At 37.6% G+C, this 47348-nt stretch carries 41 protein-coding genes, 3 tRNA genes and 1 pseudogene; 14 read left to right on the plus strand and 31 right to left on the minus strand.

Annotated features, from left to right (window positions below):
* The first annotated feature begins 142 nt into the window (after window positions 1–142).
* Window positions 143–448 (plus strand): DUF1905 domain-containing protein, encoded by a 306-nt coding sequence (locus D7V20_RS11300; RefSeq protein ID WP_120384391.1) that lies wholly within the window; start codon window positions 143–145, stop codon window positions 446–448.
* A 69-nt stretch (window positions 449–517) separates the two neighbouring features.
* Here the strand turns inward: D7V20_RS11300 and D7V20_RS11305 are convergent, their stop codons facing one another.
* On the minus strand, window positions 518–1036 hold the full coding sequence (locus D7V20_RS11305) for a DJ-1/PfpI/YhbO family deglycase/protease (protein WP_120384392.1): 519 nt from the start codon (window positions 1034–1036) through the stop codon (window positions 518–520).
* Between the two features lie 295 nt (window positions 1037–1331).
* Here D7V20_RS11305 and pheA point away from each other — a divergent pair, with 295 nt between their 5' ends.
* The 3 genes from pheA (at window position 1332) to D7V20_RS11320 (ending at window position 5302) form a co-directional block, all read left to right on the plus strand.
* The gene (gene pheA / locus D7V20_RS11310; RefSeq protein ID WP_120384393.1) at window positions 1332–2438 is read left to right on the plus strand and encodes a prephenate dehydratase; all 1107 of its coding nucleotides are present in this window, start codon (window positions 1332–1334) and stop codon (window positions 2436–2438) included.
* Window positions 2439–2471: 33 nt separating this feature from the next.
* Window positions 2472–4718 carry a bifunctional prephenate dehydrogenase/3-phosphoshikimate 1-carboxyvinyltransferase gene (locus D7V20_RS11315; RefSeq protein WP_120384394.1) on the plus strand — a complete coding sequence of 749 codons (2247 nt, stop codon included), beginning with the start codon at window positions 2472–2474 and terminating at the stop codon, window positions 4716–4718.
* A 206-nt stretch (window positions 4719–4924) separates the two neighbouring features.
* Window positions 4925–5302 carry a hypothetical protein gene (locus D7V20_RS11320; RefSeq protein WP_120384395.1) on the plus strand — a complete coding sequence of 126 codons (378 nt, stop codon included), beginning with the start codon at window positions 4925–4927 and terminating at the stop codon, window positions 5300–5302.
* 92 nt (window positions 5303–5394) lie between these two features.
* Here the strand turns inward: D7V20_RS11320 and D7V20_RS11325 are convergent, their stop codons facing one another.
* The 8 genes from D7V20_RS11325 to D7V20_RS11360 all read right to left on the minus strand — a co-directional run bounded on the left by D7V20_RS11325 (window position 5395) and on the right by D7V20_RS11360 (window position 12814).
* A complete protein-coding gene (locus D7V20_RS11325; RefSeq protein WP_120384396.1) occupies window positions 5395–5835 on the minus strand; it encodes a DUF2147 domain-containing protein in 441 nt (146 codons plus the stop codon).
* A 205-nt stretch (window positions 5836–6040) separates the two neighbouring features.
* Window positions 6041–7072, minus strand: coding sequence for an RNA 3'-terminal phosphate cyclase (gene rtcA / locus D7V20_RS11330; RefSeq protein ID WP_120384397.1), 1032 nt, complete (start codon window positions 7070–7072; stop codon window positions 6041–6043).
* A 6-nt stretch (window positions 7073–7078) separates the two neighbouring features.
* Window positions 7079–8674: an LA2681 family HEPN domain-containing protein gene (locus D7V20_RS11335; RefSeq protein ID WP_120384398.1), complete on the minus strand. Its 1596-nt coding sequence runs from the start codon at window positions 8672–8674 to the stop codon at window positions 7079–7081.
* A gap of 245 nt (window positions 8675–8919) precedes the next feature.
* Window positions 8920–9381, minus strand: a complete 462-nt coding sequence (locus D7V20_RS11340; RefSeq protein ID WP_120384399.1) for a DIP1984 family protein — start codon at window positions 9379–9381, stop codon at window positions 8920–8922.
* A 10-nt stretch (window positions 9382–9391) separates the two neighbouring features.
* Window positions 9392–9838, minus strand: a complete 447-nt coding sequence (locus D7V20_RS11345) for a hypothetical protein (RefSeq protein WP_120384400.1) — start codon at window positions 9836–9838, stop codon at window positions 9392–9394.
* 32 nt (window positions 9839–9870) lie between these two features.
* Window positions 9871–11130, minus strand: coding sequence for an RtcB family protein (locus tag D7V20_RS11350; RefSeq protein WP_120384427.1), 1260 nt, complete (start codon window positions 11128–11130; stop codon window positions 9871–9873).
* Window positions 11131–11437: 307 nt separating this feature from the next.
* Window positions 11438–11713 (minus strand): hypothetical protein, encoded by a 276-nt coding sequence (locus D7V20_RS11355; RefSeq protein ID WP_120384401.1) that lies wholly within the window; start codon window positions 11711–11713, stop codon window positions 11438–11440.
* A 123-nt stretch (window positions 11714–11836) separates the two neighbouring features.
* Entirely contained in the window at window positions 11837–12814 is a 978-nt protein-coding gene (locus tag D7V20_RS11360) for a ribonuclease Z (RefSeq protein WP_120384402.1), read from the minus strand.
* Between the two features lie 243 nt (window positions 12815–13057).
* On the opposite strand from D7V20_RS11360, the gene rtcR reads away from it, so the two are divergent.
* On the plus strand, window positions 13058–14665 hold the full coding sequence (gene rtcR, locus D7V20_RS11365) for an RNA repair transcriptional activator RtcR (RefSeq protein WP_120384428.1): 1608 nt from the start codon (window positions 13058–13060) through the stop codon (window positions 14663–14665).
* 226 nt (window positions 14666–14891) lie between these two features.
* Here rtcR and D7V20_RS11370 read toward each other — a convergent pair whose 3' ends face one another.
* Entirely contained in the window at window positions 14892–15524 is a 633-nt protein-coding gene (locus tag D7V20_RS11370; protein WP_120384403.1) for an alpha/beta hydrolase, read from the minus strand.
* Window positions 15525–15648: 124 nt separating this feature from the next.
* On the opposite strand from D7V20_RS11370, the gene yaaA reads away from it, so the two are divergent.
* Window positions 15649–16428, plus strand: a complete 780-nt coding sequence (gene yaaA, locus D7V20_RS11375; protein ID WP_120384404.1) for a peroxide stress protein YaaA — start codon at window positions 15649–15651, stop codon at window positions 16426–16428.
* A gap of 207 nt (window positions 16429–16635) precedes the next feature.
* Here yaaA and D7V20_RS11380 read toward each other — a convergent pair whose 3' ends face one another.
* The 6 genes from D7V20_RS11380 to D7V20_RS11405 all read right to left on the minus strand — a co-directional run bounded on the left by D7V20_RS11380 (window position 16636) and on the right by D7V20_RS11405 (window position 26226).
* Window positions 16636–18648, minus strand: a complete 2013-nt coding sequence (locus D7V20_RS11380) for a lipase family alpha/beta hydrolase (protein WP_120384405.1) — start codon at window positions 18646–18648, stop codon at window positions 16636–16638.
* A 99-nt stretch (window positions 18649–18747) separates the two neighbouring features.
* Complete coding sequence (locus tag D7V20_RS11385) at window positions 18748–19668, minus strand: ABUW_2363 family tetratricopeptide repeat lipoprotein (protein ID WP_120384406.1); 921 nt, start codon at window positions 19666–19668, stop codon at window positions 18748–18750.
* A gap of 116 nt (window positions 19669–19784) precedes the next feature.
* A complete protein-coding gene (gene cysE / locus D7V20_RS11390; protein WP_120384407.1) occupies window positions 19785–20630 on the minus strand; it encodes a serine O-acetyltransferase in 846 nt (281 codons plus the stop codon).
* Window positions 20630–21463, minus strand: a complete 834-nt coding sequence (locus D7V20_RS11395; RefSeq protein ID WP_120384408.1) for an RNA methyltransferase — start codon at window positions 21461–21463, stop codon at window positions 20630–20632. The genes cysE and D7V20_RS11395 overlap by 1 nt, the downstream gene beginning before the upstream one ends.
* Before the next feature lie 48 nt (window positions 21464–21511).
* Window positions 21512–25081: a DNA polymerase III subunit alpha gene (dnaE, locus tag D7V20_RS11400; RefSeq protein WP_120384409.1), complete on the minus strand. Its 3570-nt coding sequence runs from the start codon at window positions 25079–25081 to the stop codon at window positions 21512–21514.
* A gap of 272 nt (window positions 25082–25353) precedes the next feature.
* The gene (locus D7V20_RS11405) at window positions 25354–26226 is read right to left on the minus strand and encodes an ATP-binding protein (protein ID WP_120384410.1); all 873 of its coding nucleotides are present in this window, start codon (window positions 26224–26226) and stop codon (window positions 25354–25356) included.
* A gap of 226 nt (window positions 26227–26452) precedes the next feature.
* Between D7V20_RS11405 and D7V20_RS11410 the strand changes: the two genes are divergently transcribed.
* The 5 genes from D7V20_RS11410 (at window position 26453) to D7V20_RS11430 (ending at window position 29227) form a co-directional block, all read left to right on the plus strand.
* Window positions 26453–27964: a DUF3336 domain-containing protein gene (locus D7V20_RS11410; RefSeq protein ID WP_120384411.1), complete on the plus strand. Its 1512-nt coding sequence runs from the start codon at window positions 26453–26455 to the stop codon at window positions 27962–27964.
* Window positions 27964–28797: a protein kinase domain-containing protein gene (locus D7V20_RS11415; RefSeq protein WP_120384412.1), complete on the plus strand. Its 834-nt coding sequence runs from the start codon at window positions 27964–27966 to the stop codon at window positions 28795–28797. Before D7V20_RS11410 ends, D7V20_RS11415 begins: the two co-directional genes overlap by 1 nt.
* A 108-nt stretch (window positions 28798–28905) precedes the next feature.
* Window positions 28906–28990: transfer RNA gene (locus tag D7V20_RS11420), tRNA-Leu, on the plus strand.
* A gap of 41 nt (window positions 28991–29031) precedes the next feature.
* A tRNA-Trp gene (locus D7V20_RS11425) sits at window positions 29032–29105 on the plus strand.
* A gap of 37 nt (window positions 29106–29142) precedes the next feature.
* A tRNA-Leu gene (locus D7V20_RS11430) sits at window positions 29143–29227 on the plus strand.
* A 341-nt stretch (window positions 29228–29568) separates the two neighbouring features.
* Here the strand turns inward: D7V20_RS11430 and D7V20_RS11435 are convergent.
* The 8 genes from D7V20_RS11435 to D7V20_RS11465 all read right to left on the minus strand — a co-directional run bounded on the left by D7V20_RS11435 (window position 29569) and on the right by D7V20_RS11465 (window position 35927).
* A complete protein-coding gene (locus D7V20_RS11435; protein ID WP_120384413.1) occupies window positions 29569–29772 on the minus strand; it encodes a hypothetical protein in 204 nt (67 codons plus the stop codon).
* A gap of 456 nt (window positions 29773–30228) precedes the next feature.
* A complete protein-coding gene (gloB, locus tag D7V20_RS11440; protein WP_120384414.1) occupies window positions 30229–30960 on the minus strand; it encodes a hydroxyacylglutathione hydrolase in 732 nt (243 codons plus the stop codon).
* Between the two features lie 116 nt (window positions 30961–31076).
* Window positions 31077–31454 (minus strand): hypothetical protein, encoded by a 378-nt coding sequence (locus tag D7V20_RS20120; protein WP_235831631.1) that lies wholly within the window; start codon window positions 31452–31454, stop codon window positions 31077–31079.
* A gap of 72 nt (window positions 31455–31526) precedes the next feature.
* On the minus strand, window positions 31527–31694 hold the full coding sequence (locus tag D7V20_RS20125) for a hypothetical protein (RefSeq protein ID WP_235831632.1): 168 nt from the start codon (window positions 31692–31694) through the stop codon (window positions 31527–31529).
* 147 nt (window positions 31695–31841) lie between these two features.
* Window positions 31842–32537 carry a methionine ABC transporter permease gene (locus D7V20_RS11450; protein ID WP_120384415.1) on the minus strand — a complete coding sequence of 232 codons (696 nt, stop codon included), beginning with the start codon at window positions 32535–32537 and terminating at the stop codon, window positions 31842–31844.
* Window positions 32534–33559, minus strand: a complete 1026-nt coding sequence (locus D7V20_RS11455) for a methionine ABC transporter ATP-binding protein (RefSeq protein ID WP_120384416.1) — start codon at window positions 33557–33559, stop codon at window positions 32534–32536. Before D7V20_RS11455 ends, D7V20_RS11450 begins: the two co-directional genes overlap by 4 nt.
* A gap of 73 nt (window positions 33560–33632) precedes the next feature.
* Window positions 33633–34508: a MetQ/NlpA family ABC transporter substrate-binding protein gene (locus D7V20_RS11460; RefSeq protein WP_120384417.1), complete on the minus strand. Its 876-nt coding sequence runs from the start codon at window positions 34506–34508 to the stop codon at window positions 33633–33635.
* 522 nt (window positions 34509–35030) lie between these two features.
* On the minus strand, window positions 35031–35927 hold the full coding sequence (locus D7V20_RS11465; protein WP_120384418.1) for a 3-hydroxyacyl-CoA dehydrogenase: 897 nt from the start codon (window positions 35925–35927) through the stop codon (window positions 35031–35033).
* A 198-nt stretch (window positions 35928–36125) separates the two neighbouring features.
* Here D7V20_RS11465 and D7V20_RS11470 point away from each other — a divergent pair, with 198 nt between their 5' ends.
* Window positions 36126–37205 carry an AraC family transcriptional regulator gene (locus tag D7V20_RS11470; protein ID WP_120384419.1) on the plus strand — a complete coding sequence of 360 codons (1080 nt, stop codon included), beginning with the start codon at window positions 36126–36128 and terminating at the stop codon, window positions 37203–37205.
* 103 nt (window positions 37206–37308) lie between these two features.
* On the opposite strand, the gene purD is transcribed toward D7V20_RS11470, so the two are convergent.
* The 7 genes and pseudogenes from purD to D7V20_RS20130 all read right to left on the minus strand — a co-directional run.
* Complete coding sequence (gene purD / locus D7V20_RS11475) at window positions 37309–38592, minus strand: phosphoribosylamine--glycine ligase (protein WP_120384420.1); 1284 nt, start codon at window positions 38590–38592, stop codon at window positions 37309–37311.
* A 128-nt stretch (window positions 38593–38720) separates the two neighbouring features.
* On the minus strand, window positions 38721–40295 hold the full coding sequence (gene purH / locus D7V20_RS11480; protein ID WP_120384421.1) for a bifunctional phosphoribosylaminoimidazolecarboxamide formyltransferase/IMP cyclohydrolase: 1575 nt from the start codon (window positions 40293–40295) through the stop codon (window positions 38721–38723).
* Window positions 40296–40390: 95 nt separating this feature from the next.
* A complete protein-coding gene (gene fis / locus D7V20_RS11485) occupies window positions 40391–40660 on the minus strand; it encodes a DNA-binding transcriptional regulator Fis (RefSeq protein ID WP_001086304.1) in 270 nt (89 codons plus the stop codon).
* A 373-nt stretch (window positions 40661–41033) separates the two neighbouring features.
* Entirely contained in the window at window positions 41034–41906 is an 873-nt protein-coding gene (locus D7V20_RS11490; RefSeq protein WP_120384422.1) for a DUF3426 domain-containing protein, read from the minus strand.
* 19 nt (window positions 41907–41925) lie between these two features.
* Window positions 41926–42828 (minus strand): 50S ribosomal protein L11 methyltransferase, encoded by a 903-nt coding sequence (gene prmA, locus D7V20_RS11495; RefSeq protein WP_120384423.1) that lies wholly within the window; start codon window positions 42826–42828, stop codon window positions 41926–41928.
* 118 nt (window positions 42829–42946) lie between these two features.
* Window positions 42947–43840, minus strand: a complete 894-nt coding sequence (locus D7V20_RS11500) for a bile acid:sodium symporter family protein (protein WP_120384424.1) — start codon at window positions 43838–43840, stop codon at window positions 42947–42949.
* Between the two features lie 449 nt (window positions 43841–44289).
* A pseudogene (locus tag D7V20_RS20130) lies at window positions 44290–44523 on the minus strand (hypothetical protein); the annotation flags it as partial.
* A gap of 253 nt (window positions 44524–44776) precedes the next feature.
* On the opposite strand from D7V20_RS20130, the gene mnmG reads away from it, so the two are divergent.
* Both mnmG and D7V20_RS11515 read left to right on the plus strand, forming a co-directional pair.
* On the plus strand, window positions 44777–46657 hold the full coding sequence (gene mnmG, locus D7V20_RS11510; RefSeq protein ID WP_120384426.1) for a tRNA uridine-5-carboxymethylaminomethyl(34) synthesis enzyme MnmG: 1881 nt from the start codon (window positions 44777–44779) through the stop codon (window positions 46655–46657).
* A gap of 136 nt (window positions 46658–46793) precedes the next feature.
* The coding region (locus D7V20_RS11515; protein ID WP_215624534.1) for a phage late control D family protein at window positions 46794–47348 on the plus strand (555 nt) is incomplete at its 3' end.

Consider the following 47348-nt stretch of genomic DNA (forward strand, 5'->3'; position numbering starts at 1 on the left):
GTCAGTACATTGTCTAGTCTTGTTTAATTAATCTAGTTGGGGAAAGTCTCAGGCATTTGTATTCTATTTACTCGTCATGTTAAAAATAGAATGGATAAATGTAATCATGGTGAGAGTATTCAAATTTTGAGAAAAATTAAAGATGATAGACAATGAAATTCATTTTTTAGTTGAATCCACAGTTCAACGTTATTCGGGTGTGGGTGGTTGGCACTATGTGATTGTTCCCAAACAACAGTCTGCTGAAATAAAAAACTACTTACTTCAAAGACGAAGTTGGGGACTTGTATCTATTACTGTGACATTGGGGCATAGTGTGTGGAAAACATCTATATTCCCAGACAAACAATCAGAAGGTTATTTGCTACCACTTAAAGCAGAAATTCGTAAGAAAGAAAAAATCAGCTTAGGAGATCGTATTTCATTTTCAATTCTTTTATCTGTTTAATCACTCAATTGTATTTGGAAATAATGATTAAAAAGCTTCGTTCACTTCATGCTGATGAATGAATAGAAATTAAACCCTTAATACATTTAAACATTCATTGATAAAAATAGGGAGTTCATAAGTTGAACGCGAAGAAATATAAAGATTATTGTCATTGACCACTTCACGATCGAAAATCACAGCACCAGCATCTTTTAATTCTTTAATCAACTCATCAATCGATGTCAAGCGACGACCAATTGCAATTTGAGCATCTATCAACAGTTGGGGGCTATAGCAACACAAAAAAATTGGCTTTTGTGCATTCGCAAAATTACGTAAAAAATCAATAAAACGAGGGTCTTGTTTGAGTAAAAGCGGTGAGTTCCCACCAGGAATCATCAATGCATCAAAGTCTTGCACTGAAATTTCGTCTATACCTAAATCAATACTGACAGATGATTTGCGTTGTTTACTATAAACAATATTGCCCGCTAATTTTTCAATATTTCTTACAGAATGACTGGCGGCACGAAAGGCTTCGACAGGATGATGATATTCTGTATCTTCAAAATCATGGGTAATCAAAACAGCGATTCTTTTATTCATATTCTAGTTCTCGAATTGCTTTTAACTCTTTCATGATAATTGGAAATTTACAAAATTCTATAGATGCTTTGTAAATAATTTATGTGAAAAATAATGATGAAATTGGCGATTATTTGTACAAAATTCCAGTGGTATTTAGATTAATGGCTGTTGATGATTTCTTTATCGATGAACATTAAATTGCGCTTAAGATAAAAGCAGTTTTGCTCAACAAATTTAAGTGAACTATTGTTATACTGTCAGCGGTCTTAAGCTTAGACTTTTCGTAATTCTCGACTTTAAAGGGCGTATAACAATGATCAACGATGATCAAAACACGACTTCTCTCGATCTTGCTCAAATCCGTGAAGATATTGATTCTGTAGATCAACAAATTCAACAATTGATTAACCGTCGTGCAAAGCTGGCGGAAGCAGTTGCAAAAGCAAAATTTGCCGCAGAAGAGAATCCGTTGTTTTATCGTCCTGAACGTGAAGCTCAAGTATTACGTAAAGTGATGGATCGTAATGAAGGGCCGTTGTCTGATCAAACCATGGCGCGTTTATTCCGTGAAATCATGTCAGCATGTTTAGCACTTGAAGCACCGCAAAGTATTGCATTCCTTGGTCCAGTTGGGACGTATACGCATTCAGCCGTGTTAAAACATTTCGGTCAGGATGCTGTGGTTCGTCCATTGCCAACGATTGATGAAGTGTTTCGTGAAGTTGAAGCAAGTAGTGCGCATTATGGTTTAGTACCTGTAGAAAACTCATCAGAAGGCGTGGTGAACCACACTTTAGATTGTTTTAAAGTATCGTCTTTGAATGTGATTGGTGAAGTCGAATTACGTATTCATCATCAATTCTTGGTGTCTTCAAATACTCGTAAAGACAGTATTAAACAGATTTATGCACATCAACAGACATTGGCACAGTGTCGCAAATGGCTAGATGTACATTATCCGGGGGTGGAACAAGTTGCTTTAAGTTCTAATGCAGAAGCAGCCCGTCGTATTCGTAATGAATGGCATTCCGCAGCCATTGCATCAGATGTCGCAGCAAGTATTTATGATTTAGAAATTTTGCATGGCAATATTGAAGATAATCCAGAAAATACCACACGATTCTTGGTGATTGGTCGTGAAAAAATTCCTCAAAGTGGTAATGACAAAACCTCATTATTGATTTCTGCACATGATCGTGCAGGGGCATTATTGGAAATTTTGGCACCCTTTGCAAAACACAATATTAGTTTAACCAGTATCGAAACTCGTCCTGCACTCCCTGAAAAATGGGCTTATGTGTTCTTTATCGATTTAGAAGGCCATGTGGAACAGGAAAATGTGAAAGCAGCGATTGAAGATATTCGTCCATTGGTGAAAGAAGTCCGTGTATTGGGTTCTTATCCTGTTGCTGTACTTTAATAAAGTTGTGAAATAGGTGTTATAAAAATCGTCATGTCACAACCATTATTTAAAAAAGTTGCATTCATTGGACTCGGACTGATTGGTTCAAGTCTCGCTCGGGTGATTGTTGCAGAACATCTTGCTGAGAAAATTGTAGCTGCAACACGTTCGCAGAAAACTTTAGAAGATGCCAAAAAAATGGGCATCATCTCGGAAGGGTTCAGTGATCCGATAGATGCAGTTAAAGGTGCAGATCTAATTGTATTGGCTTTACCTGTACGTGCAACACAGAAAATTCTTGAAATTATTCAACCCTATATTGCTGAAAATGCCATTATTACAGATGTAGGTAGTACCAAAGGTAATGTGGTTGAAGCTGCAAAAGCTGTTTTTGGTGAACAGTTACCAGCTGGTTTTGTTCCAGGACATCCGATTGCAGGCGCAGAACATACAGGTGTCCATGCAGGCAAAGTTGATTTATTTGCAAACCACAAAGTGATTTTAACCCCTTTGCCTAGTAGTGCTGATTGGGCTGTAGAGAAATTAATACAGTTATGGCAAGCAGCCAAAGCTGAAGTGATTTGCATGGATGTCGATAAGCATGATGAAGTGCTTGCACATACCAGTCATTTACCGCATTTGATGGCATTTAATTTGGTTGAACAGCTTGCAAATCGTGAAGATAACCTTGATATTTTCCGCTATGCAGCAGGTGGTTTTCGTGATTTCTCTCGTATCGCAGCCAGTGATCCGCAGATGTGGCACGATATCTTTTTTGCCAATAAAAAAGCCATTCTCAATGCTGTAGATGGTTTTGAAACCCAACTTGCAACATTACGCCAACTGATTGAAGATGAAAACTCGCATGCTTTGATGGGATTGTTAGGTCATGCACAAGCAGCACGACAACATTTCAATCATATGCTCGCCAATAAACCATTGATGGAGAACAATAAAGTGACACAACAATTTACCATTTTGCCGGGTGGTAAGACATTTAAAGGTAAATTTACCGTGCCGGGTGACAAGTCAGTGTCACACCGTTCCATCATGTTTGGTGCGATTGCAGAAGGTACAACGCATGTAACGGGCTTTCTTGAAGGTGAAGATGCGCTTGCGACATTACAAGCTTTCCGTGATATGGGGGTGAGTATTGAAGGCCCTAAGAACGGTGAAGTGACAATCCATGGTGTAGGAATCAATGGTTTAAAAGCACCGAAGACGGCCTTGTATATGGGCAACTCAGGTACATCGATGCGTTTATTGTCAGGCATGTTGTCTGCACAGCAATTTGATTCTGTCATGACGGGTGATGCTTCATTATCGAAACGCCCGATGGAACGTATTGCCAAACCTTTACGTGAAATGGGTGCGCAAATTCAAACCACGGGTGAACGTGGTACGCCACCTGTATCGATTACTGGCGCTCAAGCTTTGAAAGGGATTCATTACGATTTACCTATGGCGTCTGCACAAGTAAAATCTGGAATTTTATTAGCAGGCCTATGGGCAGAAGGTGAAACTTCAGTGACTGAACCTGAACCAACCCGTGATCATACAGAGCGTATGTTACGTGCATTTGGTTATGATGTGAAAACTGAAGGTAATCGTATCTCATTGCAAGGTGGTGGGAAATTAGTTGGTACTGAAATTCAAGTTCCTTCTGATATTTCTTCAGCAGCATTTTTTATGGTCGGTGCAGCCATTACTGAAGGTTCTGATATAACACTGGAAGCTGTAGGAATTAACCCTACACGTACAGGTGTCATCGAAATCCTCAAACAAATGGGAGCTGACTTAACTGTTGAAAATGAACGTATTGCAGGTGGTGAGCCAATCGCAGACATTCGTATTCGTGGTACGCGAACCTTGAAGGGTATTCATATGCCTGAAGATCAAGTGCCTTTAGCGATTGACGAATTTCCATCACTATTCATCGCTGCGGCATGTGCAGAAGGTCAGACTGTGTTAACAGGTGCTGCCGAATTACGTGTTAAAGAGTCTGATCGTATTCAAGTAATGGCAGATGGTTTAAAAACCATGGGCATTGATTGTACACCAACCGATGATGGCATCATTATCGAAGGTAAAGGTCAATTTGGTGATTGGTCTGCGATTTTCACTGGTGGTGAAATTGAGTCACATCATGATCATCGTATTGCAATGAGTTTCTCAATGGCAGGTTTGCGAACTTCTGGTGAAATTAAAATTGTAGGTACAGAGACTGTTGCAACCAGTTTTCCTACATTTACAGAGTTGGCGAATCAGGCGGGTTTAACTATTCAGGTGTCTGAATAAACTGAATATGCTGCTGATTGATTCTGAGTTAGATGTTTACACATTGCTTTTAACTTTAAATATCGACATGTGAGAACTGACAAAAAGCTCAAACAATCATCTGATCGTTGTATATTTGTTCGACAACAGCCAAGCAAAAGCTTGGCTGTTTTGTTTTAATTGCTTATTCTAAAACCCTACAACTATAAAGTCTTTTGGATGAAGCGATGAGAACATTACAATTTACTGCAAACTGTGAAAATCATGTGAAAAGCAATATTCATGGGAATGCATGTCATGTGACTCAGGAATATGTGACAGATTTATTGTCAAAGCAACTGACTGAATATGGTTTTAAAGTAGAAACAACACAATCTAAAGAAAATCTCGCGGTGAGCGTTGCAAACCATCCGATAGATTTAGGGGTCAATTGTCAGCTTAATGATGATGGTCTATTGAGTTGTGAAATTTCGGCACATGCAGATGAAGAACAAGCTTGGTTTAAGAAGATTGAAACGCAGAGCATGATTAAGCAATTGGCAAATGCGGTTGAAAATGCATTAAAGCAAAATGATACGTTTAGTGGTTTCCAGTGGAAAGGATAAGTTAACTATTTGTTTTTTTAAATACTTTTCAAAACTGAATTAAAATGACAGCCTATTAAAAATAGACTGTCTTATTTTTATAATAAGAAAAATTATTCCACACGCAACCAAGTTTGATTACGACCAATTGCAGAAATCCCTAAATAACCACGGAGAAATAATTTCTTACCGTTTGAGCTTACTTTACCTTTTAAGCGATAAATTTTTCCAGAAACAGGGTCGATAATTTTACCATCAGTATAGTTAACATTATCGGTGGTTTTTAACCCAGAAATCACTTGCATACCAATGATTGGTTTGTTGGTATAAGGCGCAGGGCAATTGGTACAAAACTCTTTTGGTGTATAACCTGGACGAGGTGTAGATTTTAAAGCAGTACCCGCATATGTCCCATTACTTTGCTTTTCAATTTTGACTAGTCCTTTAGCTTCGCCAGTTTTGTCATCGATATAACGCCAAGTTCCTGAAATATCTTCAGCAAAAACTGATGAGCTAAGTAATGCGATACAGGCAGCCATTGAAAAAGTTTTCATAAAATCCCTTTGATATAATACTCTTTAAACATGAGCTATGATTAGCTAATACGTTGATTATACAATTAATTATAAAAGGCAATATTTACATATTGCGCCAAAAATATGCAAATTTTTAAACTAAAAAGAGAGGTTTTGTGTGGCTTGGTCGAGCAAATGGATAACTTTATGTAAATTCAATTTGCTTTTAGAGATAAAGTGAGCATCAAATTTTGACATTCACTTTGTACATTTTATGGATCAATTCAAAGCCAATTTCACAGTCTAAAAACTTTTGAATCATATCAGCTTGAGTTTTTGTATGCTCACTAATTACTTGGGCGGTGAATTCACCACCTTGACCTAAAGCTAAAGGCAATAAAAGCTGATCTGCCAAGTATTCATCTCCTACAGCATCTATAGACAAATAAGATTGAACATTTTTTGCTAAATCATGTGCGACTTTTTCAGCACTTTTCTTCATTTCACCTAATGCTGAAAATACTTGCTGATGATGTTCATAATTTAAAACAACAAAAGCGGTATTTCCTTGGCTGATTCCTTGAAAATTCAGTCTCTTACACTGAGTTAAATTTAATTTTTTCTTTAATACGTCAAGCTCACGATCTGCAATATTGGGTTGAATATTTAAAGCGGCTGCAAATGCATTGATTTCAAGTAATTTGCCTTTATTCAAAACTGAAAATTTCTGCTTTTCTGTCCATGGGTGAATGGTCACACTGATTTGACCTGCACCAATTGGAAAGAAGCCAGCTTGCTTGCATTCAAAATCAACCTGTATCCCAAGCTGCTGAATGGTAGGTAGAAAGCAATGTTCAATAAAATCAGCAGTTGGTGCCATAGGATTATGTGTGCCGCCATGTATGGTGATTTGACTGGCTTCATTTTGCATCATTAACGCTGGAAGGAGCGTTTGCAAAACCAATATTGTGCTGCCTGCAGAACCGATTTGAAAATCATATTTCCCCGTTTGTACCTGTTGAGGTTGAAAATATAATTTTTGAGAATGTAATTCTGCACCCTCAACAATCGCATTACTGATACGTTGAGAGGCTTGTACACAGACTAAATGCTGACGCATTAAGCCTGGTTTTTTACGTCCTGCACGGATATTCACAAGTTCAAAGGGAATCCCAGTGAGCATCGACAGTGAAAGGGCGGTTCTTAAAATTTGTCCGCCACCTTCGCCTTGTGAACCATCAATTTGGATGGTTTGGTTTTTTAACTGTGTGTTCATGTATATCTATAAATCTAACTCTTTTTTTAAGATTTCTAATGTGCCCAATACTCGATTTGAATCTGGTTCATTTTGTTTTGCATACTCTCTAACTGCAAATGTAAATGAAAAAATCGCAGATCTTGTTAATTGTAGTACATGAGCAAGGCTTTCTAGAAACTCATGTTCATTAATAAATGTGATTTCTTTGTTGAATCCTTGATAGCTTCCATATAAATCTTCAGGGAATTTATTTTTATGAATAATCATGAAGTCATGTTCAAGTAGATTCCTCCACTTCTTATAAAATGAAAGTTCACCACTATGATTTCTCGATGGATTAATATCATTTGCGATACTATATAAAGCTACCAATCCTTGATTTTTAACATTTTGGAAAAAAATGATTCTTTCAGGTGTTTTGTCCCAAAAATTATGAAAGTAAATCATTTCATTTTTTTCTTTTTTTAAATTTAATAAATCAAAAATGGCTACACCTATTTTGTCTAATATTCCAAAACAGATTCTAAATGAAGTTCTTGCACGTTCAATATTTAACCCTAAAACCTCATCATTAAAAAGTTCTGAAAAACCTTGTTCATTGTCAATAGTTGTCCAATCTACATTATGTAGATATTCATAATAAAGATGACGAGAAAAACCGAACTCAGATTTCAATCTATTCAAAACTAGCTCCATACTAGCAATTTTCTGATTGCCAATTGTATTTTGAAAAATTGAAAGATTATCTTTGTGACTAGCAATACATTTACAATATAATCCGTGTTCAGTCAGGCTTAAATAATTATTAAGACACCATTTTCTATAATTACTAAGATTGTTGAACTCTATAAGAGTTTGTTCTTCATCATTAGAATCTGTTTCTTTATCGTCTATTGAAAGTTCAACTATTTGTTCTGTTATGGAATTAGCACGATGCTTATAATAATCATGCCAAATTTTTGGAATATCATTAGATTTTGAAGCATAAACATATCCTGATCTAATTTCTTTTAGCAAACTAATTGATAAAGATGCTGTTATATTGTTAAGCATGATTAATGTTTCACTTCTATTGATCCAAGCTTGTGGAATATCTTTTCCACTTTCATTTACTTGATCATAAAGCTGCATAGCTTCAACAATTCGATATTGAGTCTTTAATGAATTGGCTAAATTTATAAGATATTCATTAGGAACAACGTTATGTTGTGTTTGAAAACTTTTGAATGCTTTCCAATACATTTTTTTTGCATGATTTAATGATTTAATATTTTGAAAGTTAACAAAACATAAAATATCTTGACTTTCTTTCCCTATGTTACTTAAGGCATTCGCATAAAAATAATAAAAATTATGTTTTTTTTCTTTTTCAAAGTATTCATAGTTTTCTTCTAAAATACTTAGGCCAGTAGTGGCTGCGTTTGAATTTCTACCCATATGTCCAATATCAACAAATAATCCTGATACTTCGAATAAATATTCAAAGTATTGTTTATTTTTCATAAGACGATTAATTCTAGTAAGAATTTTATTAGCTTGTGTGTATGCTTGATCGAATTCGCCTTGATCGATTAATCTTGAAGTATCATTTAAATCATTTTTTATATCTATTAACATCATTAGAAGCATCTCGATAAAAGGTGAACATACCGTCAGTGCATGGTCATGCGAAGTAAGGTGTAACTTTGCTTTTGGCAAAGGCTGACATAGTGCAGGGTGCTGAGCCTGATGAGTACATCAATGCACGGCTCACATGCTGCCAGAGCCGCCTGAATTATTTTCAATCCCTCAGATCGGAGTAAAGCAGGATCTTGCACTCGCCCAGTATGTTCAAACTGGATTATAAGCCGAAACTTATAAATTCTTTAAATCTCAAGTAAATCAACTTGCCAGTTGGTGGCTTGGATCAATACATTTAAATCACGCAATTTGGCACTGATATCATCGGCTTGTTTTTGCAAGGATGAAACGGGAATAACTTTGCGCCATTTAATCTCACGTGAGCTGTAACGATCAGGTTCACGATGCGTATTGCTGATTGCAGTCGTTAAAATTTTATGACGTTCTACCAGCTCATCACGTTGCGTCAATACAGCCAATAACGATCGACCATCTGTTAATTGTGCCAATGCATTGGTTTGGTGAATGATATAAACCAGTTTTTGAGTTTCCTGAGTTAAAGCAAAAACGTGTTTTAATAACTCGTTTGGATCTTCTGATGGTTCATCACCGTCTTGTACCAATACATTGGCATTGATACGTTGTTTGAGTGAAGCGAGTTTCTTTTGTTGATCGCTTCGTAATAGTAATGCTTCCGCGAGTTTCATTTTATTATCCTTATGCTTTATACAGCATTCTAGAATTTTCTATAAATACAAATTGCGTTTTACTCGTATGATTAAAATCAAGATCAATATCATGAATCGTATTCATATCTTCATTGATACTGCCTTGACTCCATGAAACGATGATTTCAAAATTTATGTTCTGTACTATCAGTTCAGAAAAAATATCGTAAGCGATGAGTGTCGCTTTGATAGATTGTTCATCTTCTTCATACCATGATTCAGGATTATTAAAACCAAGTGCAAGTGGTCTAATTCTGAAGTGGCAACTGCAAGCTGTTTCATTTGGATAACCTGTAATGTACCAACGATATTTAAATTTCATTTCATGAATTTCAGGCACATAATCAGGTAGCGTTTGTGTAAACGAAATATCTTCACAGTTATAGTCACTGAGGTCGATCCATTGGTCTGTACTAATTAAGATGACATTGCACATTACTAGCTCCTGAAAAATTTGTGAAAGAGTTATCATCCCTTCACACAAACCACCTGATTCAATGTATAAACCACTTCCACCAAATCACTTTGCGCGTTCATCACATCTTCAATCGGCTTATACGCAGATGGAATCTCATCAATCACGGCAGCATCTTTACGACATTCCACACCTTGAGTCTGTTCAATCTGATCTTCCACAGTAAACAATTTCTTCGCCGCAGTACGGCTATGCACACGACCTGCACCATGTGAACAAGAGCAGAAAGACTCCTGATTTCCCTTACCTTTGACAATAAAAGACTTTGCCCCCATCGAACCCGGAATGATCCCATACTCACCCAAACGGGCACGTACAGCACCTTTACGTGTGACCAAAACTTCTTGTCCGAAATGCTCTTCCTTGTCCACATAATTATGATGACAATTCACAGCTTCAACTTTGGCATTAAAGGGTTTGTTAATGATAATGCGTAAAGCCTGAACCGCAGCTTCCATCATTAACTCACGGTTTTTCATGGCAAAACGTTGCGCCCAACCGACAGCAAACCAATAATCATCAAAATGTTCAGTACCCTCAACCAAATAAGCTAAATCTTTATCAGGTAGGTGAATGAAATGCTTTTGCATATCTTTACGAGCAAGCTCAATAAAGTGGTTTCCAATCGCATTTCCAACACCACGAGAACCTGAATGCAACATGATCCACACCTGTTGATGCTCATCTAAACAAATTTCAACAAAGTGATTCCCAGTACCTAAGGTTCCTAACTGCTTATGATTGTTGGTATTTTTTAAACGGGGATGCTTGGCGCAAATATATTCAAAATCTGTCACCAATTCAGCCCAAACCTGATCGACACGCTCAGAGGTATTTTCCCATGAACCACGGTCACGACGCCCTCGACCTTTGGTCATGCCGTGAGGAATTAAACGTTCTAACTCGGTACGTAATGCATGTAGATTATCAGGTAGGTCAGATGCCGTCAGCGAGGTACGTGCTGCCATCATACCGCAGCCAATATCGACACCTACCGCCGCAGGAATAATTGCACCTTTGGTTGGAATCACACTTCCAATGGTTGCACCGATCCCGACATGGACATCTGGCATCACCGCCATCCATTTATAAATAAACGGCATTTGTGCTGTCTTTAATAATTGATCTTTCGATTTCTCATCGACAGGAACACCTTTAGTCCACATTTTAATTGGAACACCTTTTTCGTCCTGAATGATGTTATAGGCAGACTCATTCGATGCTTGTTTTTCAATTTGTTCCGTAACAGAGATTGTCATCACTTTTTCCTTTCTCTAAACCTGCCTGCCAAGCGGTTGCAGGCAGGTGATATTGATGTACATCCAATAATGTACGTTGTGTATATTGCGAGGAATGTGCCAAGTTTGTATTTTAGTTAAATTTAATTTTTAAGATGTTGATATTTAATATGATAATTTATTTTTGGTTGAACTGATTTAAATTTTATTTTGATATTTTAATATAAATTTATATATAAATTTATCTAAAATTATATTTATTCTAATTTTAGAATCCATGTAGAGCACATGGATTCTAAAAAATTAGCTTAAGTGAGGAAATCTATTCATCAATCCACATCGTATTGGTATCAAGCTGTTGATAATGCTGTTCAATATGGATTTTCAGCCTCAGTGCAAGGGGATCATCTTCCAATATTTGGCTGTGACCATGGAGAAGTTTTAATTCACTTTTTTTGCGACTCTTGCTGGGTGGTTTTTCATGATAGTTTTGGCATTTTTTATACCAATGATTTGTTTCTAAATAGTATTTTTTGACTCTTAGCTTTTCTAAAGCCAGATCAATATTGTCGTCTTGAACGATGACGTGTATAGACATGATTTGCGTTTTAAAGACTGACACCTGTCTATGGTTTTGAGTTGAAGTGTTAAATTAGCAGAGGATTTTTTTAAATTCAATACGCAACGAAAAATGATATGTGGTTTCAATTTTTTGGGAAAATTACTTTTCCCAAGGTTTACCCGAATGAAGCTGTGATAATTCACCCTGAGCATTCAATTCATATTGATCAAAATCATTCGCTATAAAGAATAAACCTTGATAATACTGTGCAATTTCATCCTGAATGGCTTGAACTCCAGCCTGATCGTGATAACGAGGGCTGAGATGCGTAGCGATGAGATTCGGCAATTGAATATCTTGTGCAAATTCTGCCACCATTTTTGCAGAACTGTGCATAGGACCAGGGCCAACTTTATCCAAAACTGCTTGGGTATACGTCGTTTCATGGATTAATACATCAGCATCTTTACATTTATCGGCTAACAAACGTGGTTGATCGTTATCTCCGCCGACGATTGCATAAACGTGCTGAGTCGTTTGAATGATGATATCTTGATTGAAAATTGTCTGAGCATTCCATTCAATATCCTGTCCTTGTTGTAAGTCACCCCAAAGCTTTCCTTTTGGAATCTCAAGTTGATTCAGTTTTTCAATATTTAACTTACGTTGAGTTTGAATTGCGGTTATGCCATAAGCATAACTCGCTACACGATGACTCAAAGCAATCGGTTCTATTGACATTTGCTCATTCAATACATAAGGCTGATCGATTAAATTTACATCTATAAATTCAATCGGATAAGGAAGAAATAATTCAGTCAATTGACAGGTTGCATCAAACCATTGCTGAATTTGTTTAGGTGCAATTAAAATGATTGGGCTCTTGCGGCCATTCATACCCGCACTTGCGAGTAAACCAAGTAAACCATAACAATGATCTCCATGCACATGTGTAATACAAATCGCTTTTAAATGCTGTAAAGATAACTTTGCGTGTTGAATACGATGCTGTGTACCTTCACCTGCATCAATAAGTATCCAGTCTTTACTTTTACCAGACTGAATGGCTAAACCAGACACATTACGTGTGAGTGAGGGTACACCTGATGATGTTCCCAAAAATGTGAACTTTAACATGGGAGTTGAAACCTATTTATTTTTGGAGAATTGTTTTGGGTAAAGCAGAAGAATTCCATCAAAAATGTCGTGTTAGACGGTGATGGGGAAAGAATGAGCGACTTTTCACTGCAATAATATAACACGATAAAATTTAAAAATAGAAATATAGCGTGTCAAAATAGTTCAAAGACTATTTGCTTCTCCATCAAATAAATTTATGCTTGCATCAAGATATATAAATTTTTATAGATTTGTAGAATGATACAAAAATCTAAAAAGACGGTTGTCATCGGTTTTGTCGGTTCAACCTTGGATCAAGGCAAAAAGCCTGAGCGTTGGCAACGTTGGCGTCCGACCATGAGCTTACTCATGCATGAAGACCTGATGATTGATGAAATAGTGTTATTGCATGATCGCCGTAATACAGGATTAATTCAGCATTTAAAACAGGATGCGCTGCAACTTTCACCACAAACACGTATTACAGGACAGCAAATAAGTATTCGAGATCCGTGGGATTTTTCGGATATGTATGGTGCCTTGTATGATTTCGTCAAATCGTATTCATTTGATGTTGAAAATAATCATTACCTATTGCATATCACCACTGGAACGCATGTGGCGCAAATCTGTTGGTATTTATTGATCGATGCGCATTATCTGCCTGCAAAACTCATTCAAAGCTCACCAGCAGGAAAACAGCAGCCTGAAGGTGAATATCGTATTATCGATTTGGATTTATCTCGTTATGCGGCGTTAACACAGCGTTTTGAGCATGAACAGTCGGAAAACTGGCAGCAACTGAAAGCCCATATTGCAACCAAAAATAAGAATTTTAATCAACTGATACAAGAAGTTGAATTGGTTGCAACACGTTCAAGTGCACCGATTTTGATTATGGGTGCAACAGGTGTGGGTAAGTCACATTTAGCCAAACAGATTTATCAGCTTAAAAAAGAAAAGTTCCATTTATCAGGACGTTTTATCGATGTGAACTGCGCTACTTTAATCGGTGATAGTGCCATGTCAACATTATTTGGACACAGTAAAGGTGCGTTCACTGGAGCGGTTGCAGCACGTACAGGGTATTTAAAAAGTGCCGATCAAGGGATATTGTTCCTCGATGAAATTGGTGAATTGGGGCTTGATGAGCAAGCGATGCTGCTGAAAGCCCTTGAAGATAAATCTTTTTTCCCAGTGGGGAGTGACAAGGAAATTCAGGCGGATTTTCAGTTGATCGCAGGGACGAATAAGGATTTACGTGCAGAAGTACAGGCAGGGCGTTTCCGTGAAGATTTATGGGCGCGACTCAATACGTGGACCTTCTTTTTACCAAGCTTAAAAGATCGTCTGGAAGATATCGCACCCAATATTGAATTTGAATTACAACGCTTTGCCAATCAACATCAACGTCAATTGCGTTTTCATAGTGACGCTTTGCAGAAATATTTAAAATTTGCACAGTCCTACGAGGCAACTTGGCAGGGTAATTTTCGTGATTTAACCGCCAGTGTGACCCGTATGGCAACCTTGGCAAATGGTGAACGGATTGGCTTAAATGAAGTCAGTGCGGAAATCCGTCGTTTAGAGCAGATTTGGGCGGTTGAGCCGCAGACATCTACAGTGTTATTTTCAAATCTCGATCAAATATTGAGTGCTGAACAAATTGCACAGATTGATGAATTTGATCGTATACAGCTCGAAGGAGTGATTGAAATTTGTCGAAAATCCAAGTCAATGGCGGATGCGGGGCGGCGCTTATTTTCAGTCTCTCGTGAGCAACGGCAGAGCAGCAATGACAGTGATCGAGTTAAAAAATATTTGGCGAAGTTTGGTTTAAGTTGGAATGATGTTTCTAAAACGCTTTAATTTTGAAATCGTATGGTTTTCTAAAGTTTAATTTATTGATTTTAAATAAAAAACTATTAAGGCTATACCTCACAGCATTGAAGTGCTAGGCAGAACCAATCAGTGATTAATCTTTTTAGGCATTATATCGTTTCATTTATTTTAGATGTTAAAAAAGAGCTAAGTATTCGTTAGCTCTTTTGATCCATCTGTGTAACTGACTTCTTGAATCAAGAAACCAATTAAATCAAGATACCAATAGAAAGCGACTAATCGCAATTCTGAGTTGCTTGAGATAGCCTGTAAAGAAATGATTTGCACCAGGTAATACAGTAATGAGATGTCGTTGTGGTTTTGCCCACTCCAATAAATCATCAAGTTTCGTGGTTGGATCAGCTTCACCATGCACAAATAAAATATCACCTTTAATCGGTGGTGTTTCGTAGTGGCGAATTCCATCAACAGTCGCTGTAGGTAAGCCACACAAAATCACTTGTTTCGGTTTTATTTCATCAGGCAAGGCATGATAAGCCTTTGCCATGACATGAGCACCAAAACTAAAGCCACCAACATAAAAAGGTAGACCTTTGTGTAATTGTCTTACATGTTTAATAACATCTAGAATATCATCAGTTTCACCGTGACCTTCATCGTGAATACCTTCACATTGGCCTGAACCACGGAAACTTGGACGATATACCACACAACCTTGTTCAGCAAGAATCTGTGCAAGAAGTGCAGGAACTTTATGTTGAGGTGTTCCACCTTGCAGTGGATGAGGGTGACAAACGACAGCAAATCCTTTTACTTCGCCCAAAGGATAGTCAACAAAAATCTCGATTTTGCCGACCGAACCTTGAATGAACAGTTGTTCGGACATAATTTAAACGACAAATAGCAGGGAAGTGCTATAGTTTACCGATTATGTTCACAGAAAACACGAATTGGAATTAAAATATTCCGACTGATATAGTTTGATTAATTATTTTTTGATCAGGAAGACCATGCTCGCCCTAATTTCCCCTGCTAAGACGCTCGATTATGAATCTACACTTCCCACTGATGTGCATACTTTACCAAGATTGCTTGATCAATCTCAACAGCTTATCGACTTAAGTCGTAAACTTTCAACCTCTGATATTGTCAGCTTAATGAAGGTCAGCGAAAAAATTGCACATTTGAATGTTGAACGCTTTCGTGATTGGAATGCTGATTTTAATTTTTCTAATGCTAGACAGGCCATTTTCGCATTCAAGGGCGATGTTTATACAGGTTTAGACGCATATCATTTGTCTGACGCAGATTTACAGTTCGCCCAAAAACATTTGCGCAGTTTATCTGGTTTATATGGCTTGTTAAGACCTTTAGACTTGATGATGCCTTACCGTTTAGAAATGGGCATCAAGCTGGCAAATGCACGTGGAAATAACTTGTATGAGTTTTGGGGAGATCGTATTACAAAATTGATTAACCAAGATTTAGAACAGTCGGGTTCGAAGCTACTGGTTAATATTGCTTCTGATGAATACTATAAATCGGTGAAAGAAGCTCAAATTCAGGCAGAGATTATCAAACCTGTCTTTTTAGATCAAAAGAATGGCCAATATAAAGTGATTAGTTTTTATGCGAAGAAAGCTCGCGGTTTGATGGCACGTTATATTATTCAAAATCAACTGGATAAATTAGAAGATTTAAAATCTTTTAATACAGATGGTTATTACTTTGATACGGATAGTTCTTTGAAAGGTGAACTCGTATTTAAGCGTGATGAACAAGCTGAATAATAGTTCATCATTTAAAAACGATTAAGCTTTTGAGTAAGCTAGCGCGATCATAAAAAACAAAAGCAATCCGAGGTTGTAATGCTGATCAGTTAAGCCTTTTTAAAGCCTCCCAAATCGAATAGTTCCCTCTTTAAGAAAGAGGGAGTAGGGGGAGATTCTTAATTGACTAGCATTAATCTTTGTATTGGCTTTTTGCTGAGTTTAAAACTAAGGCTTGTAAATCCCTAAGTCAGATAGATGCAATCTTAAAATACGTCTTAATTCTAAAACTGCCTCAGGTGTTTCTTGAATAGAATGACCACCTTTAATGATTTTTTCAGAAACAGCACCGTCCAAATGTGAACTGGTATAAGGCACGATACCATCTGACATAACGTTTGGATCAGTACTATCAGTATCATTTCCCATGATTGAATGATAAATCATGCCTTTTTTAGGCATTACATTTTCAGTCACTAAAGTAAACTTAGAATTACGGCTTAAATCACTTGGACCATTTTGAATTAAACCATGTCCTACATCTTTTAAGAAGTTTTTAGCATTGATATCGCGATCATCAATTGAGTCAGCTAAAGCACCTAAAAAAGCACCTGGAAGTTTAATAATTTTCCGTGCAGCTAGAGTAAACCAGCGATCGGCAAATTCTGTACCACGATGCGGTGCGGAAAGGAAAATAGCGCGATCAAAATTCGGCACAGATTTGATGGTCAATCGTTCTTTAAAAATAGGATCATTTTTGAATTTATCGTATTTACGGTTATTCAGCATCTTTAAAGCAGGTTGGACTAAATTAGCATCACTCACCAATAAACGGGCAATAATTCCGCCCATACTATGACCAATTAAAACAGCATTTTTTGCAGATGGAGATTGTTGATCAATTGAAGCAAAAGTTTGATTAATGATTGCATTGATTTGGTAACGGCTTTCAAAAATCGGCATGTTGGTTGAGTAAAAAACCTGCCACACTTGATAATTTTCCCTCAACACTTGATCGCCCATGATATCGTTGGTTAAACGAATCCATGCTTCTGGGCTGCTTGCCAAACCATGTACCAAAACAATCACTTTTTTGTTTGGGTTATAAGGTTCAAGCATGTACAAATGAGGCATGGTTAAGTGTTGATCACGATCAATTAAGCTTAGATAAGCTGCAGCGCCTAAGTTATTTTCAGCCAACCAGAGTCCATAAGGTGCAGAGAAATTCGCCGCAAGCGGGTATTCATTTGCACCTACATTTATTTTTTCAATACTATACGGATCATAGACATTCAGCTGAAATTCGGTACCGTGCAAAATATTTTGCAAAGTGGTTGTGTTTTTAGGTTGAGCAGTCATGCTGACCGATAAATAACGGGGTTGATGAATATTTGGATTGATGCCGTTTTTATATTTGTAATTAAATGGATCAATAATATATTTTTTTTCTTCAGGTTCTTCCTTTAACTCAGGTAGAACTGCAACAAATTCAGCTCCGAAACCATCTCTACGGTTGATAGAGCGTAATCCCGAAAAGTTTAGGTTATAGCTAGAAAGTAGATTTTCTAGATCAATATTATCAAGTTGCGGATAACCATTGAAGTTAATGCTGTAAGTACTGGTACCGACCTTAATCTGTTTACCCACTTTTTTATATTGATTTCTAGCCGAATAAGTGGTGATGAGTTTAGCTAGAGCCTGATTATAGAAATCACGTATTTGAACTTGTCTGTTGTTAAAAATACGATCTTGTGGATGGCGTTCTGTTTTAAATAAATAAGCATAACTATAGCGAATGCTTTTATCTAGCATTGCCATTTGTTGATCTAAACATTGGTTATAGTTTTGTTGATTGAGTTTTTGTTTTTCTTCTGATTGATGTTTTGCGAGAATACTTATTTTGCAATTTGATGAACCATTGAGTTCGATGGCTTTCGTTAAATAAATTTCACTAATCGTAGACAGTAATTGTTCATCTTGAATCTGTGGTATTGCTTCTAGATCTTTGACACATTTGTCTGGGTCTTCAGCACATGCTTTGGCTTCACGTCCTGTCATTGAAAGGACATTCAAACTTGCTTCACTCATTTTTGAGCGTGTTAAGATACTGTCACGTTCGTTGGCGATCGTTACATTAACTTTTTGGTTTTTAACGCTGACGACTTGGCAACCACCCAAGCTCAGTGTGCCGAGTGCCATAATAGAGAGCAAGATCGTTGTTTTAGTATTTTGCATAATCATGAACTAGATCAATTTTTAAGGATAATACGATACTTTTATTTAATTGCTATTTTTATTTAAAAAAATAGACTGAATGATCAGTCTATTTTTTATATTGGATTATTGCGCTTGGGCAGGATTCTTCATAATTTGCCAAACGTTGTAACGGCCTTGCTTCTCAATTTCTTGGATTAAGCGGTCTGCAACTTCAGCTTCAGAAGGATATTTGACTTTGTAATTTTTCAAAGTCTGGATCGCATTCTTTTTCTGCTCCATGCTTATATAGTTATTGGCAGACGATAAATAAGCTTCTTGAACATTCAGTTTAATGGCTTTATCTAAATAAGGTTGAGCTTCTTTTTGACCACCACCCTCAGATAAAGAGAAACCAAACCATAAGTTTGCTTCAGGATCTTCTTTGTTGATCTTTAAAATACGTTGTGCATAACCTAGAGATTTAGTGGTGTAAGAAGAACCTAAGTCTAGATTACGCCCCAATACACTGGCTTTAAATGCACGAATGAGAATATCAAAAGATGCATTTGGATGCGCCGCCAATTGATCAAGTTGTGTAGAAACTTCTCTTAGTTTGCTTTCAAAACCTTTACGTTCTTGGCGATCTGTAAATTGTGGCGGATAATGACGTGCTTTACCTTCGACCATTTGCAAGAAATCATCAATTGCAGTGATATCAATTTCATTTTCACCTGCAAGTACGGCATATTTCATCGCACGTTGATTATTATCAATTGTCGGAATAATTAATTTATTACTGTCTAAAATCAATTTTTTGGACGGATTTGCAGGATCAGTCACTTCAAGTTTGTTGACAGGTTGAGCAGATGCCTTTTTCAATTCTAATTCAAATACAGGTGGTTGATCGTAATTGAATGGATTGAGCGCATAAAAAGGAGGAGATAAATCGGGTTCTGTATAGACGATTGGTTCATTTGCTACAGGTTTTTGCTGCACTGGCGTCATAGAACATGCTGTAAGTACTGAAGTAGCAAGTAATGCATATGCCAAAGGCTTAATTGTCATGTATTTCTTCCAATGATTTATATTGAAAATTAAAAGTAGAGTTGCATGTTCATCAGTCTATGAAAAGACGTATAAACATGCAACTTGATTTAGTTTATTGTATTAAAAACTATACATTAGCTTTTAGATGGATGACTTTGCGACTTACATTCACGTCGAACATCTTCAATAATCTTAAGCTCTTCCTCGCTATACGGTTGCTCATCGATTTGTTGTTTATTAAATGTTGGATCTAACAGTGAAAGTCGAGCGCAGAAATCATTCATACGCTTTTCATTCTGCTCTAAGCGATCGATCAACACACGCATAGCTTCCAAAATAGGATCGACCTGTTCTTGGCTTGCAGCATAGGGTTGAAAGTCAGTGTTTTCATTACTTTCAGTTAAATGATCTAAATTAGTATTGTCAGGACATCGAGGTTCTTGCTCTTTGAGTTGAACAGGTTCTTTGTCTTTGCTAATAAAGCGAGCTGGATTACCAACTGCTGTTACACCTTCAGGTACGGCTTTTGTCACGACTGCATTAGAGCCAACTTTGGCATTTTTACCCACAATAAATGGCCCGAGGATTTTTGCACCCGCGCCGACAACCACCCCATCTCCAAGGGTAGGATGACGTTTACCTTTATTCCACGTTGTGCCTCCAAGGGTCACGCCATGATACAAGGTCACATCATCACCAATTTCAGCAGTCTCACCAATCACGACGCCCATACCATGATCAATAAAAAAGCGTCTGCCGATTTTGGCACCTGGATGAATTTCAATACCTGTGGCAAAACGACTAAAAGAAGACAAGATTCGTGCTGAAGTTTTACATTCTTTTTCCCAAAGCTCATGCGCTATACGATGCATAATTAGGGCATGTATACCTGGATAAGTTGTTAAAACTTCGAATGTATTTCGCGCAGCTGGATCTCGCGCAAATACAGCTTGAATATCTTCTTTGAGCTGTTTAAGCATTAGTTTTGATCCTCATTTTGGGATTTTTTCCATGTACCGTTATTTAAAGCTTGAACTCGGCTAAATATGCCGCGTAGTAAATGATATTCCATTTTATCTAATTGTATACGCCCAAATAAGCGGCGCAAGCGTAATGGGAGTAATCTTGGGTTTTTAGGATCCAAGAATTCAATTTCAGCGAGCATTTGTTCAAAATGTGGATAAAACTGTTCCATTTGTTCATGTGTAACCAAAGGTTCATCCCAATGCATATGATCTGTATCGGTAACTTGCATAACGGCTTGCGTATCCACCTGTTTTTCGACCAATTCTAAAGTTGCCATACGCATTTCATAACACAGTACTTGGATGGCTTGTGCAACATTTAAAACACCATAATCCGTATTGACAGGTATGGTGACATGATAATTTGCCAGCGCCAATTCTTCATTGGTTAGTCCACGATCTTCACGTCCAAATACAATCGCAATTTCTTGTTGGTCTTTGATGACAGCTTGCATTGATTTTTGTGATGCAGGGCGAGCATCCAAAAGAGGCCATGGAATGGTACGGCTACGTGCACTCGTGCCAAATACCAAGTGACAATCTTTAATGGCTTGTTCTAAAGTTTCGACTATTTCAATCTGATCGATCAGATCGGTAGCACCTGCTGCAAGTGCATCAATATCTGGATGCGGGTAGGTTTTAGGTGCGACCAGTACCAATTTAGATAAACCCATGGTTTTCATTGCACGTAAGGCACTGCCGATATTGGCAGGAAGCGTTGTATTGACCATCACAATACGTACATGACTTAAATGCTGTGAAATCACAGCATTGTCGATAATATCCATTATTTTTCCAAAAAATTAAGCTTTGATTTAAAAAGATGATTGCATAGCTTACGAAAACTGACCTGCATCGGCCATGTATTGTTCCATGGCATCATCCATGCTCATATCACTTGGCGGAGGGGCAAGTTGCTGAACTGGTTGTTGTCGGTGATCAACAGCTTTTGCTGCTTTTGATTTGACTTGATATTCAATATGAATTGCTTCTTTACCAAAATAGTCACGTAATTTTGCAAGTAATTCATCTAAAGGCGCAATTTTCCACTGTTGCCCTAAATGTAATTCTGCTGTTGCATAATCGTAGTCTAATTGGATTTGCATCGGAATATGTTGACACATATCGACATTACAGAAAGGCAATAAAATCTTTTGAATATCAGATGCTAATGTTTTAGTGATAATTTCAGGATTTAAAGTCACGGCAATATGATTGGCACGTTTCTGACGAATTTCATTGAGTGTAAATGCTTTGGTTAAACGTCCCATTGGACGATCAAAACCTTCACGCTCATAGATTTCACCTTCAATCACTACAACTTTTTCATTTTGAATAATATCTTTAAAACGCTGGAATCGCTCATGATTTGTAGAAATTTCGATACGTGCCGTACCATCATCAAGTGTAATGACCATACGATTTGGGAAGTTTGCAACATCGACCACTAAACCTGCAAAAACAGTGGTAACACCACGACGTGTAGGTGTGAGTTCATTAATTTTATTTGGAATAAAAGCTTTAAGTTCAGCACGGTACACATCAATTGGATGACCTGTTAAATACAAGCCAAGGGTATCTTTTTCACCCTTTAATCGAACTTCATCTGACCAAGGTTTTACGGGTTTAGCAGGTTTGCGCTGAACTTCTTCAACTTCTCCAAACAAGTCCATAATCCCTGTTTCACGGTTTGATCGGGCTTGCTCAGCAGCTTGAACGGCTTCAGGAAGTTGTAACATTAAACTTGCACGTTCGATCCCTAGACAGTCTAAAGCACCCGCACGAATTAATGCTTCTAAAGTACGTTTATTGATTTTTTTCAAATCTACACGATGGCAGAAATCGAATAAATCTTTATATGGGCCGTCTTGAATCCGTGAGTCAATCACAGATTGCATGGCTTGCTCACCAACACCTTTAATTGCACCTAAACCGTAAATAATCGTGTCTGCATCACTGGCATGGAATTGATAAAACGACATATTGATCGATGGTGGCAAAACCTCTAGGCCGTTATTTCGGCAGTCATCAATAAGGAATACGACACTATCTGTATTCTGCATTTCTGAAGATAAAACAGCGGCTAAAAACTCAGAAGGGTAGTGTGCTTTTAGCCAAGCAGTTTGGTAGGCAACCAGTGCATAGGCTGCCGCATGCGATTTGTTAAAACCATAGCCCGCAAATTTCTCCATATAGTCAAAGATATGGTTGGCAGTGCCTTCATCAATATCTTTAAGTGCGGCACCTTCAATAAAGGTGGCACGCTGTTTGACCATTTCTTCGACTTTCTTTTTACCCATCGCACGTCGAAGTAAATCTGCGCCACCCAGTGTATAACCTGCACAAAGCTGCGCCGCCTGCATCACCTGTTCTTGATAAACCATAATGCCATAAGTCGGTTCGAGTACACTTTCGAGTAATGGATGAAGATATTCAAACTCACCACCATGCATACGATGAATAAAGTCTGGAATCAGATCCATTGGCCCCGGTCGGTATAACGACACAAACGCAATAATTTCTTCGAACTTACTTGGGCGTGCTTCTTTAAGCATCTTTTTCATGCCCACGGATTCAAACTGGAATACCGCAGTGGTATTTGCTTCAGCAAATACTGAATATGCTTTTGCATCAGTCAATGAGATTAAAGAAATGTCGACAGGAGTTTCAGATTGAATACGCTTATTGATATTTTGAACGGCTGCTTCAATCACCGTCAGATTTCGTAAACCTAAAAAGTCAAATTTAACCAGTCCTGCGGCTTCAACATCATCCTTGTCGAATTGAGCGACACGACCTGTGCCATCAGCTTCACATAAAACTGCTGAATAATCCGTAATTTTTGTCGGTGCAATCACCACACCACCCGCGTGTTTACCTGTGTTACGGGTAATTCCTTCAAGCTTGAGTGCCATTTCCCATATTTCTGATGCATCTTCATAATCAGGATTAGAGGGATTTGTGACAATATCCTTGAGTTGTGGTTCAGCTTCGATTGATTCTTCGAGTGAAAGTCCTAGTGGTTTGGTTGGGATCATTTTTGAAATACGATCAGCTAAACCATAAGATTTACCTAGAACACGTGCGACATCGCGAATCGCTCCTTTTGCTGCCATAGTACCAAAAGTTGCAATCTGTGAAACGGCATCTCGCCCATAATGTCGAGCCACGTAATCAATGACTTTATCTCGACCTGCGATACAAAAGTCGATATCGAAGTCAGGCATGGACACACGTTCTGGGTTTAAGAATCGTTCAAAGAGTAGATCATAGCGTAAAGGGTCTAAGTCTGTGATTTTTAAACTATAAGCAACTAATGAGCCTGCACCTGAACCACGTCCTGGGCCTACTGGAACACCATTATTTTTTGACCATTGAATGAAGTCCATGACGATTAAGAAATAACCCGGGAACTCCATTTTATTGATGATACCAAGTTCATAAGCCAGTCGTTCATCATACGGTTTTCGAATTTCAGCCCAATCTTCATCACGTTTTTCAACAGGGTAGAGTACAGCTAAACGTTCTTCCAAACCTACTTCAGATAAATGATTGAAATAACTGTGAATTGTATGACCTTCTGGGATAGGATAATCAGGTAAGTCATTGAACCCTAAACGTAAAGAAACAGTACAACGTTTTGCAATTTGTAAAGTATTTTCAATCGCACTTGGAATATCGGCAAACAGCTCGATCATCTCTGCTGACGACTTAAAATATTGTTCAGGTGTATAATTTTTAGGACGTTTGCTGTCACCTAAAACATAACCATCGGCAATACAAACCCGCGCTTCATGTGCTTCAAAATCTTCTTGTTTTATAAAATGCACATCATTGTGTGCAACGACACCAATATTATATTTTGCAGCAAGTTTTAGCGCTTCTTGGTTAAAGTTTTCTTCTAAAGGGCGCCCAGTACGTGTTAGCGCCAAATAAACACGATTTCCAAACTTTTCAATCCATTGTTCTAATAAAGGCTCAGCTTTTTCAGGATAAGCAGAACACAACAGTTCACCAATATCACTGTGTAAACCCAATAAGATGATTAAATCGTCAGATTGTTCAAGAATCCACTCTTTTTGGATACATGGAATAGAAAGCTGCTGACCTTCAATAAAACCACGAGAGACAATTTCAGTCAGGCTACGCCAACCTTTATTGGTCATTGCCAATAAAGTTGCTTTATGGTTAGCGTCATTTAAACGAATCACACTACCAAAAATAGGCTTGATACCTTTGCCTTGTATTTTATTATAAAACTTAACAGCAGCATGTAGATTGGATAAGTCAGTAATGGCCAAAGCAGGCATTTCGTCTGATGTCGCAGCTTTAATCAGATCAGGTATCCGTACGATCGATTCGGTGATCGAAAATTCTGTATGAACACCAAGATGAACAAACTGCATAAATAAATCCTATCTCAAACTGTTGGGCATTTTATCACGCTTAAACTCTGATGTGCTGAAATAACTTATTCTTTGCTTTGAGAATATTTTTTATTAAATAATTGAAATACAATGTTATTAAATTATTTTTAAAGCATTTTGTTCTGATTGAATGTAAAAAAACCAAATGACTTATGTATTAAACTTGCAAAAAGTGATTATCGAAATCGCATAGTTCAATAATCACTGCACTTTAAAATAAAGGACTAAAGTGATTTTAATTGCTAAAGGCATTAAAGCATTTTTAAGCGTTCTGAACCAATCCAGTGTTTCGAAAATTGATAAGCGGCACGACCTGAACGTTGACCACGTGCTTGACACCATCTTAAAGCTTCTGTTCGAACATCGTCATTAAACGGCATATTTTCTTTATTTAAATAGTGCTCAACAATTTCTAAATACAGGTCTTGATCCATCGGATAGAATGACAGCCACAGACCAAAACGGTCAGACAAAGAAATTTTTTCTTCAATCGCTTCTTGAGGGTGTAACTCTTTATATTGAGGCACATCAACTTTTGTTACAGGTATATTTTCATGCATGAATTCAGGCAATAAATGACGACGGTTACTGGTCGCATAGATAATAAAATTACTTGAACCTGATTGTAATGAACCATCTAAAACACTTTTTAAACTACGGTAATTTTCATCCTCAGCGTTAAAAGCCAAGTCATCACAATAAACGATAAATTTTTCAGAACGATCTTTGATGATTTTTTGAATTTCAGGTAGATCTGATAAATCATCACGTTCAATTTCAATTAAACGTAAACCTTGATCAGCATATTGTGTTAACAGTGATCGGACAATTGATGATTTTCCCGTGCCACGTGAGCCAGTGAGCAAGATATCATTGGCTGGGAGTCCATGTAAAAATTGCTCTGTATTTTGTAAGATTTTCGCTTTCTGTCGTTCAATCCCTTTAAGATCTTCAAGATGCATTGCCTTTGGTTGGTATATTGCTTTAAGTTGTTTATCGTGCCATCTGAAAGCAGGTGCAGAAAAATCAGTATCTTGTTTCGTTTCTGGAAGCACTTGCTGTAATTGATCCAGTACTGTTGATAATTTCTGAATGATATTATCGGGTAAATCGAAAGCTGCCATTGTTATATCCGTTGGAGATTTTAATAAACGACGATTAGGCGGTTATCTTAACACAGCCTTTTGGGTGTATTTATCTCAAGATTCGATAATTTGTCTTTGTTAACCAGATTAAATGATTGATGGTGATTGATTATCTGATTATTTTTAAGCATAGTCTGTAGATGAATGTTTAGTCCAGTTAGATGGTCGTGTAGTTCATCGGATTAAAATCAAAGGAATATTAGACATGCTATTAGAACTCACTCAAGATTTAAATCCGCATCAAGCTTATCGTATAAAAAAACTGAAAAGACGGTTGGCGAATGCTGAAAACTATGAAGAGTGGCAGTCGATTGCATTGAAATTAGATGAAGAGACGGGCGCTCAAGAGTGGAAGTTCGATAACAGTTCACCTTATTTTGATGCTGAAATTATTTCTTATCGTTTAAATTTATTGCGTCGTTATCGTCAACAGAACAGAACACAAGATTTAATTTATATTCTACGTGAAGGCTTTAGTCATGATGTGGCAAATATTGGGCATCCCATGTTATTTGCGCACAGTTATGTCGGAACCAAAAAAATTATTGACGATTATATCGATGAAGTGAGTAAAAGTTTGGCTTTTATTGCTTCAGAAAGCTGTCAGTTATTAACGCTTGAAAATAAAATCAATTTTTTCAAAAACTGTGAAAAAGCATATGGTCAACCAGCATTGATGTTTTCGGGTGGAGCAACCTTAGGATTATTCCATAGTGGTGTATGCAAAGCCTTGATGGAACAGGACTTAATGCCGAATGTGCTGTCAGGTTCAAGTGCGGGTGCCTTGATGACTGCTTTATTGGGTGTGAATGAACCGAGTCAAATTCCGAACTTACTTTCAGGCGATCAATTTTATAGTGAAGCATTCCATTTCCGTGGTTTTCGAGAGTTGATTAAAGGAAATGGTGGCTTTGCTGATGTACGATATCTCAAAAAATTCTTAATCGAAAATTTAGGCGATGTCACTTTTGAGGAAGCTTTTGATCAATCAGGTTTAGACATCAATATCACCGTTGCACCTTATGATGTTACGCAAGAAGATGCACGGATTATGAATAAGTATACATCACCTGATTTATTGGTTTGGAGTGCAGTTTTAGCCTCTTGTGCAGTACCAATTTTGTTCCCACCTGTTCGCTTAACCAGTAAACGCTTCGATGGCGTACATACACCTTATTTGGCCAATACGCGTTGGGTGGATGGCAGTGTACGCAGTGACTTTCCACAAGAACGGATGTCACGACTTTATAATTTAAATTACACCATTGCCAGTCAGGTGAATCCGCATATCGTACCTTTTATGCAGAATGACGAAGAGCGTTATCGTAAGGATTTATTGAGTTGGCCTGAGCGGATCGTGCGTCAACAAGGCAAATTGGCAACGATGGGGATTATGGATTTTGCTCGTGGACGTATGGGACGAATTCCGTCGGTACGTCGCATACTTGATCATGGTTATGGTGTAGTTGATCAGCGTTATTATGGTGATGTGAATATTATCGGGCAGTATAGTTTGCGTCATTATAGCTATATGTTGCAGAACCCTCGTCCACATTTATTTAAGCTTTTACAGCGAGAGGGTGAGCGTGCGACTTGGCCGAAAATTTCGAGTATTGAAACACATGCACGTATTGGTAAAACCATTCAGCATTGTCTCGAAGTATTAAACTTTGAGCAAAAAGCAGCGAACAAGCCAGTACAACTTGCAGAGATCTAATGGCAGTCATTAGATTACAAGCGGGATGTATTGACTTAGCAACAGCTATAAATTCCCCCAAAAGCCAAAGTTTTGGACGCCGTATTTATTTGATCGAGCAACAGGGGCGAAACTTTTGGCTGAAACTGCAATTACAAAGCGCGACATCTTCACATGATTATTTGGCGCACGAACAAAGCTTTTTAAATGAATTGGATTGTTATAGACAACTTAAGCTTAAAGAGACTTGTGAAAGCACATTATTGTTGAATTTTTCAATATTAAACACGCCACAATATTTTCAAAAAAGTGAAGGATTTATTGAACAAACATTGTGTGTTGAAGATGCGCCTTTATTATTTTCTGACAATATAGATCAATTACCACGAACTGAAATTCCTCGTCGACTGAAATTAAGTTTGGACGTCTTAGAAAATTTACATGAATACGGTTATATACACGGTGATTTGAAAGTTGCACATTTTCGTTATTCTAATGATGTCGCTGCGCTGATTGATTTCGAACAAGCATCAACTATTGAACGAGTTCGTTATATGCCAAATACAGCGACTCCACGCTATATGGCGCCAGAATTATTTCATGCTGAACCTAAATCGTTTGCGAGTGATGTCTATGCTTTAGGTATCATTTGGTTAGAATGGCTGACACAAACACGATTTAAGCAAAAGCACTATTTAGATTGGGCAAATTTACATTGTCAAAGCTTAAAAATTGATCTTCCAATACAATTTGAAATGTTAGAAGAAATATTATTAATGATGCTAATGAAAAATAAAGTACAACGTTGCTCAAATATTTATCAATTAAAACAAGTATTAAACCAAATTGTTTAATGAAAAAGCAGTGCGGGGTGTTTTTGATTTTTATTTAAACAAACGAGTGTGTTTTTATTAAAAAGGGCTTGTCATACTGAAATGATCTCTATAATATACACAGCCATTGGGGACGTGGCGAAATTGGTAGACGCACTGGATTTAGGTTCCAGCGCCGCAAGGTGTGAGAGTTCGAGTCTCTCCGTCCCCACCAAGCAATTCATTTTGTGGCATTAAAGCAAAATGAAGTGTGATAGAGGATTGGTGTAATGGTAGCATGACGGTCTCCAAAACCGTTCGTCAAGGTTCGAATCCTTGATCCTCTGCCAAGTTATTTAAAATACCACTGATATGGTTTTTTTATTCGGGGACGTGGCGAAATTGGTAGACGCACTGGATTTAGGTTCCAGCGCCGCAAGGTGTGAGAGTTCGAGTCTCTCCGTCCCCACCATATTTAAAAGGCAAGATAAAAATCTTGCCTTTTTTATTGCCTAAAATTTATAAAGCACTATTCACAGTAATACGATATTGATTCACTCAATGTGTCGATGTTTAGGGTTTGAGATAAGTTGAGCGTTTGCCAAAGTGTTCAAGGATATAGCGAAGCAGTGGTTTGAATAATCACAATGCAGTGAGGGATTGTTACCCACTAAAAAAGAATCAAAATGTCATGTTTTATTTAGAAAGACCTGAGCTTTACTTATTTAAAGAAAATACAACACAGGTCTTTGATTCAAAGAGACACTTCATTTAAATATAGTTTATAAAAATTTACTAAACTTTTAAAATTTACTATGCTTTTAAGTGATCTTCAAATTCTTCACCAAGTTGAACCGCCAAAGGGTTACCTGATAAATCGCATGTGACCAAGCCATATTCTTTTTTAAAGCTGAACGTAAATCCTTTACCATCAGCTAAGTTCTTTACTGAATAACCTAATTTCTCTAACCAAATACGAAATGCAATTAAATTTTTTGCCTTAACAACCTTTTTCACAGAAGATCTCCTTAATTCCTTCCTTTAAAATTTAATAGGGATGATCATCAAATTTTTAAAGGGGCAATTTGCATAAAGTTATTTTTTATATCAATTTTTGATCACAAGTAAAAATCACTATTTTAAATATAGAAGGCGTGAATGATTTAAAAACTTTGTTGAGTCAATTATTTCATTTTTAAATATGATAAATATCAATTGGATATATCTTAGATTAAAAATACTCTGCATCATTTCAAATGATTTGTCACAAAATTTTAATTAAGAAATTTATTTGCTGAGAATGTAAATAAATTTATCAAAGCACAGCAAATAGTGATGATATTGAAATCGAGAACACGTGATTTCAAAAATTTTTGACCACGTGCCCTGTATTTATATGTGAATGGTGGCTGAAATCCATTGCCAAATTGAAACGCTAAAGGCAGAGCAAGTGAAATATATTGCTTGTATTGATTAAAAGTTGTCTTTTAATGCGCGAATACGTGCAAATTCGTCAGCACTATCCACTCTTAAAAAAGGGTTGGTTTCAAGTTCTAATTCGATAGTGCTTGGTAGTGTGATTTCGCCTCGCGCACGCAGTTGTGTGACTTCTTCAGCACGTTGTTGAATGGCTCGATTCTCAGGTTCAATATGTAATGCAAATTGAGCGTTGGAGAGTGTATATTCGTGTGTGCAGTAGACTTTTGTTCTCGGTGGTAATGCTGCTAGACGATTCAACGAGTGATAAAATTGCTCGGGTGTACCTTCAAACATACGTCCACAACCCATTGCAAATAGGGTATCACCACAAAAAACACTGTCAATTTCATCAATAAAAAACGCAATATGTCCCAAGGTATGACCTGGAATTGCAATAATTTCAATGTTTAAATCATGAAATTTGAAATGATCATCATGTTGTAAGGGATGGGTGAGAAAGGGGATCTGACTTAATTCTTCACGCGGGCCATATGCAGGAAGTTGATGATCAGCAATCAGTTGCGGTACACCACCAATATGGTCTTTATGCCAATGTGTTAGCCAAATTTGTTTTAAATGCAGTTGATGTTCAGCACAGTAGCTTTTAACTAAATCGGCCTGTGTCGGGTCAATAACGACCACATCATGGCTCGTGGTTTCTTCGATGAGCCAAATATAATTCTGTAATTGGTTCTTTACATCGATCACGTGAATTTTATAGCGCATGACAGATTTCCATCTCTAATCTTATTTAATGTATATTTTAAATCAATCATCTTGTTAAATCCTAGATTTATGTATTGTTATGTATTGAATTGAATTATTTAAAAAATGTGCTCTTATTAGCAGGCTATACCTTGATGAATCTCTAGCTGACTTAATTTTCCATGTTTAAACCCAAAATAAACATAGGATGTATAGCTAGCGGTGTAATCATTTGGATTTTTAAGATAACTTTTGACTTCTGCATTATCCAGCATTAACACCGAATTTCCTGTTTTGGCACTCAGCGGAAAGTCTTTTTTGAACTGATTGAATGTGTATTGATGGTTGATGCGTTTACCATTGATGAGTACTGTTTCAGTGAGTGATTGCATATTGCTCCATGAGAGCCAAACACGGCCTTGGGTTGAACCAAGCTGTTGAAAGTTATGTTTAGTTTTATAGAAATTCTCTGATTTAATTTGCGGGTTGTCTTCTGGAAATATTTCAAACTTCAAAGTCTTTCCATTTGCAAATGATGTGGAATATTCATAGTTTGCGGTACATTCGGAATATTCTTTCTCGATATTTTATACAGGTTTGCCAATAAGTTTTTCAATTTGATTCGCAGCCACGCTTTGAACGAGCTCAATCTGATTGACTTTTACTGTGGTGGTATAGTCCATAGTGATCTGTGCGGAACTGATTGATGATAATAGGACTGCGATTGTTGTCGTTATTTGACTAAGCTTATGCATTGCGATGGTTGATCTTAAAGTTTGTTTGACATTAGCTCTTATCTTTATTTATTTCAATGATTAAATCGGTGATACAGCGGCAATAAAAATACCCTCAGAAAAGAGGGTATTTTGAAATGCTGAATTGAATAGTAGTGTGAAAAGTGGTTATCTTAGTTTAGATAACCAATCACCTATACTCTGCACCAGTTGCACCAAGATAAGTAAAACAATAACAGTTAAAATAACAACACTGGTATCAAAGCGTTGATAACCATAAGAAATAGCTAAATCACCAATACCACCTGCACCGACAGCACCAGCCATTGCCGTTGCGCCGATTAAGCTAATGGTCGCAGTGGTTAAATTTAAAATCAAAGAACTACGTGCTTCAGGGATAATAAATTTAAAAATAATTTGGCTTGGAGAAGCCCCCATCGCTTGCGCGGATTCGATAATACCTTCATTAACTTCAAGCAATGAAGTTTCAATCAAACGACCAATATAAGGACCGACATAGATTGTTAAAGGTACGATCGCAGCCCAAGTTCCAATGGAAGTACCTACAATCAGTTTAGTCAAAGGAATGACCGCGATTAAAAGGATAATGAAGGGCAATGAGCGTAATGCATTTACAATTGGATTAAGTACATGATAAATCACCCGATTTGGCATAATTCCTTGTGGACGTGTCACCAATAAGATGATGGCTTGAATAAAGCCCCAAATCGTACCAAAAAGCATGGCAAAGAAAACCATGTGAAAGGTTTCTTGCAGTGCTGTCACAAATTGATCAATGGATAATGAACTATGCCAAAAAGGTGCCGTGATTTCAGTGAGCCATTGTACGATTAAATCTCTCATACAGTTACTCCTGATTGTGTAACTTTAACGCCATGTTGTTCAAAAAATTCAATGGTTTGATTGATGATGCTAGGGTCACCAAGCAGTTGAATAAACATTTGACCAATGACTGAGCCATTGATTTCAGTCATGTTGGCAAATAAAATATTTAAGCTGATATCAAATTGCTTAATCGCCGCTTGTACCACTGTTTCTTGCGCAGAAGTCCCTAAGAATTGCAGGCTATAAATACTGTTATGGTTTTGATTCTCAAGATTATTCAGAATATTAATAGGCAGTTGTTGCTGTAATACAGTTTGAATAAAATTTTGGGTAGTCGGATGTTGTGGTTGGCTAAATAGCGCCAAAGTAGAGCCAGTTTCAATCACTTTACCTTGTTCCATAACTGCAACATAGTCACAAACACTTTCAATCACATCCATTTCATGGGTGACCATGACAATGGTAATACCTTGTTCTTGATTAATTTTTTTTAGCAATGCTAAAACAGATTTAGTGGTTTGCGGGTCAAGCGCAGATGTAGCTTCATCGCACAGTAAAATTTTAGGATGATTTGCCAAAGCACGTGCAATACCTACACGTTGTTTTTGACCACCTGAAAGTTCATCTGGATAGGCATCTTTTTTATGTTTTAAGTCAATAAATTCAAGCAGCTCATTCAGACGCTTTTCACGTTCAGCTTTATTGATGCCCAATAAAATCAGTGGCATTTCAATATTATCTGCAACCGTTTTGGTTTGCAGTAAATTAAAATGTTGAAAAATCATACCGATATTTGCACGTTCTTGACGTAATGCTCGTGCATCTAGTGCCGTAAAGTCTTTTTGATTAATAATGACTTGCCCTTGACTCGGACGTTCAAGCAAATTAATCATACGGATTAAGGTACTTTTTCCTGCACCACTATAACCAATAATGCCAAATATACTCCCTGCTGGAATATTCAGATTGATCTGATCCAGTGCATGTATGGTTTGACCTTTAAGTTCATAGTGTTTTGAAATGTTTTTAAATTCAATCATATCGTCAGAAACTATACAAAAATGAAAAAACAGGCAAAGTAACTTTGCCTGTTTCGTTTAAGCCATTATAAGACTATTTTGATTCTGTAAGATAGCTTACAGGCTTATTTACATGCACTTTAGTCCCGCCAAAGTGTTCTTGAACATACTTACCAACAGCTGGAACATGATATAACTCACCCACTTTTTTCAAAATAGGATCGTCTTTACGAGATTCTGCAACGGCAAGAACATTGACGTTCATTTTTGTGGTTTGATCGATTGGCTCATAGTAAATAGAGTCTTTGAGTACGTTTAGACCACCTTCCATTGCAAGTGTATTACCCAATACAATCGCATCAACTTCATCTTTAGCACGTACAGCTGTGGCCATTTGAATCGGTTTGATGACAATTTTTTTCGCATTTTCAGTAATATCAGCAGGCGTACCTTTAACTAGATCAAAGCCATCTTTTAATTTTACTAAGCCGGCAGATTGTAAAAGCAATAATGCACGTGATTCATTTGCACCATCATTTGGAATCGCAATGGTTGCACCTGGAGCAAAGTCTTCAACTTTTTTTACTTTGCTTGAGTAAATACCCATTGGTTCTAAGTAAGTGGTAGAAACAGCAGCAATCTTGTCTTTGTTTGAATCATTAAAAGCAACAAGATATGCATAAGATTGGAATGCATTGATGTCTACTTCTTTATTTGCAACAGCAGTATTCATTGCAACGTAATCAGTGAAGTTTTTAACTTCAAGTTTGATTCCTGCTTGCTTTGTTTCAGGTAGTGTTGCAATGTAACGCCAAATATCAGCATCCGAGCCAGTTGAAGCCATGGTCACGACTTGTTCTTTGCTTGCATCCGCTGGAGCTGCTGCATCATTTTTTGGAGCTTCTTGTTTTCCACAAGCAGAGAGGGTAAGCACAGAGGCACTAAATAAAACACCAAACAGCTTTTTCATGTATTCATCCTAGTGGAAATGCAAATTTCTTTACATTCTCATTTGATTTAATTTCTAACATTATATAGAAAACATATGCATAGATTCTTTTGTATTCATCCATGAATATTGTGTTCTTTAATTTGTGGATTAGAGTGCGGTTGTGAAATGAGATTCTTCAACTGTTCTCTAAAGATTTGTTAATCATATCAATAAAATTATCTTATACATAGTGAAAAGGTTGAGGCAAATATTTAACATTAAGCGCTATAAATTTAATGTTTCTATTAAATTGATATGTAAAACAATTGCTTTTGTTTAATATAAATATGTATGTGGCTAATTTTTATACTTATTCTTTATTTATAAGTTTTTAAGGATTTATTATCTTATTTTTGAATATATAAAGCCCGTGATCGTCATTGGATGGCATACAGCAGAGCTGCTATTTCCAAAAGGATTTTGTGGTATTCAATTCCCTTACACAATTGAATACCATTTAAAATCAAAAAATGAAGCGATAAATTGATCCTTTAAACCAATTTACTGTAAAAACGTTTCCGATTGATACGCAGGATTCGGGTAGTCATAAAAACCTTGACCAGTTTCCATGCCCATCTTGCCAGTATCGATCATCTCAGTTTTAATTTTGTCTGCAATTTTAAGCAGAAGTGGGTTTTTGGTTAAGTCCGCTTGTAACATAGTTACATTATAAGCTGTTGTCATGCCAATCATATCTAATGTCCCAAATGGACCTATCGTGCTGCTCTGTGTTTTCATCCATGTTTGATCGATGGTGTGGGGGGCTGCAACCTCATTTACCCAGAGGTCTAAAGCTGATACTAAATACGGAACTAACAGCGTATTAATAATATAGCCAGGCTGTTCTTTATAAATTGGCAGAGCGAGCATACCCACTGCTTTAGCAAATGCTACAACTTCATCAAATACTTTACGGTCTGTAGTTGCATGCCCCATAATTTCTGCTGTGTTATGCACCCAGATTCGATTTGCAAAATGCAATGCTAAAAACTTTTCTGGGCGTCCAGTGAATTCGGAAAATTGACTAGGTAATAATGTAGACGTATTTGAAACAAAGACTGTTTTTTCAGGTGCGACTTTGCTCAATTTTTCGTAAAAATCACGTTTAATCTCTGGATTTTCAGGAACTGCTTCAATCACTAAATCGGCATCTTTCACTGCTTCTTCTAGGTTCGCGCAATAGCTCAGATTTTTAAAGGTATTGTCCAATTGTTCTTGGGTGGCATTGATATCTTTTTTATAACATTCAGATAATTCAAAAAATTTTTCTTTGGCTTTATCAAGGATTTCATCATTGATATCGTAAACTGTGACTTTAAATCCGTGAAAAGCAGTTTGAAAAGCAATTTGATAACCGAGTACACCACTGCCAGCTACAGTTACATTCTTGAAATGCATTGTATTTTCCTTATTTTATCCTTAATGAAAAATGAATCATTTCTTTTTCACCACATTTATTCGGCGAATCTATATGTTTAATTTGCAAAATCTAATATGTGGTTAAAATGTCCATTAATCCTATTGTGTCTTTGAATTTTTATGTTAACTTGACAGAATGAGTCTATTTTTTGACTTATTGAGACAAGGATTGTTTAAATGAATCAGGCAGATTCGATCGATTGTGTGAACCCTAAAAGTGACCATGAAGACATGCTGCATAGTTCTGGTTTACGTGGTTATGTCGAGGTGATGCAACAGTTAGATATTGACCCAATGCCTTTGCTAGAAAAGCATGGTATTCAAGCTTTGCAATTACAAGATGATAATGAATGGATTTCACATTATGCGGTAATTCAACTTTTGGAAGAGAGTGCACAACAATCCAATTGTGCTGATCTTGGGTTACGAATTTCACATTATCAAGATATTAGTATTTTGGGAGTACTTGGGTCTATTCTACAAAGTGCGTCTACACTTCGTGATGTGCTTAAGTACAGTTCAGATTTACTTTTCTTGCATGGTTCAGCACCACGTTTATATTTTAATGAGCATCCAACAACAGATTTATTTGAGGATGATCGTGATATTGTGGAAGTTATTTTTGATATTCAACTGACTCAAGATACTAATCTTTTAAGTAAACGTCAGTCCATGGATCTTGGGCTTGCTGTTTGCCATCGGGTGATGCGCTACTTGAGTGGCGATCATTATCAACTCCTTAAAGTGACTTTGCCACATAGTCCTATCGCTTCTTTAAATGTCTATAAACGTTTTTTTCAAACAGAAGTGATTGCAGATCAACAACATGCAGGATTGTATTTTCATAAAAAATTATTCAATACAGCATTGGGGCGCGCAGATCATGGTTTGCGAGAAATTGTAGAGAGTTATCTTGAACGGAACTTTCGTAGCCATCAAGGTTCAATCAGTGACCGAGTTCGTCATGCGATACGTATTAACTTATCGAGTCCGAAAGCCAATAAAACGGATATTGCTTATATGTTGGCAATGCATCCAAGAAGTTTGCAACGCAAATTGCATGAAGAAGGCACAAGCTTTGAGTTAATTAAAGATAAATTGAGGCAACAATTACTTTTACAGTATCTAGCAGATTCAAAAGCTTCTATGAGTCAAATTGCATCAGTGCTGGGTTTTTCTGAACAATCTGCATTAAGTCGTGCATGTAAAAATTGGTTTGGTGTGACACCTCGGCAGTTGAGGAAAGTCAGAAATTAGCAATTCAATACTTATATTTTCTAGATAAAATTGTGTTATAAAAAAACCCGCATTGAGCGGGTTTTTAAACTGACCATAGATTGAGTCAATTCAGCTTAGTCAATCAAGCATTTTCACGTGCAATCGCTCTATAACCAATATCTTTACGGTATTGCATGCCATCAAAAGTTATTTTTTGACAAAGTTCTAAAGCTTTGGCTTGAGCTTCTCCAATACTGTCGCCAAGCGCAGTGACGCAAAGAACGCGACCACCAGCAGTGACGATTTCACCATCGGCATTGGTTGCTGTACCTGCATGGAAAACTTTGGCATCAGTCATTTTAGTATCTAAACCAAAGATAACGTCATCTTTACTTGACGTTTCAGGGTAGCCTTTAGATGCAAGTACGATTCCTACCGTTTTACGTGTATCCCATTCGGCTTCTGCAGGAAGATTTCCAGCGATACCTGCCTCAACTAAATCAACCAAAGATGATTTTAAACGCATCATAATCGGTTGAGTTTCAGGATCTCCGAAACGACAGTTGAATTCGATAACACGTGGTTGCCCTTCATCGTCAATCATTAAACCTGCATACAAAAAGCCTGTATATACATGACCATCAGCTTTCATACCATCTACTGTTGGACGCATTACTTGTTGCATGACTTTTTCAAAAACATCCGCAGTCACAACGGGAGCAGGGGAATACGCACCCATACCGCCTGTGTTTGGACCTTGGTCGCCTTCAAAGATACGTTTATGATCTTGCGAAGTTGCCATTGGCAAGATGTTGTCACCATCTATCATACAAATGAAAGAAGCTTCTTCACCTGCAAGGAATTGTTCGATGACGACACGTGAACCTGCATCGCCAAATTTGTTGCCTGCCAACATATCATCAATTGCATCAAATGCTTCTTGATTGGTCATTGCAACAATCACGCCTTTACCAGCAGCTAAACCATCTGCTTTGATTACAATCGGTGCACCATTTTTTTCAACAAAAGCTTTCGCGGCATCTACTTCGGTAAATACATCATAGAATGCTGTTGGAATGTTATGACGCTTTAAGAAGTGCTTAGCAAATGCTTTAGAACCTTCAAGTTGTGCAGCAAATTGAGTTGGTCCCCAAATTTTAAGACCCGCTTCACGGCATGCGTCGACTACACCATTGACCAGCGGAGCTTCTGGACCAACAATAATTAAATCAACCGCATTATTTTGAGCAAATTCAATAATTGCAGGATTGTTTTGAATATCTAAAGCGACATTTTTACATTTATTTTCAGTCGCAGTGCCTGCATTACCAGGCGCAACAAAAACTTGAGTTACTTTTTCATCTTGCGCGATTTTCCATGCAAGTGCATGTTCACGACCACCACTACCCAATACTAAAATGTTCATCTTCAAAAACCCTTCAGAAATAGAATCCCCCTAAATCCCCCTTTATCAAAGGGGGACTCCCTTCGTTCTATTATGATATAGAAAACCCTCCTTTAATAAAGGAGGGCTAGGGAGGATTTAAAAATTAATTAGTGACGGAAATGACGCATGCCGGTAAATACCATTGCAATACCAGCTTCATCAGCAGCAGCAATGGTTTCTTCATCACGCATTGAACCACCTGGTTGGATAATACATTTAATACCTGCTTTCGCTGCATTATCAATACCATCACGGAATGGGAAGAATGCATCAGACGCCATGACAGCACCTTCAACCACTAAGCCTGCATGTTCAGCTTTAATTGCTGCAATACGTGCTGAGTTGACGCGGCTCATTTGACCTGCACCCACACCAATTGTTTGGCGATTTTTCGCATAAACAATCGCATTAGATTTCACATATTTTGCAACTTTCCATGCAAAAATGAGATCGTCAATTTCTTGTTCAGTTGGTGCACGTTTAGTCACAACTTTAAGGTCATCTTTGGTGATCATGCCTAAATCTTGGTCTTGAACCAATAAACCACCATTGACGCGCTTATAGTCGTATTGTGCAGCACGTTCATCAATTGCTGGTAATTCACCGCAAACGAGAACACGTACATTTTTCTTCGCGCCAGTCACTTCAAGTACGCCTTCAGCAATACTTGGTGCAATGATCACTTCAACGAATTGACGGTCAACAATTGCTTGCGCAGTTGCGACATCTAATTCACGGTTAAACGCAATAATGCCACCAAAAGCAGACTCAGGATCTGTTGCATAAGCAAGATCATAAGCAACTTGAATACCATCGAGTGAAACAGCAACGCCACAAGGGTTGGCATGTTTAACAATCACACAGGCAGGTTTTGCAAATGATTTCACACATTCAAGCGCTGCATCAGTGTCCGCGATATTGTTATAAGAAAGTTCTTTTCCTTGAAGTTGCTTCGCCGTTGAAACTGAAGCTTCCGTTGCTGTGCTTTCAACATAGAACGCAGCAGATTGGTGTGGATTTTCACCATAACGTAAATCTTGTACTTTATTTAATTGCGTATTGAAAGTACGAGCAAACTTATCAGCCTGACCTTCTTCTTTACCTACGCGCGCACCTAAGTATGAAGCAATCATGCCATCGTATTGTGCAGTATGTTCAAAAGCTTTCACAGCTAAGTCAAAACGAGTTTCATAAGACAATGCTGCATTAGCTTTTAATTCGCTAATCACGGTTGCATAGTCAGATGCATTAACAACAATACCCACTGAAGCATGGTTTTTAGCTGCGGCACGAACCATAGTTGGTCCACCGATATCGATATTTTCGATTGCATCTGCCAATGAACAATTTGGTTTTGCTACAGTTGCTGCAAATGGATAAAGGTTAACCACAACTAAATCGATCGCATCGATGTTGTGTTCAGCCATAACAGCTTCGTCTAGACCACGACGAGCTAAGATACCACCATGAATTTTCGGATGTAGTGTTTTTACACGTCCATCCATCATTTCAGGAAAACCAGTGTGCTCTGAAACTTCAACTACGGATACATTGTTGTCTTTAAGCAACTTATACGTACCACCAGTAGATAAAATTTCTACCCCAAGAGCTACAAGGTTCTGGGCAAATTCAACGATCCCAGTTTTATCGGAAACAGAGATTAAAGCGCGTTTAATAGTCATGATCTTCATCAACAGTTTTTAAGTCTAGAGATTTAAACAAATAGGCAAAACGTAGGTAAAAAAAATGCCCACGCAAGTCGTGAGCATTTTATCATTTATTCACTCATTAAACCGTGAGCTTTCAACTTTTTACGTAAAGTACCGCGGTTGAGTCCTAGAATCTCAGCAGCACGAGTTTGGTTACCTCGTGTATATTCTAGAACTACAGATAAAAGAGGTTTCTCCATTTCTGCTAGCACCATGTCGTACACTTGTGATGGTTGTTCACCTTGCAATTGTGCAAAATAGTGACGAACTGCGCGATCTACGTGGATACGAAGAGCGACATCAGATTGTGCAGTAAAAATAGGAGATTTGCTATTCATGCGAGATAATCCGAAAAATCTATAATCACTTGGGTAAAGTGATCAATGTGGTCTAAAAAAAATACTGAGCTCCGTCTTAGATCCTAAAACGGTTGGCTCTAAAACAGAAACAATTAGCTTGCCACAGCTTACACAATTGAGCGAAAAATAAGCGTAACAATAGATTAATATTTGTTACGGAACGCCTCAAAACAAAAAATATCCCTGATGCGCTGAATTTATTATAAAGCACATAAACAAGATTGTATTTTTTGTGAAAAATTGCGAGGAGTTTGTGGCACAAAGCTTTCGTGGCGCACATGATACCATTGTCTAAGAAAAAATGAGCAAGAAAACTACATTTTTTTTCATTTTTTTATAGTTTTTTTCAATCTTAAGGGTGAATTACTTCTAATTGGTAATGATCAAATGTATTTCTCGATGCTGTAACAACAAATTTAAAAGGGTAAGGACTATTTTTGGGAATACGTTTAATACCAATTAAACTTTCGATCAAATATTCGTCAGGCGTTATGATATAAGTCGTCACCACATTATCATGTGATTTAAGGAGTACTTTGATGAACGGCAATTCTAAACTTTTAGAATAATCGTTAGTCAACTGTCCTGTGAATTGGGTTTGCTGATTATCGATGGCTTTTACTTTTAGATTACTAATAACAATGTGCTTATAGCGTTGATCAGCAGTATCACAACGTAAAATCGAACATGTTTGGGTAAATATACGATTAATTAAAGGATAGCGGTCAGTCAGACTTGGATTAAACCATACGATTTGAAAAAGCAAGATGATGAGTAGAGCGAGATTAATCAGTCCCCAAGACGTATAGTAAAGTTTGCTTTTAGAATTGCTGGATTGATTATTGGCATGATCAATGATGCCTTGAGCTAAATTTAAACTCGGAATGCTATGAAGTGGTTCGTTATTAAAATAATTAAGATTGTTTAAGTAGGTTCTTAGGTCAATATTTGAGTTTTCTATTTTACGATCAAAAATATCTAAAAAATGTGTTTCTGCACCGTGGTCATGGTTTGGGGTATTGACGATCTGCGGTGTCTGTTCAATTAGCTGTGGTTTAACGTTTTGAGTCTTTTCTATGGCGTTGGGGTTTAGTAGATGTAATAAAGCGTTAAAGTTAGTTGAACATTTTGGACAACAAACCATACCCTGAGCAACAGTTAGTTGCGTAACTGATACTTTATAAATCGTTTCACAGTTTGGGCAGCGGGTTTGTTTGTCAGTCATAAAAACTTATTTTCGCAGATTAATACATATGACGTGATCCTGAAATTCGATACCAATTTTCATCACGTTTTTCCACTTCCATTATATCAAAGAATTCAGAATAAACATTAGAAACATCAGTAACTTGCTCTTCAATTATACCTGCGAGTGCGAACTTACCCTCAGATTTAATTAAAGTTGAGAATTCAGCCGCAAGCGCCATGAGAGGGCCTGCAAGTATGTTTGCAACAAATACATCTGCCTTTTGGTCCGCAAGCACTTTATTGAACTCTTCAGGAAGTCCAACATAGAGTTGATTGAGCACACCATTCAATTCAGCATTTTGTTTTGTTGCTAAAACAGCTTGCGGGTCGATATCTGTGGCATAAACTTTTCGAGCGCCTAAAAGAAGTGCAGCTACACCTAAAATGCCTGAACCACAACCGTAATCGATGACAATTTTATCTTTAACATCGACCTTGCCTAACCATTGTAAGCATAGAAATGTTGAAGCATGGTTACCTGTACCAAATGCTAAACCCGGATCAAGTTTAATATTGACGGCATCTGCTTCTGGCGCTTCCATCCATTCAGGTACAATCCAGTATTTTTCAGCAATTTGGATTGGCTCATAGGCATCCATCCAAGTGCGTTCCCATGCTTGGTCTTCAAGAAACTCACTGCGTATTGGTGCTTCTGGCATTTGGGTACGAATAAATGTTTCTAAAGCTTCAACATCAATTTGCTCGTCATCTTCTTGTGCATAGATGCCCGTAACAATGACTTTATTCCAAAGTGGTGTTTCACCTGGAAGTGGTTCAAGCAAGTCTTGGTTTTCAGCATCATTGAGTGTCACGCTTACAGCGCCAAGTGAGCTTAATAATGTTTCTGTAAAATCAACTTGAGCTTGTTCAACAGTAATATGAATTTGTAACCACTTCACGGTAAAGACCTAATGTATTTTCTTAAAAAAAGCTATTGTAGCCGAAAGTCTAAAGTCACGCCTTATGAAAATAAAAATGGATGGCTAAACCATCCATTTAGAAACAATTTATTTAGCATTATGTACGGGTGTTGGCTGTGTTTTCTACATTTAGTTGATTGCTTGCTAAACGAGAAATTAGCATGCCAAAAATAGCTGCAAAGATGTACATGAAAATAGAATAAACTGCGGCAGGCATCGCTACAGTACTATTCGCAATAACGGTCAGTGCGATTGTCATTGCAAGTGTACTGTTATGGATGCCAATTTCAAAAGCACATGCACGTGCTTGGGCACTATTAATTCCAAGCAGTCTTGGCACAAAATAACCAATTACTAAGCTGCAAATACAGAAGATGACCGTCGCTAAACCGACCTGCGCTAAATATTCCAAAATATGAGCACGCTCTTTGGCAATCGCGCCAATAATAATCAGGACTAAAAAAGCAACAGAGAAAATGCGTAGGGGCTTATTCAGTTTCTGGGTTAAAGAGGGCGCATAGTGTCGAATCAGCATACCCACACATACAGGAACCAAAATAATCGCAAAAACCTGTACGATTTTACCAAATTGCATACTGATCTGTTGGCCATCATTCATAAAATGCTGAATCGCGAAATTTACAATTAGCGGTAAAGTAAAAGCGGCAATAATAGAATTAATGGCCGTGAGGGTAATATTGAGCGCAATATCACCTTTAAATAAATAGCTAAATAAATTTGCGGTACTGCCACCTGGTGAAGCGGCTAATAGCATTAAACCGACTGCAAGAAGGGGAGGCAAGGCAAGGACTTTACAGATAATAAAGGCGATTCCAACCAAAACAACCAATTGACAAAATAAAGCAATCAGTACAGCTTTGGGATGTTTTGAAACACGTGCAAAATCTTTTGGGGTTAACTCTAAGCCTAAACCCATCATAATAATGGCCAGCGCTAGTGGTAACATTATGGTGATTATTCCAGAATCCATTTTTTATACACTCCATGTCATTGTTTTTTTAATATCTATTTTCTTTGAGTGTAATTGATAATTTTTATTTTTAAAATATATTTTTTCTTATTTAAAATGAATAGTTTGTATCTGAATTTTGGTCTTTTAATATTCAGTGATAAATAGATTAGACACTAAAAAAGTGGCTGACATTATCATCAACCACTTTAAGTTTTCTAGATTCATCTATTATTTCAATCATGTTGAAATAGGCTTTTTATACCTAATAATAGTTGAATATTATAGTTACTGAATTATTGCGCTTGGATAGGCGCTTCAGTAGGTTGTGCTGAACTTGGTTGTTCAATTGCTTGAGGTGCTTCATTGACAGGAGCTGTCATCGTTTCAGCAGCTGGTGCTGATTCCATTGTTGCGGTATTTGTCGTTGCTTCTGCACTCGGTGCATTCATCGCGCTTGCTCCAGCAGGTGGTGCAGGGAACGTGAATTGCAATTTACCGTCTGCATTTGGTTCACAAGTACCATTAAAAGTAACGCCTTTGTTGGCGTATACCACCCAGTCACCTTGTTTCTTCTTGCTACAAATTTGAATCTGTTTCTTCACTTCTGCCTTGCTGGCATTTTCCTCTGCTGCATGAGCGAATGAAAAAGTCACAAAACTAAGTAAAGTTGTTGCAATCACTTTAGACATCGTATTTTTCATGATGATATTCCTTTTATTAAAAAGTGTGAATTCAATAGCTAAAAAGAGATTGAATAATTGCCAGTTCGGTATTTATCCTAGAGAAGTTTTTGATTAAATTAAATTTCATTTATGGAGGAATCGTGCAACAAAGTGTCAAGTTGTGTAAGATGTATTGTTATCCTGTATAAATAAAATTTGTAAAACGAGCTAAAATAAAAAGTAAAATTTTGCTATAATTTCCTGTCATTTTATTTATCTCTCAATTATCACTATGCATTATCCTAAAGTTTACGATGTCATTGTTATTGGTGGCGGTCACGCAGGTACGGAAGCGGCGTTGGCTGCGGCACGTATGGGTCGACAGACTTTACTCCTAACTCATAACATTGAGACTTTAGGGCAGATGAGCTGTAACCCAGCAATTGGTGGTATTGGAAAATCACATCTTGTTCGTGAGATTGATGCACTAGGCGGCGCAATGGCTTTGGCTGCCGATAAAGGCGGGATTCAATTCCGTATTTTGAACTCACGTAAAGGTGCTGCTGTTCGTGCTACACGTGCTCAGGCTGATCGTATTCGTTTTAAAGCTGCAATTCGTCATACACTAGAAAATCAAGCCAATTTGGATATTTTCCAACAGTCAGCAGATGACTTGATCGTTGAAGGCGATACCGTTAAAGGTGTGGTTACTCAAATGGGTATCCGCTTTGACGCAAAAACGATTGTACTCACTACAGGTACATTCCTTGGCGGTGTGATCCATGTCGGTTTAAATAATTCTTCTGGGGGGCGTGCAGGTGATCCACCTTCAATTTCATTGGCAGCTCGTCTTCGTGAATTGAATTTGCCAGTAGGTCGTTTAAAAACGGGTACACCACCGCGTATTGATGCTCGTTCAGTTGATTTCTCAGTGATGACACCACAGCCTGGTGATTTCCCATCTCCAACCATGTCGTTCATGGGTGATGCGTCTATGCATCCTGAGCAAGTAAATTGTTATATCACACATACCAATGAACGTACCCATGACATCATTCGTGGCGGTTTAGATCGTTCACCGATGTACACTGGTGTGATTGAAGGTGTGGGGCCACGTTACTGCCCATCGATTGAAGATAAAATTCATAAATTTGCAGATAAAAACTCACATCAAGTCTTCTTAGAGCCAGAAGGTTTGGATACACATGAACTGTATCCAAATGGTATTTCAACGTCATTACCATTTGATGTTCAATTTGAATTGGTTCGTTCAATTCGTGGTATGGAAAATGCGCATATTCTTCGCCCAGGGTATGCGATTGAATATGACTATTTCAATCCTCAAGCATTGAAGTTCTCTTTAGAAACCAAAGCGATCAACAATTTGTATTTTGCTGGTCAAATTAACGGTACGACGGGTTATGAAGAGGCTGGTGCGCAGGGGTTACTTGCAGGTCTAAATGCTGCTCGCCGTGCGTGGGATCAAGAGCAATGGACACCAAAACGTGATGAAGCGTATATGGGCGTTTTGGTTGATGACTTGATTACTTTAGGTACCAAAGAGCCATACCGTATGTTTACTTCACGTGCGGAATACCGTTTGATGCTACGTGAAGACAATGCGGATCAGCGTTTAACAGCGATTGGCCGTGAAATGGGCTTGGTTGATGATGCACGTTGGGCTAACTATTGTGAAAAAATGGAAGCAGTAGAGAAAGAAACTGGTCGTTTACAGCATCTTTGGGCTGCGCCAAATAATCCATTGGGTAAAAAATTCGTTGAAATGACTGGCGATGATCTTTCTAAAGAAACCAATGCGATTGATTTGCTCAAACGTCCGAACATTAATTTTGCCCAAATTGCTGAATTAACGAGCTCAGAAGTTTCCGCTTTTGTTGGTGAGCAAATTGAAATTGCGGTGAAATATGCAGGTTATATCAACCGTCAGCAAGAAGATGTGGCTCAAATGAAGCGTTTGGAAGAAACACGCATTCCTGCTGATTTTGATTATGATGTTGTTTCAGGTTTATCTCGTGAAATTACCTTGAAATTAAAAGATGTACGTCCTGAAACTTTGGCACAAGCAGGTCGTATTCCAGGTGTAACACCTGCAGCAGTTCAATTGGTGATGATTACGATTCGTAAGAATAATCAAGCCAAAAAATCTGCTTAAGTTTTTTAAAGTTCGAAAAACCCGCTGAGAGCGGGTTTTTTTAATGCAGTTTTTGTAATTTATTAGAGCGCCTTAATTTACATTATTTAATTTAAAATGCATAATCAGTCTCAATGTTAAATATAAATAATAAATTATGTCTCAAAATATCTATTCAGCCCTCGAACGCATAGGACTCAACGCGCAAAATCGTGCCATACACCTACAACTCAGTAACCAAAGCCTAAGCCAAAAAATTTATCTACAACACATCGAAGGCACACATCGTCTCAATACAGGCATACAACTACAACTCATCTGCCTATCGACCGATGACCAAATCCCTTTAAAACAATTCATAGCTAGCCAAGCCGCTATCGACATCGTCACAGATCGCTCAGAACTAACACGCATTTCAGGCATTGTGACCCAAGCCGAAATTGGCGCAAGTGATGGCGCACTCACCATCTATCGCCTCACGGTTGAAGACCCAACCGCACTATGGAAACACAGACGAAACTCACGCGTGTTTATGAATAAAACTGCGATCGAAGTCATCCAAATCCTCTTTAAAGAATGGCAAGCACACAGCCCCTTATTCGCCGCCAGCCTGAGCTTGGACCTAAGTGGACTCAGCAAAGACTACGCGGTACGTCCGTTTATTATGCAATATAATGAACGAGATACAACCTTTATTCAACGTTTGCTTTCT

Source organism: Acinetobacter rongchengensis (assembly GCF_003611475.1).
Lineage (GTDB): Bacteria > Pseudomonadota > Gammaproteobacteria > Pseudomonadales > Moraxellaceae > Acinetobacter > Acinetobacter rongchengensis.

What these genes read in the sequence shown, in the direction of transcription:
- D7V20_RS11300 (WP_120384391.1), top strand. Translation starts at nt 143, where the DNA reads ATGATAGACAATGAAATTCATTTTTTAGTTGAATCCACAGTTCAACGT.
- D7V20_RS11305 (WP_120384392.1), bottom strand. Translation starts at nt 1,036, where the DNA reads ATGAATAAAAGAATCGCTGTTTTGATTACCCATGATTTTGAAGATACA.
- pheA (WP_120384393.1), top strand. Translation starts at nt 1,332, where the DNA reads ATGATCAACGATGATCAAAACACGACTTCTCTCGATCTTGCTCAAATC.
- D7V20_RS11315 (WP_120384394.1), top strand. Translation starts at nt 2,472, where the DNA reads ATGTCACAACCATTATTTAAAAAAGTTGCATTCATTGGACTCGGACTG.
- D7V20_RS11320 (WP_120384395.1), top strand. Translation starts at nt 4,925, where the DNA reads ATGAGAACATTACAATTTACTGCAAACTGTGAAAATCATGTGAAAAGC.
- D7V20_RS11325 (WP_120384396.1), bottom strand. Translation starts at nt 5,835, where the DNA reads ATGAAAACTTTTTCAATGGCTGCCTGTATCGCATTACTTAGCTCATCA.
- rtcA (WP_120384397.1), bottom strand. Translation starts at nt 7,072, where the DNA reads ATGAACACACAGTTAAAAAACCAAACCATCCAAATTGATGGTTCACAA.
- D7V20_RS11335 (WP_120384398.1), bottom strand. Translation starts at nt 8,674, where the DNA reads ATGATGTTAATAGATATAAAAAATGATTTAAATGATACTTCAAGATTA.
- D7V20_RS11340 (WP_120384399.1), bottom strand. Translation starts at nt 9,381, where the DNA reads ATGAAACTCGCGGAAGCATTACTATTACGAAGCGATCAACAAAAGAAA.
- D7V20_RS11345 (WP_120384400.1), bottom strand. Translation starts at nt 9,838, where the DNA reads ATGTGCAATGTCATCTTAATTAGTACAGACCAATGGATCGACCTCAGT.
- D7V20_RS11355 (WP_120384401.1), bottom strand. Translation starts at nt 11,713, where the DNA reads ATGTCTATACACGTCATCGTTCAAGACGACAATATTGATCTGGCTTTA.
- D7V20_RS11360 (WP_120384402.1), bottom strand. Translation starts at nt 12,814, where the DNA reads ATGTTAAAGTTCACATTTTTGGGAACATCATCAGGTGTACCCTCACTC.
- D7V20_RS11370 (WP_120384403.1), bottom strand. Translation starts at nt 15,524, where the DNA reads ATGTCCGAACAACTGTTCATTCAAGGTTCGGTCGGCAAAATCGAGATT.
- yaaA (WP_120384404.1), top strand. Translation starts at nt 15,649, where the DNA reads ATGCTCGCCCTAATTTCCCCTGCTAAGACGCTCGATTATGAATCTACA.
- D7V20_RS11380 (WP_120384405.1), bottom strand. Translation starts at nt 18,648, where the DNA reads ATGATTATGCAAAATACTAAAACAACGATCTTGCTCTCTATTATGGCA.
- D7V20_RS11385 (WP_120384406.1), bottom strand. Translation starts at nt 19,668, where the DNA reads ATGACAATTAAGCCTTTGGCATATGCATTACTTGCTACTTCAGTACTT.
- cysE (WP_120384407.1), bottom strand. Translation starts at nt 20,630, where the DNA reads ATGCTTAAACAGCTCAAAGAAGATATTCAAGCTGTATTTGCGCGAGAT.
- D7V20_RS11395 (WP_120384408.1), bottom strand. Translation starts at nt 21,463, where the DNA reads ATGGATATTATCGACAATGCTGTGATTTCACAGCATTTAAGTCATGTA.
- dnaE (WP_120384409.1), bottom strand. Translation starts at nt 25,081, where the DNA reads ATGCAGTTTGTTCATCTTGGTGTTCATACAGAATTTTCGATCACCGAA.
- D7V20_RS11405 (WP_120384410.1), bottom strand. Translation starts at nt 26,226, where the DNA reads ATGGCAGCTTTCGATTTACCCGATAATATCATTCAGAAATTATCAACA.
- D7V20_RS11410 (WP_120384411.1), top strand. Translation starts at nt 26,453, where the DNA reads ATGCTATTAGAACTCACTCAAGATTTAAATCCGCATCAAGCTTATCGT.
- D7V20_RS11415 (WP_120384412.1), top strand. Translation starts at nt 27,964, where the DNA reads ATGGCAGTCATTAGATTACAAGCGGGATGTATTGACTTAGCAACAGCT.
- gloB (WP_120384414.1), bottom strand. Translation starts at nt 30,960, where the DNA reads ATGCGCTATAAAATTCACGTGATCGATGTAAAGAACCAATTACAGAAT.
- D7V20_RS20125 (WP_235831632.1), bottom strand. Translation starts at nt 31,694, where the DNA reads ATGCATAAGCTTAGTCAAATAACGACAACAATCGCAGTCCTATTATCA.
- D7V20_RS11450 (WP_120384415.1), bottom strand. Translation starts at nt 32,537, where the DNA reads ATGAGAGATTTAATCGTACAATGGCTCACTGAAATCACGGCACCTTTT.
- D7V20_RS11455 (WP_120384416.1), bottom strand. Translation starts at nt 33,559, where the DNA reads ATGATTGAATTTAAAAACATTTCAAAACACTATGAACTTAAAGGTCAA.
- D7V20_RS11460 (WP_120384417.1), bottom strand. Translation starts at nt 34,508, where the DNA reads ATGAAAAAGCTGTTTGGTGTTTTATTTAGTGCCTCTGTGCTTACCCTC.
- D7V20_RS11465 (WP_120384418.1), bottom strand. Translation starts at nt 35,927, where the DNA reads ATGCATTTCAAGAATGTAACTGTAGCTGGCAGTGGTGTACTCGGTTAT.
- D7V20_RS11470 (WP_120384419.1), top strand. Translation starts at nt 36,126, where the DNA reads ATGAATCAGGCAGATTCGATCGATTGTGTGAACCCTAAAAGTGACCAT.
- purD (WP_120384420.1), bottom strand. Translation starts at nt 38,592, where the DNA reads ATGAACATTTTAGTATTGGGTAGTGGTGGTCGTGAACATGCACTTGCA.
- purH (WP_120384421.1), bottom strand. Translation starts at nt 40,295, where the DNA reads ATGACTATTAAACGCGCTTTAATCTCTGTTTCCGATAAAACTGGGATC.
- fis (WP_001086304.1), bottom strand. Translation starts at nt 40,660, where the DNA reads ATGAATAGCAAATCTCCTATTTTTACTGCACAATCTGATGTCGCTCTT.
- D7V20_RS11490 (WP_120384422.1), bottom strand. Translation starts at nt 41,906, where the DNA reads ATGACTGACAAACAAACCCGCTGCCCAAACTGTGAAACGATTTATAAA.
- D7V20_RS11500 (WP_120384424.1), bottom strand. Translation starts at nt 43,840, where the DNA reads ATGGATTCTGGAATAATCACCATAATGTTACCACTAGCGCTGGCCATT.
- mnmG (WP_120384426.1), top strand. Translation starts at nt 44,777, where the DNA reads ATGCATTATCCTAAAGTTTACGATGTCATTGTTATTGGTGGCGGTCAC.